44 protein-coding genes and 2 pseudogenes are annotated in these 46,605 nt (G+C 66.8%); 19 read left to right on the forward strand and 27 right to left on the reverse strand.

The window, feature by feature from the left end; all coding sequences use genetic code 11:
* Positions 1-146: 146 nt before the first annotated feature.
* From TVH25_RS05935 to TVH25_RS05945, 3 genes are all read right to left on the reverse strand, one after another.
* A complete protein-coding gene (locus tag TVH25_RS05935; RefSeq protein ID WP_296551737.1) occupies positions 147-539 on the reverse strand; it encodes a hypothetical protein in 393 nt (130 codons plus the stop codon).
* A gap of 131 nt (positions 540-670) precedes the next feature.
* Positions 671-1,627, reverse strand: a complete 957-nt coding sequence (locus tag TVH25_RS05940; protein ID WP_296551738.1) for an isopenicillin N synthase family dioxygenase — start codon at positions 1,625-1,627, stop codon at positions 671-673.
* A gap of 89 nt (positions 1,628-1,716) precedes the next feature.
* The gene (locus TVH25_RS05945) at positions 1,717-2,295 is read right to left on the reverse strand and encodes a helix-turn-helix domain-containing protein (RefSeq protein ID WP_422423576.1); all 579 of its coding nucleotides are present in this window, start codon (positions 2,293-2,295) and stop codon (positions 1,717-1,719) included.
* A gap of 279 nt (positions 2,296-2,574) precedes the next feature.
* On the opposite strand from TVH25_RS05945, the pseudogene TVH25_RS05950 reads away from it, so the two are divergent.
* The 6 genes and pseudogenes from TVH25_RS05950 to add form a co-directional block, all read left to right on the forward strand.
* Positions 2,575-2,985: pseudogene (locus TVH25_RS05950) on the forward strand (ATP-binding cassette domain-containing protein); the annotation flags it as partial.
* A 324-nt stretch (positions 2,986-3,309) separates the two neighbouring features.
* A pseudogene (locus TVH25_RS05955) lies at positions 3,310-4,002 on the forward strand (ATP-binding cassette domain-containing protein); the annotation flags it as partial.
* On the forward strand, positions 3,999-5,078 hold the full coding sequence (locus TVH25_RS05960) for an ABC transporter permease (RefSeq protein WP_296551741.1): 1,080 nt from the start codon (positions 3,999-4,001) through the stop codon (positions 5,076-5,078). The pseudogene TVH25_RS05955 and the gene TVH25_RS05960, both read left to right, overlap by 4 nt.
* Entirely contained in the window at positions 5,075-6,037 is a 963-nt protein-coding gene (locus TVH25_RS05965) for an ABC transporter permease (RefSeq protein WP_422423577.1), read from the forward strand. Before TVH25_RS05960 ends, TVH25_RS05965 begins: the two co-directional genes overlap by 4 nt.
* Before the next feature lie 60 nt (positions 6,038-6,097).
* Positions 6,098-7,123: a BMP family protein gene (locus TVH25_RS05970; RefSeq protein ID WP_296551742.1), complete on the forward strand. Its 1,026-nt coding sequence runs from the start codon at positions 6,098-6,100 to the stop codon at positions 7,121-7,123.
* A gap of 4 nt (positions 7,124-7,127) precedes the next feature.
* The gene (add, locus tag TVH25_RS05975; protein WP_169652584.1) at positions 7,128-8,144 is read left to right on the forward strand and encodes an adenosine deaminase; all 1,017 of its coding nucleotides are present in this window, start codon (positions 7,128-7,130) and stop codon (positions 8,142-8,144) included.
* Here add and TVH25_RS05980 read toward each other — a convergent pair.
* From TVH25_RS05980 to TVH25_RS06005, 6 genes are all read right to left on the reverse strand, one after another.
* On the reverse strand, positions 8,141-8,713 hold the full coding sequence (locus tag TVH25_RS05980; protein WP_169652583.1) for a TetR/AcrR family transcriptional regulator: 573 nt from the start codon (positions 8,711-8,713) through the stop codon (positions 8,141-8,143). The two genes, add and TVH25_RS05980, sit on opposite strands and share 4 nt — an antisense overlap.
* Positions 8,710-9,510, reverse strand: coding sequence for an ABC transporter permease (locus TVH25_RS05985; RefSeq protein WP_422423578.1), 801 nt, complete (start codon positions 9,508-9,510; stop codon positions 8,710-8,712). The genes TVH25_RS05980 and TVH25_RS05985 overlap by 4 nt, the downstream gene beginning before the upstream one ends.
* A gap of 30 nt (positions 9,511-9,540) precedes the next feature.
* The gene (locus tag TVH25_RS05990) at positions 9,541-10,476 is read right to left on the reverse strand and encodes an ABC transporter ATP-binding protein (protein WP_169621589.1); all 936 of its coding nucleotides are present in this window, start codon (positions 10,474-10,476) and stop codon (positions 9,541-9,543) included.
* 73 nt (positions 10,477-10,549) lie between these two features.
* Positions 10,550-11,311 (reverse strand): alpha/beta fold hydrolase, encoded by a 762-nt coding sequence (locus tag TVH25_RS05995; RefSeq protein ID WP_169621588.1) that lies wholly within the window; start codon positions 11,309-11,311, stop codon positions 10,550-10,552.
* On the reverse strand, positions 11,308-12,363 hold the full coding sequence (locus tag TVH25_RS06000; RefSeq protein ID WP_169621587.1) for an isopenicillin N synthase family oxygenase: 1,056 nt from the start codon (positions 12,361-12,363) through the stop codon (positions 11,308-11,310). Before TVH25_RS06000 ends, TVH25_RS05995 begins: the two co-directional genes overlap by 4 nt.
* Positions 12,344-13,741 (reverse strand): uracil-xanthine permease family protein, encoded by a 1,398-nt coding sequence (locus TVH25_RS06005; RefSeq protein WP_169652474.1) that lies wholly within the window; start codon positions 13,739-13,741, stop codon positions 12,344-12,346. Before TVH25_RS06005 ends, TVH25_RS06000 begins: the two co-directional genes overlap by 20 nt.
* Before the next feature lie 224 nt (positions 13,742-13,965).
* Between TVH25_RS06005 and TVH25_RS06010 the strand changes: the two genes are divergently transcribed.
* Complete coding sequence (locus TVH25_RS06010) at positions 13,966-14,340, forward strand: helix-turn-helix domain-containing protein (RefSeq protein WP_422423580.1); 375 nt, start codon at positions 13,966-13,968, stop codon at positions 14,338-14,340.
* Between the two features lies 1 nt (position 14,341).
* Here the strand turns inward: TVH25_RS06010 and TVH25_RS06015 are convergent, their stop codons facing one another.
* From TVH25_RS06015 to TVH25_RS06030, 4 genes are all read right to left on the reverse strand, one after another.
* A complete protein-coding gene (locus tag TVH25_RS06015) occupies positions 14,342-14,938 on the reverse strand; it encodes an ATP-dependent Clp protease proteolytic subunit (protein ID WP_296549483.1) in 597 nt (198 codons plus the stop codon).
* Entirely contained in the window at positions 14,935-15,546 is a 612-nt protein-coding gene (locus TVH25_RS06020) for a ClpP family protease (protein ID WP_169621583.1), read from the reverse strand. Before TVH25_RS06020 ends, TVH25_RS06015 begins: the two co-directional genes overlap by 4 nt.
* Positions 15,547-15,620: 74 nt before the next feature.
* A complete protein-coding gene (locus TVH25_RS06025) occupies positions 15,621-16,952 on the reverse strand; it encodes an MFS transporter (protein ID WP_422423582.1) in 1,332 nt (443 codons plus the stop codon).
* A 58-nt stretch (positions 16,953-17,010) separates the two neighbouring features.
* On the reverse strand, positions 17,011-17,484 hold the full coding sequence (locus TVH25_RS06030; protein ID WP_169621581.1) for a VOC family protein: 474 nt from the start codon (positions 17,482-17,484) through the stop codon (positions 17,011-17,013).
* 282 nt (positions 17,485-17,766) lie between these two features.
* Between TVH25_RS06030 and TVH25_RS06035 the strand changes: the two genes are divergently transcribed.
* Together TVH25_RS06035 and TVH25_RS06040 are read left to right on the forward strand one after the other, a co-directional pair.
* Complete coding sequence (locus TVH25_RS06035) at positions 17,767-18,192, forward strand: ATP-binding protein (RefSeq protein WP_169621580.1); 426 nt, start codon at positions 17,767-17,769, stop codon at positions 18,190-18,192.
* Positions 18,193-18,321: 129 nt separating this feature from the next.
* Positions 18,322-18,822 (forward strand): hemerythrin domain-containing protein, encoded by a 501-nt coding sequence (locus tag TVH25_RS06040; RefSeq protein WP_422423583.1) that lies wholly within the window; start codon positions 18,322-18,324, stop codon positions 18,820-18,822.
* Between the two features lie 46 nt (positions 18,823-18,868).
* On the opposite strand, the gene TVH25_RS06045 is transcribed toward TVH25_RS06040, so the two are convergent.
* From TVH25_RS06045 to TVH25_RS06070, 6 genes are all read right to left on the reverse strand, one after another.
* Entirely contained in the window at positions 18,869-20,302 is a 1,434-nt protein-coding gene (locus TVH25_RS06045) for a lipase maturation factor family protein (RefSeq protein WP_422423601.1), read from the reverse strand.
* Between the two features lie 75 nt (positions 20,303-20,377).
* Positions 20,378-22,273, reverse strand: a complete 1,896-nt coding sequence (gene recD, locus TVH25_RS06050; RefSeq protein ID WP_422423584.1) for an exodeoxyribonuclease V subunit alpha — start codon at positions 22,271-22,273, stop codon at positions 20,378-20,380.
* The gene (locus tag TVH25_RS06055) at positions 22,270-25,599 is read right to left on the reverse strand and encodes a UvrD-helicase domain-containing protein (RefSeq protein ID WP_422423585.1); all 3,330 of its coding nucleotides are present in this window, start codon (positions 25,597-25,599) and stop codon (positions 22,270-22,272) included. The genes recD and TVH25_RS06055 overlap by 4 nt, the downstream gene beginning before the upstream one ends.
* Positions 25,600-25,613: 14 nt before the next feature.
* Positions 25,614-28,904, reverse strand: coding sequence for an exodeoxyribonuclease V subunit gamma (gene recC, locus TVH25_RS06060; protein ID WP_422423586.1), 3,291 nt, complete (start codon positions 28,902-28,904; stop codon positions 25,614-25,616).
* Positions 28,905-29,063: 159 nt separating this feature from the next.
* On the reverse strand, positions 29,064-29,255 hold the full coding sequence (locus TVH25_RS06065) for a hypothetical protein (protein ID WP_169621575.1): 192 nt from the start codon (positions 29,253-29,255) through the stop codon (positions 29,064-29,066).
* Between the two features lie 117 nt (positions 29,256-29,372).
* Entirely contained in the window at positions 29,373-29,651 is a 279-nt protein-coding gene (locus tag TVH25_RS06070) for a hypothetical protein (protein WP_169621574.1), read from the reverse strand.
* Positions 29,652-29,955: 304 nt separating this feature from the next.
* Between TVH25_RS06070 and TVH25_RS06075 the strand changes: the two genes are divergently transcribed.
* On the forward strand, positions 29,956-30,912 hold the full coding sequence (locus TVH25_RS06075; protein WP_422423587.1) for a ferritin-like domain-containing protein: 957 nt from the start codon (positions 29,956-29,958) through the stop codon (positions 30,910-30,912).
* Between the two features lie 235 nt (positions 30,913-31,147).
* Positions 31,148-31,852, forward strand: coding sequence for a type 1 glutamine amidotransferase domain-containing protein (locus tag TVH25_RS06080; protein ID WP_169621572.1), 705 nt, complete (start codon positions 31,148-31,150; stop codon positions 31,850-31,852).
* A gap of 27 nt (positions 31,853-31,879) precedes the next feature.
* Here the strand turns inward: TVH25_RS06080 and TVH25_RS06085 are convergent, their stop codons facing one another.
* The 3 genes from TVH25_RS06085 to TVH25_RS06095 all read right to left on the reverse strand — a co-directional run bounded on the left by TVH25_RS06085 (position 31,880) and on the right by TVH25_RS06095 (position 34,647).
* Entirely contained in the window at positions 31,880-32,851 is a 972-nt protein-coding gene (locus TVH25_RS06085; RefSeq protein WP_296549479.1) for an alpha/beta hydrolase, read from the reverse strand.
* Positions 32,852-33,025: 174 nt separating this feature from the next.
* Positions 33,026-33,514 (reverse strand): FBP domain-containing protein, encoded by a 489-nt coding sequence (locus TVH25_RS06090; RefSeq protein ID WP_169652484.1) that lies wholly within the window; start codon positions 33,512-33,514, stop codon positions 33,026-33,028.
* Positions 33,515-33,597: 83 nt separating this feature from the next.
* Positions 33,598-34,647 (reverse strand): ABC transporter permease, encoded by a 1,050-nt coding sequence (locus TVH25_RS06095; protein WP_422423588.1) that lies wholly within the window; start codon positions 34,645-34,647, stop codon positions 33,598-33,600.
* A 150-nt stretch (positions 34,648-34,797) separates the two neighbouring features.
* Here TVH25_RS06095 and TVH25_RS06100 point away from each other — a divergent pair, with 150 nt between their 5' ends.
* Together TVH25_RS06100 and TVH25_RS06105 are read left to right on the forward strand one after the other, a co-directional pair.
* Positions 34,798-35,352 (forward strand): TetR/AcrR family transcriptional regulator, encoded by a 555-nt coding sequence (locus tag TVH25_RS06100; protein WP_422423589.1) that lies wholly within the window; start codon positions 34,798-34,800, stop codon positions 35,350-35,352.
* Between the two features lie 221 nt (positions 35,353-35,573).
* Positions 35,574-36,098, forward strand: coding sequence for a CarD family transcriptional regulator (locus tag TVH25_RS06105; RefSeq protein WP_422423590.1), 525 nt, complete (start codon positions 35,574-35,576; stop codon positions 36,096-36,098).
* 53 nt (positions 36,099-36,151) lie between these two features.
* Here the strand turns inward: TVH25_RS06105 and mqo are convergent, their stop codons facing one another.
* Complete coding sequence (mqo, locus tag TVH25_RS06110) at positions 36,152-37,606, reverse strand: malate dehydrogenase (quinone) (RefSeq protein ID WP_422423591.1); 1,455 nt, start codon at positions 37,604-37,606, stop codon at positions 36,152-36,154.
* Positions 37,607-37,700: 94 nt separating this feature from the next.
* On the opposite strand from mqo, the gene TVH25_RS06115 reads away from it, so the two are divergent.
* The 3 genes from TVH25_RS06115 (at position 37,701) to TVH25_RS06125 (ending at position 39,966) form a co-directional block, all read left to right on the forward strand.
* Positions 37,701-38,606, forward strand: coding sequence for a LysR substrate-binding domain-containing protein (locus TVH25_RS06115; protein WP_422423592.1), 906 nt, complete (start codon positions 37,701-37,703; stop codon positions 38,604-38,606).
* Between the two features lie 201 nt (positions 38,607-38,807).
* A complete protein-coding gene (locus tag TVH25_RS06120) occupies positions 38,808-39,599 on the forward strand; it encodes a hypothetical protein (protein ID WP_422423593.1) in 792 nt (263 codons plus the stop codon).
* 94 nt (positions 39,600-39,693) lie between these two features.
* A complete protein-coding gene (locus TVH25_RS06125) occupies positions 39,694-39,966 on the forward strand; it encodes a hypothetical protein (RefSeq protein ID WP_169621565.1) in 273 nt (90 codons plus the stop codon).
* 137 nt (positions 39,967-40,103) lie between these two features.
* On the opposite strand, the gene TVH25_RS06130 is transcribed toward TVH25_RS06125, so the two are convergent.
* Positions 40,104-41,369, reverse strand: a complete 1,266-nt coding sequence (locus TVH25_RS06130) for an alpha/beta fold hydrolase (RefSeq protein WP_378527270.1) — start codon at positions 41,367-41,369, stop codon at positions 40,104-40,106.
* Positions 41,370-41,566: 197 nt separating this feature from the next.
* Between TVH25_RS06130 and TVH25_RS06135 the strand changes: the two genes are divergently transcribed.
* The 3 genes from TVH25_RS06135 to TVH25_RS06145 all read left to right on the forward strand — a co-directional run bounded on the left by TVH25_RS06135 (position 41,567) and on the right by TVH25_RS06145 (position 44,398).
* Entirely contained in the window at positions 41,567-42,355 is a 789-nt protein-coding gene (locus TVH25_RS06135) for an alpha/beta fold hydrolase (RefSeq protein ID WP_422423594.1), read from the forward strand.
* Positions 42,356-42,417: 62 nt separating this feature from the next.
* On the forward strand, positions 42,418-43,368 hold the full coding sequence (locus TVH25_RS06140; protein WP_422423596.1) for a pseudouridine synthase: 951 nt from the start codon (positions 42,418-42,420) through the stop codon (positions 43,366-43,368).
* A gap of 427 nt (positions 43,369-43,795) precedes the next feature.
* Positions 43,796-44,398 carry a YdhK family protein gene (locus tag TVH25_RS06145; RefSeq protein ID WP_169621561.1) on the forward strand — a complete coding sequence of 201 codons (603 nt, stop codon included), beginning with the start codon at positions 43,796-43,798 and terminating at the stop codon, positions 44,396-44,398.
* Positions 44,399-44,698: 300 nt separating this feature from the next.
* On the opposite strand, the gene TVH25_RS06150 is transcribed toward TVH25_RS06145, so the two are convergent.
* The 3 genes from TVH25_RS06150 to TVH25_RS06160 form a co-directional block, all read right to left on the reverse strand.
* A complete protein-coding gene (locus TVH25_RS06150; protein ID WP_422423597.1) occupies positions 44,699-44,944 on the reverse strand; it encodes a hypothetical protein in 246 nt (81 codons plus the stop codon).
* Between the two features lie 867 nt (positions 44,945-45,811).
* Positions 45,812-46,015, reverse strand: a complete 204-nt coding sequence (locus TVH25_RS06155) for a hypothetical protein (RefSeq protein WP_422423598.1) — start codon at positions 46,013-46,015, stop codon at positions 45,812-45,814.
* Positions 46,016-46,095: 80 nt separating this feature from the next.
* Positions 46,096-46,461 carry a hypothetical protein gene (locus TVH25_RS06160; protein WP_422423599.1) on the reverse strand — a complete coding sequence of 122 codons (366 nt, stop codon included), beginning with the start codon at positions 46,459-46,461 and terminating at the stop codon, positions 46,096-46,098.
* Positions 46,462-46,605 lie beyond the last annotated feature (144 nt).

Raw genomic sequence — 46,605 nt, forward strand, 5'->3', positions numbered from 1 at the left:
ATACGTATTCGAGCCGAAGGTCGTCAGGATTGAGGACGAACGGCCTTACCGATAGGGACCTTCGGCGAAGGTGAACGGGTAACACGACGCGGGGGCCCGGGGGGGGGGGCCCCCCCCCGGGGGGCCCGATTGCTCGGGTTCGACTCTCAGGCCGCGCAGGCGTGCGTCCGCGAAAGCACCGCGGGTGACTGCACGACGACCCTGCGCAGGAAGTCGACGACGATCTGCGGCGACGGCGCCGCGCCCGGAGCGGCTACATCGCACAGGGTCCGATATGTCTCGACCGTCATGACGGGAACGACGCGGAAGTGCGTCGACATCGTGAAGGTGATGTCGAGGTCGCGGTCGGGGACCCGAAGCTTCAACTCCGGGCCGTGCGCGCCCACGAGTACGCAGACGTCGACCGTTGCTCCTGCTGCGAGGTATTCGAACGAGGCGGAATGCACGTGGTTGTGTGCCATTTGCCGGTAGAGCGGCCGCAGCCCACCGAGAACCAGCGGCGGCAGCGCGACCGTGCGGGATTGCTCGGCGCTGAACATGCGATCTCTCCTTCGGTAACCGGCTCACCGAACCAGCCGGTCTTTACTGTAAAAAACCCAATATTGGAACTATCCCAGAAAAGGCACGGGGGTGCAACCGTCGGCCCGCGCCGGCCGAACGCGCGTCGACGTCACGACACCTTCTTCTTGAGGTAGTCGTGCGTCGCGTCGAAACGAGAGAGCATGTACTCCCCGACCGTGATGGGCGGGTAGATCGGCTCCGCCCCCTGTTCCACGCACGTGGGGATCGCCTCGATCACCGCATGAAAATCCGGGGCCACGAAGTACGGCAGTGAATACCGGTCCTTCCCAACGGGGTTGAGCACCCGGTGGCGGGTCGACACGTATCGGTGATTGGTCCACCGCGCGATCATGTCGCCGAGGTTGACGATGAGCGCATCCGGTGGGGTGACGACATCGATCCATCCTCCCCCGCGCGCCGCGACCTGCAGCCCCCCGACATCGTCCTGTGCGAGCAGCGTCAGGGACCCGTAGTCGGTGTGGGCTCCCGCGCCGGGCGCGGTGTCCCCCTCCGGGACCGGTGGGTAGTGCAGCATGCGCAGGGAGGCGATGGGATCGGTGAACATGGGCTCGAACGCCTCGCGGGTCAGGCCGAGGGCGAGGGCGAGTCCGTGCATGAGGTGCGTGTTGATCTCGAGGCAGGCGTGCGCGTACTCGTCGGCGACGCTCTTGAATTCGGGCATGAGTGCGGCCGGCCACTGCGCCGGCCCGTGCAACGGTGTGCCCGCGACGACCTCCGGGTGGTCGGGGCCACGGTCGTAGGTGATGTCGAGCGCTTCCTTGGCATCGGCTCCGATCGCCGCGTCGAGAGTCTCGGCCTTCGGCGGGACGTATCCGCTGTGGCACGGCGACTTCGCGATAGAGATCTCCATCTTCTCCTCGAACGGCAACGAGAAGAACCGGCGCGCCTGCTCCATCGTCTCGGCGCGGAGTCCCGGCTCGAGGCCGTGTCCTGTCACGACGAAGAACCCGAGGTCGGTGCACGCGGCGTCGAGCGCGCGAACGACCGTGTGCGGGTCGCTTCCGTCACGTAGCGGCCGGAGGTCGATGACGGGCAGTGCGTCCATGGGTGCTCCTGGAAAGAGGGTCGGCAAGTGATCGCTATCAGTTAATTCCTGCGATGCTGCCGTGCCGTCTCGTTCCGGTGAGGTGCGTGTTACGACGGTTCCCGCGGCGCGCCCACGCACAGCACCACCCGCGCGCGTTCCACTCCCCGGTGCTCCCACTGCATTTCGGTGCCGGCGACGGCGAACAGGCAGTCCCCTTCTTCGAGGACGACGGATTCACGGTCCCGCATTCGCACTTCGAGGCAACCATCGGTGATCACGACTACGAGGTCGTCCGGGCGGCGAAACCACCCGCTGACATCGTCCTCGGGGGCGATGACGTACTGGTACACCTCGCCGATCGCTCCGTTGCCCTGTGCCATCCACGTCGTCGGGGTGGTCGGGGCCCCGGTCACAACCTGCGCGACGCGCCGTTCCGCCCGCACCACCAGCACGTCTCCTTCCGGTGCCGCGTCGAGAAAGTGCGACGGCGAGCACTCCAACGCATCTGCGATCTTGTACAGCGTCGCCAGCGACGGCACGTTGAGTCCTCGCTCGACCTGACTCAGGAACGCCTGGCTGATCCCGGCGCGCGTCGCCAGCGTCCGAGCGCTGAGTCCCGCCTGTCTGCGGGCAATGCGAACAGCCCGTCCGACCCGGGCAACCCGATCGTGTTCCTCCGGTATCACATCTCCCCCTCCACGTCGCAGGTTCCGCACAAACGAAACCGAACCCCGAACCCCGAAACACAAACGTCACGGATCGGACATGGTCTCTCAACCCGGACCCTGGATCGTCTCGCCTTAACAAATAGCGAATTACTCGGAAGGTCACACCGAATGGTGACACCAGCTTCAACATCCCGCATCACGACCGCACCGGCGGCCGAACTCTCCGGCGCCGACGACGGCGTCGTGATGCAGGGCATCGCGCGGTCGTTCGGAGACAACATCGTCCTCCGCGACGTCTCGCTGCACATTCGGCCCGGTGAGGTCTACGCACTCCTCGGCGAGAACGGTGCCGGCAAGTCCACGCTGATGCGGATCCTCACCGGCCTGCTGCCTCCGGATGCGGGCACCATCACCGTCGACGACCTCACGCTCGACGCCGGAGGCAGCGACCGAATCGCTATGGTGCACCAGCATTTCATGCTGGTCCCGTCGATGACGGTTGCCGAGAACTTCCTCCTGGGGCGCTCGCGGGGAGTTGTCGGCCGAGGACGGCTGCGCCGCACGTGTGACGAGATCTCGGCGCTGGCAGCCGAAACCGGGCTTGCCTGCGACCCGTCGGCACGCGTCGACACTCTGTCGGTGGGCGAGCAACAGCGCGTCGAGATCCTGCGCGCCCTGCACCTCGGCGCCCGCTATCTCCTGCTCGACGAACCGACCGCGAATCTCGCTCCCGCGGAGGTACATTCACTGCTGGCACAGATTCGCGATCTGGCGGTCGAGCGGGGTGTCGGAATCGTGCTCATCACGCATCACCTCGAAGAAGTGCTCGAAGCGGCAGACCGGGTGGGTGTGCTCCGCGGCGGACGGCTGGTCGCGGAGAAACCGGTCGCAGAGGTCACCACCGCCGAACTCGCCCGCGACATGGTCGGACGCGACGTCGGTCTCGGCATTCGCCGCGCCGCTGCGGAACCGTCCGGAGGACGCATGCTCGAACTCGTCGGGGTCTCGGTGCCCGGAAAGCTGGACGAGGTGACCCTGCGGGTCGGGGCCGGGCAACTCGTCGCGGTGGCCGGTGTCGAGGGCAACGGGCAGTCCTCGCTCGAGGACGTCCTCTCCGGCCTCGCTGCCGATGCGTCCGGTGCGGTGCGCATCGCCGACCGGGAGGTCGACATCTCGAGTCCGCGCTTTCTCCGCGATGCCGGGGTCGGCATCGTTCCCTCCGACCGCTACACCCGCGGCCTGGTGAAATCGCTCGGCATCGACACGAATCTCGCGGTCGACAGTTACACCACCCCTCCCCTCGCGCGGCGCGGGGGCCGACTGTCCCGCAGCGCCATCCGTGAACGCGCCGAACGCATCATCGCTGCCCTGTCGGTGAAGGCCTCGAGCCCCCGCACGCTCGCGGGCACGCTCTCCGGCGGCCACGCCCAGCGTGTGGTGCTCGGCCGGGTTCTCGACGGCGCTCCCGCCGTGCTGGTCGTGGCCCAGCCGACACGCGGTCTCGACGTCGGCGCAACGGAATTCGTGTGGGACACCCTCGTCGAACACCGGGCGCGTGGTGCCGCGATCCTGCTGATCTCCTCCGACCTCGACGAGATCTGCAGTCTCGCAGACCGTGTCGTCGTCCTGTATCGCGGCCGCATCGTCGCGGAATTCGACGAGGGCCCGTTCGACCGCGAGGCTCTCGGTTCCGCGATGGGCGGATTCCAGGAAGTGGCGGCATGAGCACCGGCATGCTGAGTCCGCCGGTGGCGGCACCGCCCCCGGACCCGGCGACACGCTCGCGACTGCGCAGCCTCCTGACCACGGTGGGGATCCCCTTCCTGGCAGTGGCCGTGGGACTCGCCGTCGGTGCGGTGCTCATCGTTCTCGCCGGCGGCAACCCCGGTGAGGCCTACGCCACGATGCTGAACGCCGCACTCGGCGGCGACACCCAACTCGGACGCTTGCTCACCGGCATGACACCGCTGGTGCTCATAGGCCTCGGCTACGCGATCGCCTACCGCACCGGGTTCATCACGATCGGCGCCCAGGGCCATTACGACGTGGGAGCCATCACCGCTGCCGCAGTGGTTCTCAGCCTTCCGCTCGGCACCTCCTGGGTTGCGATCCCCGTCGTCGCCGTGACCGCCGCCGTTGCCGGCGCCTGCGTCGGCGGTATCGCCGGCGTCCTGAAGGCGCGACTGGGCGTGAACGAGATCATCTCCTCGCTCATGCTCAACTACCTCGTCTTCTATGCTCTGGCCTGGACTGTCCGCAAACCTCTCGCCAACCCCAACGGCTTCACTCCCGAGTCCGAACGCATCCCGGACTGGGCGGCCCTGGCGACCATTCCGGGCACGCGGATCCACATCGGCGTGTTCGTCGCTGTCGCAGCGGTCCCGCTGGTCTGGTGGCTGATGCGCTCGACCCGGTTCGGATTCTCGTCTCAGATCGTCGGTGAGAGCCCCAGCGTGGCTGCGGCAAACGGCATCTCGGTTGCCCGGACCATCGTCACCTCGGCGCTGATCAGCGGTGCGCTCGGTGGTATCGCCGGAGCGATCATGTTGCTCGGCAGCGAGTTCCGCCTGTCGCTCGCCGTCTCCTCTGGCATCGGATTCACCGCGATCGTGGTGGCCCTGCTCGGACGGCGGAACCCGTTCGGCATCGTCCTTGCGGCGGCCCTGGTCTCGGGGCTGACCCTCGGTAGCCAGGCCGTGCAGCGCACCCAGGAGATCCCGGCCTCGATCGGCACCGTCGTGCAGGCCGTGATGATCCTGACGGTGCTGCTCGCCAATCGAATCGTGGAGCGTGCCCGATGAACTGGTCCGACGTCCTGGGCGCCGGAGCGCTCGTCCCCCTGCTCACGGCCGCGCTGCGCCTCGCGGTGCCCATCATCCTCGCTGCTGCGGGAGCCTGCCTGGCCGAACGTTCCGGCCTCATGAACCTGGGTATCGAAGGCCAGATGATGGTCGGTGCCGTCACGGCATTCGTGACCGTCTACTACACCGGAAACCCTCTGTTCGGGGCCGTCACCGGCGCTGTCGCCGGCCTCCTGACCGCTGCGATCGTCGGCTACCTGACGATCACGATGGCAGTCGACCAGATCATCACCGGAATCTCGGTGGTCATCCTCGGGACCGGACTCGCGTCGTTCCTCTACCTCCAGGTCTTCGGGATGACCGGCACACCCCCGCGCATTCAGGGCAGCACGCCCGTCGACCTGCCCGTGCTCTCGGACATTCCCGCGATCGGCCAGATCGTCTTCTCCCAGTCGCCCCTCGTCTACGCGGCACTGCTGCTGGTGGTGGCGCTGTGGTGGGTGCTCTCGCGCACCGCGTTCGGACTGTCCGTGCGCGCGGCGGGAGAGAGTCCCGAGGCTGCCGATTCGGTCGGCGTCTCGGTTCCCCGCACCCGCTGGATCACCCTTCTGATCTCCGGCGCAACAGCGGGCATGGCCGGCGCTCTCGTGATCGACGGACTCGGCTTCTTCCAGGACGGCATCACCGGCGGCCGAGGCTGGATCGCCCTCGGTGTGGTGATCCTGGCCAGGTGGAACCCGCTCGGCGCCATCGCCGGCGGCTTCATGTTCGGCCTCGTCGATGCCTTCCAGTTGCGCGTGCAAGCAGCGTCCGGTGGTCAAGCGACCTCGGTGCCGTACGAACTGTTCCAGGCGATGCCGTATGCGGTAACCCTCGTCGCCGTTGTCGTGACCACCGTGGGTTTCGCCCGCAACAACGCACCCAAGGCACTCGGCGTTCCCTTCGTTCCTGCCAGATAACTACCCCCCCCCCCGAGACAGGCTCGTGTACACGAGTCTCCGTTCCCCTAGGAGAAACACGTGAAGAAACTGGGTACCGCTGTTGCGGTGATCGCCGCGGCCGGAGTCGCCGTTTCCGGATGCTCGTCGAGTTCGGAGTCCGGAGCATCGTCGTCGTCCGACGGCGTCGTCAAAGCCGCCATCATCACCTCAGGCCCGGTCAACGACCTCGGGTGGAACCAGGGCATGGTGGAAGGCGCCGAGAAACTCGAAGCCGAGGGACTCATCGATCTGACCGTGGTGCAGCAGGATTCGGGCGCCACCTCCGAACAGATCGCCCAGATCGTGACCGACCTCGCCGAGGACGGCCACGACCTCGTCGTGGGACACTCGTTCAACTACGGCGAGCCGATCAAGGGTGTCATCGCGGACTACCCAGACGTGTTGTTCGCCTACGCCGGCGGGTTCGGTGACATCACTGCCAACCTCGCCGACTACAGCCAACCGTTCTACGAGGGCTCCTTCCTGTCGGGCATTCTCGCCGGTGACCTGACGAAGTCCGGAATTCTGGCCGGCACAGCCGGTTTCGAGATCCCGGTGTGCAAGGCGCAGATCGAGTCGTTCGCCGACGGTGCTCGCCTGAGCTACAAGGGACCGGGTGAAATCCAGCTCCGGCCGTCCTACATCGGCGGATGGTCCGACGCTGCGGCCCAGACCCTCGAGGCTGTCAACGCGCTCGTCGACCAGGGCGCCGATCAGTTCACCACGTGCGGCGTGGACGCGGCCACGATCGAAGGTGCCAAGCAGCGCGGCGTGGGTGTCGCCGGTTACGCGATGGACCAGACGCCGCTCGCCCCCGAGAACGTCGTGTCCTCGATCGTGTGGAATCTCGACGAGGTCCTCCGCGCGATGGTGGCAGACGTCGAGTCGGGCAACATCGATCCCGCCAAGTACTACGACGTGGACTTCGCGGAGGGCGGCGTCGACGTCGCGGTGAACCCTGCGTTCGCCGACAAGATCTCCCCCGAGGCGATGGCGCTCTTCGAGGAGTACCGGGAGAAGATCAAGTCCGGCGAGTTCGAGGTCGAATACAAGGGCGGAGCGTAACCCGATGACGGTGACCCTCGAGGCAGTGCGGGCGCTGCCCAAGATCGAACTGCACCGCCACCTCGAGGGCACCGTCCGCCCCGACACGGTGCACGCACTCGCCGCAGCCAACGGCACGCCGCTGCCCGTGGACGACATGCGCACGCTCTACACGTACCGCGACCTGCGGCACTTCCTGGACGTGTACGACACGGTATGCAGCACACTCGTCTCCGCCGCGGACTTCCACCGCATCGCGTACGAATCGGTGCTCGACGCAGCAGCGACGGGAATCGTCTACACCGAAATGTTCTTCACCCCGCACGTCCACCTCTCGCGTGGAGTGCCCGCGGCCCACGTGTGGGACGGGATCACCGCGGGGTTGCGAGACGGAATCGCCGACACCGGAATCGGCGTCCGGATGATCATGGACTGCACCAAGTTTCTCGGCCCCGCACTCGCGCAGATCGAACTCGATCTGTTCACCTCACTGCCCGATCCCGACGGATTCCTCGTCGGGATCGGCGGTGACGGTATCGAAGCCGGCGTCGATGACGCCGCGTTGGCTCCGGTATTCGCCGAGGCCGCGCGGCGCGGGTTGCGCCGGACCTACCACGCCGGAGAGTTCAGCGCCCGAAGTGTCGCCGACGCGGTCCGGGTCCTCGGCTGCGAACGCGTCGATCACGGTCCGCTCGTGGTCGAGGATCCTGCGCTGGCTGCAGAGGCAGCGGACCGCGGCATCGTCTTCACGCTGTGCCCGAGTTCGGACGTCCTGATATCCCAGGTCTACCCGTCGGTGCGTGACCACTCCCTCCCGCGCATGCTCGAGGCCGGGCTGCACGTCACCGTCAACAGCGACGACCCCGCGATGCTGGGCCGCGATATCAGCGACGAGTACGTCACGGTCGTCGAAGAAGGACTGGTGACGCCGGAACAGTTGTGCGACATCGCGATCGGCTCCGTCGACGCCTGCTGGCTACCGGACGACGACAAGGCCGCGCTCCGCGCACGACTCGGTGCCGCCTGGGGCACCGCGTTCTAGCCGACCCCGTCGGGGCGTGGCCGTGCGCCGTTCAGGAACAACTCCGTGATCCGGCGTGCAACGGCAGCTCCGCCGGACTCCGTCGCGCGTGCGAGGTGAAGGAAGGCGTTCATCAAGAACTCGGGTTCCCCGGTGAGTTCGTTCCTGTCGACGGCGTCGGCAAACAGGGCGACCACCGGGTCGAGGACTTTGCGGACATAGAGTCCGGAAATCTCCTCGCGGGTCGTCTCGCCCACCTGGTCGAGGGCGTCGTAGATCCGTTGCTCGAACGTGATCGTGGACCGGTGGTGCTCGGAGGAGACAACGGCGAGCGCGGTCAGACGATCGTCCAACGGTCCGTCGCTTCCGAGCGCCTCCAGGATGTGCACGTGGAGACCTTCGATGAACTCTTGCGCCACTGCCCGGTAGAGGTCTTCCTTCCCACCGGGAAAGTGGTGGTAGATCGAGGGTTTGCGGATCCCGACGTCGTCGGCCACCCCCACGAGCGAGATGCCGGAGTAACCGGTCGCGGCGAGTTGGTCGGCGAACGCCCTCATGATCTGCGTCCGGGTATCGGTTCCGTCGATCATCGGTTCCTCCGGGCATGGTTCGACGACAGGACACAGGCAAGTGCACCCGCTACCAGGAGCGTAACGAGCACGGCGGTCGCGAGGGGCGCCGCCTCGAGGGCGGCTCCGCTTTCCAGATGGCGCGCGGTCTCCACGAGGTAGGTGATCGGGTCGATGGTGGCGACCGCACGCATCCACCCGGAAAGCTGTTCGACGGGAGCGAAGAATCCCGTGAAGAACGACATGCCGAACACTACGAGGGTGACCAGGTTGATGCTCGATGTCGAGGCTCCGCGCACGGCGAGTGCCACCGTGAACAATGCCACCGCGAGGCCGAGAACGAGCATGAGACCGAGCATGGCAACCACTCCCGGCAGCGCCCCCGGGCGGTAACCGACCAGTACGGCGCCTGCGACGGTCACGACCTGCTGGAATGCGACAACGATGAGGGTCGCGACGAGTGTCCCCGCGAGAAAAGGCGCGGACGTTCCGTGCGCCATGCGGAGCCGGTCGAGATATCCGCTCGACACGTCCTGATGGACCAGGGTGCCCGCCGCTCCGGCACCGGTCGCGACTCCGGTGACGAGAATCAGTGGCAGGAGAAAGGCGATGAAGCTACCGCCGGGCAGATAGGTCTCTCCGACGGTGCTCAACTGACCGGTGTAGACGAGCAGGAAGAACAGCGATTGTGCAAGGGGGCTGACCAACAACGCCGGGGAACGCAGCAGCGTCCGGAGCGAGCGGATCGTCGCTGCCGTGACGACCGTGATCGGGATGGCGGCCGGGGTGTGAACGGGAGATGTTGCAGTGGAGATCATTCGTGTCCTTCGAGCAGAGAAGCCGACGTGTCAGCGAGATGCGAGTGCAACGAACACATCGTCGAGAGATGGTTCCGACAGCCTGATTTCACGTACCGCTCCCGCCATGGCACCGATGTCTTCCAGGGCGGTCTCGAGCACGTTCGAATCCTCCGGCAAAGCGAGGCGAACGAGGTCTTCCGCTCGAGGCTCCGCCTGAAATGCCGTACGAGACTTAGTGATCAGGTGCTGCGCGGCGGCCCGGTTCGCCAATCCGAGAGTGAGAGTGCGCTCACCGACCCGTCGTTTGAGAGTGTCGGGCGTGTCGTGCGCGACGACACGGCCCTCCCGGAGCACCACGATGTCCGTGGCGAGGACCTCCGCTTCGTGCAGGTCCTGCGTCGAGATCAGAAGAGTGCGGTTCGGGTCGCTGTCGTTCAGTCGCGTCAACTCGTTCCAGAAATCCAGACGGGCGAGTGGGTCCAGTCCGGTTGTCGGTTCGTCGAGAACGATGACGGGCGGTTCGCCTATCAGCGCGACCGCCAGATCGACCTTGCGCCGGGTGCCGCCCGACAGCTGCGCGATTCGTTTGCGGCTGTGTTCTCCGAGGCCGAACAGTTCGACGAGTTCGCGCGCGCGTTCGCGTGCGCCTCGCCGGCCCATTCCGAGCGCGAAGCCCTGGAACTCGAAGATCTCCGTCGGGGTGGCAAGGGGATCGAGCGCATTCGACTGGGGTGTGAGTCCGATCGAACGTCGTGCGTCCCGCAGGTGTTCGCGGGAGTCGTGGCCTTCGATGCGAACACTTCCCGAGGTCGGGGTACGGATAGTCGCGATGATCTCCAGCAGGGTGGACTTTCCTGCGCCGTTGGGGCCGAGGACGATCGTGCGACTACCGCGGGCAACATCGACCGACACGTCGTCGAGGACGACGCGGTCACCGTAGGACTTGGTCAGGGCGTGGATTTCGATCGCGGGTGAAGTAGGCACGAAACCAGGCTACCTACCGGAAGGTAGGGCAGCAAACAAGCGGCCCCTGCAACCGAAACCGGGCAGTGCCGTCCTACCGCGACCCCACTGACACGGTTGCTGCAGGTAGCACGGCCGAACACCACTCCACGAGTGCCCGCGCAAGCTCGGTGCGCGCGGACAACTGGGGGGCATGGTCGGTGTCCAGGCTCACGACCGTCGCTCCCGGAACGAGCCGCTGCATCTCCCTCTGCGCGGCGAGTGGGACCGAACGGTCGCGTAGCGCCTCGATGTACAGCCTCGGCAGCGATCCGAATCGATCCGCCGTCCAGATGGGCGCCATGAGCCGCGCAGCCTCGAGTTGCGGACGCAGTCTGCGCGCCGCCTCCATCGCATCGACGGCGTCGGCCTCGTGAAAGAAGACTGCGGCAGCGGCTTCGGGCGGCACCACGGTTCCGCGACCGTCGGCCGTGACCTGCAACCACTTCGAAATCCCCACCGGCGGTTCGAGTCCCAGACCGTCGCACAACTGCCCGAAGTCGACGCCGGACGGCAGCATCATTCCCGCCACGTACGCGACTCCGGCGACACGGTCGGGCATCATCTCCGCGACCTGTGTCGCAACGATGCCACCACCGGAGTGCCCGACGACGAACACGGTGCCTTCGAGTCCGGCCACGTACTCGGCGACGTGTCCGGCAACGTCGTCGAGCGTGACATCGCGGTCGGCCCACCGGCCCACCCCGGGCAGCGACAACGCGTGCGGTGTATGCCCTGCCGCGGTCAGTGGTTCCGTCACCGTGTCCCAGACCCAGCTACCCGCCCACGCCCCGTGAACGAGGACGACATGGCTCACGATCGGTTCTCCCCCGCTGCGGCGAGCACCCGCGCCGCTTCCCGCTCTGCCGCGGTGTTCTTCGTGCCGTGCCGGGAGCCGGCAAGCTTCGCCTTGATGTGGTCCCGCACGACGACGGGTTCGTACGGATCGGGACCCGCATACTCCGGCAAGGTGGAGACGACCGCGTCGACGTTGCCGTCGTGGAAGTAGGCCACCGAACGACGACGCTGAATGCGACCGTCCACGACGGGAGGCTTGACCCGATGCAACGTGGACATCCAGTGATCGTCGGTGATGCGGGCGGTGAGGTCGCCGAGATTGACGAGCAGCGCTCCCGGCGACGGGGACACGTCGTGCCAGATGCCGTCGCTGCCCAGCACCTGCAAACCCGCAACCCGATCGGCCCACAGCACGGTGACGATCCCGAAGTCGGTGTGCTCCCCCATGCCCGTGAGGTCGCCGTCGAGGTTCACGGTGCCTTCGGGCAGGGCGTAGTTGTTCATCCGCAGCACGTCGATCGAGTGATCGGTCAGGTCGGCGAAGAAGTCCGGTGATTGGCCGAGCGCGTCGGCGAAGATGCGCGTGAGGGTGCGGGCGACCCGGCCGGCCTCGGCGTAGTACGCCTGCACCCGGTCTTCGAAGCCGGGCACGTCGGGCCAGAGGTTGAGTCCGTAGTCGTCTTCGGACAGGTCCAGGTCCGGGAAGGACCGGGCTTCGGTTCCGACGTTGTATGCCTCGAAGAAGTCGTTCATGCGACTCGCGGACTCGACACCGAGGCTCAGGCTGAGCGACTCGCTTTTCGGCGGGCTGTAGCCGCGGTTCGCTCCTTCGACCCGATACTCGCGCTTGACCTCCATCGAGAGACCGAAGAAGTCGTCGACGGCGGAGGTGAGTCCGGCGATCGCCGTCTCCGGAATGCCGTGGCCGAGGATCTGGATGAAGCCGACCCGCGAGCATGCATCGTCGACCGCTCGGGCGACGGCGGCACGCTCGTCGGCGCTGCCACCCCTCACATACGGGTCGATGTCGACGGCGGGAACCTCGAACGGCTCAGACGGTTGCGGGCTCACGTACCACTCCTACGGGTGAAGGAAGATCGGCCGAGGTCTCGGGGGCCGGCGTACCAGGGCCGGACGCGGCACGTGCCATGCGCCCGAGCCGCGTGTGGTTGAAGAGTAGGTTCAACGAGAAGGCGGTGATGGCAGCCAGGGTGATACCGCTGCCGAGCAGGATCTGCGCTGCGGACGGGAACCTGCTGAATAGTCCTTCGGATAGTTCGGGCAGCAGACCCACGCCGACCGCGACCGCGGCGATGGTGGAGTTGATGCGGTCGGACAGGTCCACCGACCGCAAGGTGTTGATGCCGACCAGGGCGACGGTCGCGAACAGGATCAGCCCGACACCGCCGACCACGGGCTTCGGCAGGCCCGCGACGACCGCACTCACCTTCGGCAGCGCGCCGAGAACCACCAGGATCGCTCCCGACGTCGCGGTCACGTAGCGGCTGTACACCCGTGTGGTGGCGACGGCACCGACGTTCTGGGTGAAGACGGTATCGACGAAGGCGTTGAAGATACCGCCGAGCACGGCAGATGCGCCGTCGCCGACGAGGCCGCGTGCGATGTCCCCCTTCGACACTCGTTTGCCGGTGATCTCGCTGACGGCGAGCATGCTCGCGGTGGACTCGGCGAACACGACCGCCATGACGATGCTCATCGCGACGACTGCGGTGATCGGGAATTCGGGCGCCCCGAAGTGGAACGGTGACGGCAGGCCCACCCAGGACGAGCCTGCGACGCCGCTGAGGTCGATCATTCCCAGCGGTACGGCGGCCGCTGTACCGACGACGAGCGCTATCAGCACACCGAGTTGGGCCCAGATGCCGCGGCCGAGACAGAGAAATCCGATGGCGACGGCCATGACCAGGACGGCGAGCAGAATGCCCGCGGGCGAACCGTACGACGGAGCAGAGGGATCGCTGCCGACGATCAGCCCACCGGCGACACCGATCAGTGAGATCCCGACGACAGTGAGCACGGCACCGGTCACGAGAGGCGGGAAGAACCGGATGATCGTGGCGAACGGCCAGGCCAGTGCGAGACCGATGATGCCGCCGACCAGCATGGAACCGTAGACCGCCTGAAGCCCGTATTCCTCGGCGATCAGGATCATCGGAGTGAGACCCGCAAAGGTGGCGCCACAGACGATCGGAAGCCGCACGCCGGCGAGTTTCCCCACCCCGAGGCTCTGCACGATGGTGATGAGACCGGCGATGAGTAGATCAGCGCTGATGAGCATCGCGATGGTGTCGCTGTCGAGTCCGACCGCCGCGCCGAACACGAGCGGGACGGTGATGCAACCGGTGTACATGATGAGGACGTGCTGGATACCGAAGGCAAGTTGCCGGAAGAACGGCAGTCTCGTGTCTACGGGGTGCGGTGAGGTCATCTGCTCGCTCCCAATTCGTATGCGGGGCTGTATACGCTGCCGGATACATCCTGGGGCCCGAAGTTTTCCGGCTCGAGTCCTCATGTTTCGCGTAGGTAAGGACAATCTCACCGCGGAAATACCGGCCCGACGCTCGGGCACGACGAACAGTGTCCGGCCGCGGAGAGTGTTCATCGACAGCTGAACCCGGAACGCACGGGCGGTCGTGGGAGCAGAATGACGCCATGGATCCGAAGCAGGACTCGGTCGTCCATCTGGCCGCCGCCCGCGCCACGCGCACGTCCCGGCGGCCCGAGCCGCGCGCCAAGGCGCCGCAACCTGCACTGCTCCGGCAGATCTACGGCGAGATCCTGCGTGACGAGCGCCGCGACCAGGATCGCAGCCTCGACGATGTCGCCCGTGCCGTCGGAATGTCGAAGCAGTACCTGTCGGAGGTCGAGCGCGGCCGCAAAGAAGCGTCATCGGAGATCCTTCGGTCGGTGTGTGACGCGCTGGAACTGCCGATAGAGCAGTTGCTCGGCCGTGGGATCCGCCGGATGACCGCACACCGCACGCTCCGGGCGCCCCGGAGCGGCGGCATCGAACTGTGCGCGGCGTGAGCTAGAAGCCGTCCCGCTCGAGCAGGACGTGATCGGCCAGCCCGTACGACACGGCCTCCTCGGGCGAGAAGATGCGGTCGCGGTCGGTGTCTCGGCGCAGTTGCTCCACGTCGCGTCCGGTATGCGCGGCAAGGATGTTCTCGGTCTGCGCCCGCACGCGCATCACTTCTGCGGCTTGCAGTGCGAGATCGGAGATGGTGCCCTGCCCTTGCGCCGACGGTTGGTGCAGCAGCACCCGGGAGTGGGCGAGCACGTGCCGTCGTCCCGGTGCACCGGCCGCGAGAAGCACCGCCGCCGCCGAAGCCGCCTGGCCCATGCAGTACGTGGCGACGCGTGCCCGCACGAACTTCATGGTGTCGTAGATCGCGAGCATCGCGGTCGACGATCCGCCCGGAGAATTGATGTAGAGGCCGATCTCGAGATCGGGGGTCTCGGCTTCGAGATGCAGCAGCTGTGCCATCACGACGTTGGCGACACCGTCGTCGATTTCGGTTCCCAGAAAGACGATTCGCTCGTTGAGGAGCCGGCTGAAGACATCGAACGAGCGTTCCCCCGCCGGCGTGCGTTCGATGACGCTGGGGATCGTGTAGGTGCTCATGACAGCCCGATCGGTCGGCCCGCGCCGAACGGCGCGAGTTCGGCGAACGACGCGGCGACGGCGTCGATGATCCCGTACTCACGTGCCTGATCCGGGGTGAACCAGCGGTCCCGGTCGCTGTCCCGCTCGATCTCCTCCACGGATCGGCCGGTGGCCTCCGCGAGAATCTGCTGCGACTGGCGCTTCATGTATTCGAGGTTCTCGGCCTGGATCTCGATATCGACGGCAGTGCCCGCAAATCCGGCCGACGGCTGGTGCATCATGATGCGGCTGTGCGCCAGTGCACTCCGTTTGCCCTTGGTTCCGGCAGCCAGCAGGACCTGGCCCATGCTGGCGGCGAAGCCCACGGCGACGGTTGCCACGTCGTTGGGCACGAGCATCATCGTGTCGTAGATCGCCAGCCCGGCGTGCACGGACCCGCCGGGTGAGTTGATGTGCAGGACGATGTCCCGGCGGTCGTCGGCGGAGGCAAGGAGGACCAGCTCCGAGCAGACACGCTCGGTCGTCTCGTCGTTCACTTCGCCGGTGATCTGCACGATGCGCTGACGGAGGAGCCTGTCGGCGAGCTGGTCGCGGTAGTTGGTCGGTGGGGGCGGTGGAATGGTCATGGATCCACCTTCGCCGGATCCGGCACCGCGGCAGCGCCTTTGTCCGCTCACGGCAGACGAGCACCGGGGCAACCCTATTCGAGAACGGTTCCGGCCTTTTCGGGAAGTGTGATCGCCGCACATGCCGCCACGACGAACGACGCCGCGAATACACCGAACACCAATGCGTTGCCGCCGGAGTCGAGCAACAGGGGCACGAGCAGCGGCGCGACGATCGATGCGAGTCGCCCGAATGCGGCCGCCGAACCTGTGCCCGAGCCGCGGACCGATGTCGGATACAGCTCCGGGCCGATCGCATACAGTGCGCCCCACGCACCGAGGTTGAAGAATGACAGCGCCATCCCTGCCGCGATGACGGTCCCCGGCGTCTCGGCGAGACCGAACATTGCCGCCGCCACTGCGGAACCGGCGAGGAAGGTCGCGAGGGTTGCGCGCCGTCCCCACACCTCGATCAGCCATGCGGCCACGGCGTAGCCGGGCAACTGCGCCAGCGTGATGATCAGTGTGTAGCCGAACGAGGTCACGAGGTCGAACCCTTGGGCGACCAGCAGGCTCGGCAACCAGATGAACGCACCGTAGTACGACAGATTGATGCCGAACCAGACGATCCACAGCGCGCCGGTGCGCGCGCGGAGGTTCGGAGCCCAGATCGAGACCCGGCCGGTATCCGCCGGCGCGGCGGGTTCGCCGCAGCCCGGCGGCGCCGAGACTTCTGGATCCCGGGTGGTGGTGGCGCGGCCGGCCGACTCTTCGTAGTCACGGACGATCGCTTCGGCTTCGTCGTATCGACCCTTGCTCTCGAGAAACCGCACCGATTCGGGCATCCCGAACCGGACGACGAGCGCATACGCTGCGGGCACGAGGCCGACAGCGAGCGCCCACCTCCACCCGTCGTCGTTCAGCGGCACGACGAAGTACCCGATCAGCGCCGCGAGAAGCCAGCCCACGGCCCAGAACGCTTCGAGAGCGACGACCACCCGGCCGCGGATCTTGCGGGGCGCGAATTCGCTGACGAGTGTGGAGGCGACCGGAAGTTCGGCGCCCAGCCCCAGACCCACGACGAACCGGAGGGCGATGAGCATCGCCACCGAGGTCGACAGCGCCGCCGCGCCGGTCGCGAGCCCGTACACGAGCAGAGTCGTAGCGAACACCTGACGACGGCCGATCCGGTCGGCGAGCAGTCCACCCACCGACGCACCGATGGCCATCCCGGCGAAGCCGATCGACCCGATCCAGGACAACTGCGTCGACGACAGATCCCACTGCACCGCGAGCGCGGCCATGACGAACGAGATCAGGCCGACATCCATCGCGTCGAGCGCCCAGCCGGTGCCGGAACCGGCGAGGAGACGGCCGTGCCTGCCGGTGAACGGCAAATCATCCAGGCGCTGCGTGCGTGTGGGCATAACCGCGAAAATTACACGGCACCGCGCCGGGCAGGCACGGTCGGGCACCTACGGGGTCTCATCCCCGCGCTGCGGCCTCGAGCGTCGGCACGTCGATCTTCCGCATCGTCAGCAACGCGTCGGTCACGCGTTGGGCCGCGGCCCGGTCTGAGGAGCCGAGCAGTTCGTCGAGCCGCTGCGGCACGACCTGCCAGGACAATCCGTACTTGTCCGAGAGCCAGCCACACTGCGACTCTTTTCCGCCGTCGGCGGTCAGGGCGGTCCAATAGTGGTCCACTTCGTCTTGGGAAGCACAGTCGATCTGGAAGGACACCCCCTCGTTGAAGGGGAACTGTGGGCCGCCGTTGAGCCCGTAGAACACCTGGCCGTCGAGGACGAACTCCACGGACATCACCGTGCCCTCGGGCACCGGAGCCCCTTCCCCGTAGTACGTGATCTCTCCGACCCGCGAGTTGGGGAACACCGTCGTATAGAACTGTGCGGCGTCCTCGGCATTCATGTCGAACCACAACCACGGCGTGATCTTGGGCATGGTGTTTCCTTCCCGGACGGTCTGTCTTCGGTGTCGACGGTGGTCCGCTGTGGCCACCATTCATGGAGTACGACCCGGAACGGCGACGGAAATCATCACCGGAGTCACAACAATGTTTCTTTCGTGATCATCAGGATGTGGATTCATGCATCCGGTGGGGTATGCCTGCTGCGTGCAGTTGCCCAAGAGTGCCTCCGAATCAGCCGGCTTCGCAGTGTGTACGCAGGGGAAACCCGGTGTGCCGGCAGCCGGACCGCTGTCCGCCGCCCGAGTGGGTCTCCGATGCTGACGGACAGCAACGGCACTGCATCCTTCGCGTCCGGGGGGATCTTCTTCAGGGGTGTCCGCGCCGATCCCGCCTACATCTCGGATCTCCGTCGTGCCGTGCGGCAATGGCTCGAGCAGCTCGATGTCGACGACGACCGCAAGCACGATGTCGTGCTGGCAAGCTACGAAGCCTTGGCCAACGCGGTGGAACACGCATACGACCCCGGTGACGCGTCCGCTTCCCTCGACTTCGAGGCGACATATCTGCCCCTCGATCATGTTCTCGAGGTCCGGGTTGCAGACCACGGTTGCTGGCACGACGCCGACGGGTCCCCCAGCTCGCGAGGCCACGGTCTTGCCTTGATACGCGGTCTTGCGACCGACGTGGTCATCACCCCGAGCCCGCAGGGCACGCACGTCACCATCCACTGGTCGCTGTAGCGCGGGTCTCGTCACCGCGACGTCCGGTCGGCCTCGGTGGGAAGTGTTTGCGCCCAGTCGAGCTCGGGTATATCGGCCGGTACTGCGCCACTGCCGACCCGCCGGCGGGCCCGATCCTACGAGGTGTCCATGTCCACCGATGCGCTCGTCATCCTGAAGAACGACCACAAGGAGATCCGGAAGTTGTTCCGCGATTTCCGTAGCGCCGGCGACAACGCGGTCAAGACCAAATCCGCGATCGTCGACAAGATCATCACAGCGTTGACGGTCCACACCTACATCGAGAACGAGGTGCTGTATCCGCGGGTTCGTGACCTCGTCCCCGACCTCGAGGACGACGTCCTCGAGTCGTACGAAGAACACCACGTCGCCGATGTGCTCATCTCCGAACTCGCTGCGATGTCGCCCGACGACGAACGTTTCGATGCCAAGACCACCGTGCTGATCGAGAACGTCGAGCACCACATCGAGGAAGAAGAGGACGAGTGGTTCCCGCAGGTACGCGAGAGCCTCGGCCGTAAGACGTTGCAGGAGATCGGGGCGGAACTTCTCGATTGCAAGGAGAAGGCGCCCACATCACCCGCGCAGCCGTCGGCACTGAAGAAGGCCGTGGACGCGGTCGCCTCCTAGAGCAGTCGTCTCCTGGCACGCGGCGCGCGGACCGTATCCCGTCCGGTCACGGCATCTGCATGTCCGACAACGACATCGGCATCATGAAGTCTGCGACGGGCTCGCGCACCCACCACGCTCCGGTCGCCCTGCGCTCCGTTCGAGTGGCGTAGCGGTACCGGAACAGCCGCGCCCGGACACGAACCGGCGGTTGATCAGGGAACGGGTTGTGCCGCAGCAGCTTCAGAGTATCCCGATCGTTTTCGAGTAGCTTGCGCACGAAGCGGGGAAACCAGACGGCGGCGTAGTCCCGCGAGATCGCGGCGAACCACATCAGCCAGTCGAGGCGGAGGTGGTACGGAGCGTATTGGCGGGGCCGCCGCCGCACATCCCCCGGTTTTCCCTTGAACTCGTACTCCCGCCATTCGGTAGCGGGCGTGTCCACCCGGTCCGCCGTCCCCTCCACGATCACCTCACGGCGGGTCCGGGTGATACTCCCGAAGGCCCCGTAGGCGTTGACGAAATGCCATTGATTGAACGATGCGTTCATCGCTTGCCGCTTCGACGCGAGGTTCCGGGCCGGGCGGTAACTGAGCACCACCGTCACCACCGTCAGGGCCACCACCGCCACCGTGAACGGGAGCGGGGTCGGCCGGTAATCCGTTTCCACGGGGATGAACCGGGCGTAGAACTCGTCCGGCAGTACGGAGAACGCCAGGACGATGGTGATCCAGTTGAGCCAGGCGAAGTTGCCGCTGGCCACCAGCCACAACTGGGTCAGGATCATCACCGCGGCCGCGATTCCGGCCACAGGCTGCGGGAGGAACAGCGCGAACGGAACCACCAGTTGCGTGACGTGATTTCCGGCCACCTCGACCTTGTGCACGGGCCGGGGCAGCAGATGGAACCAGCGGCTCAGCGGTCCGGGCATCGGCTGTGTCTCGTGGTGGTAGTACAGGCAGGTCAGGTCGCGCCAGCACGGATCGCCCCTCATCTTGATCAGCCCGGCCCCGAACTCCACCCGGAACAGCACCCAGCGCATGAGGATCAGCACGAGAAACGGCGGTGCGACGTCGGCGTTGCCGAGAAAGATCGCCAGGACACCCGCCTCGAGCAGCAACGACTCCCAGCCGAACGAATACCACGCCTGGCCGACGTTGACGATGGAGAGATAGAGCGCCCACATCACGAACCAGACGCCCATGCACACGACCAACGGCATCCGCTCGGTGAACCCCACGAGCGTGAGCGTCGCGAGAATCGCGCCGACCGTGGCGAGGGTCGCGAAGAGACGGTCGGAGTACCGGACGTGGAACAGACTCGGCGAACTCCTGAAACTGCGTGCGGCGAGGTAGGCGGGCACCGGAAGCAGTCCTCGCGAACCGATCAGCGCCCGGAACTGCAGAAGTGCGGCAAGGAACGCGACCAGGTACAGCGCGGCGAGCCCGCGGGTGACCAGAAGCCGCCCGATCGTGTAACCGTCCGCCGCCGCCCACTCCATCACGTCAGCCCGTGTCCGCTCCGCTGTCCCCGTCCACCTGTACGAGCATGGCACCGCCGGAGCCGGGCGGGACGACTACGCCGGGATTTCCCGACGTAGACCGCTCGCTCGCAGCACCTGCCGTGCCACGCCGGCGCGTACCGATTCCTCGGTACCGATGACCCGGACGTGGACGCGAGCCCGGGTGATCGCGGTATAGAGCAGTTCCCGGGTGAGGAGCGCGGACTTCGCTTCGGGCAACACCACCGACACCGTGCCGTACTGACTGCCCTGGCTGCGGTGAATCGTCATCGCATAGACCGTGTTCACGGCGGACAACTGGCTGGGGTGCAGCAGATAGGGCTCCTCCCCCCGCGCGAAAGCCGCGACGAGTTCGTCTCCGCGCCGGACGACCACGCCGGTGTCACCGTTGTAGATGCGCATGTCGTGGTCGTTCGCCGTGACGAGCAACGGCTGTCCGGGATACCAGCGTTCCGGATCGAGATAGCGTCCGGTGGCGGCCCCGATCCATTCGGTGGCCTGGCGCGCCCACCGTTTCACGCCCGCCGGGCCGTCGCGGTGCGCACACAGCAACCGATGGCTCTCGAACCGCTCGAGTGCTGCGGCGCCGTCGCCGCGCTCTGCTGCCGCCGTCACCTCCTCGGCCGACCGGACCACATCGGCCCGGAGTGCGGTGAGATCCGACGGGCTCACGAACGACACCTCGGGGCTGCCGCTCCCGAGGATCTGCATGACCTTGTCGCCGTCGCCCTGCCGGACCGCTGTCGCCAACTCTGCGATTGCGCCGCCGAAGCGTCGTCCCCGGCTCAGACGCACCACACCGCCGCGCAACCGTGCGTGTTCCCTGACGCTCAGCCCGCGCTCCGCCAGATCTCCGGGGGCGGCAAGATCGCGCGGGACGGCGAGGTCGTGCGGGACCGCACGCTCGAACACCGGGTTGAGCGTGCCGGTGATGGGCCGGCCGACCAGGTCGGCGAGCACCGCACCGGCATCGACGGACGCGAGCTGATCGGGATCGCCCACCAGCACCAGCCGCGTGTCGGGACGTACCGCTTCGAGCAGGCGGCACATCATCGTCAGCGACACCATCGACGTCTCGTCGACCACGATCACGTCGTACGGCAGGTGGTTGCCGCCGTGATAGCGGAAGCGGGTGCGGCCGCGTTGCCATCCGAGCATCCGGTGCAGGGTCATCGCCGTGAGGTCCGGAGGAAGTTTCAGCTCGGTTTCCTGCTCGCGCACCGATTCCTGCAGGCGGGCCGCGGCCTTTCCGGTGGGAGCGGCGAGGCCGATTCGCAGGTCGCGCCCGTGGAGTGTGGTGAGCAACGCGAGGATGCGTGCGACCGTGTGGGTCTTGCCTGTGCCCGGGCCACCCGCGATCACCGTCGTCAGATGGGTGGCCGCGAGCGCGGCGGCGATACGCTGCCGGTCGGGGGCAGGAGCGGGAAGCGACGGGTCCGCCTGGTCCCGGAACAGGTTCGTGAGAGCGGAACGGAGTTGCTCCTCGTCGACCTCGGGGAAGCGGCCTTCACGCTCGGCCAGGACCCGCCGGATCGTTTGCTCCTGCCGGAAGTAGCGGTCGAGGTACAGCAGCGGCCCGTCGGCGGTCTCGACCAGACGCAGTGGACGCAGTGCGCCCGGGCCGCCGCCCACGACGAGCGGGCTGCGGCGCAGGGCGGCGAGGACGTCCTCGTCTCGCGGCCACGGGAGGTCTTCGGGAGCGACCAGGGGGTTCCCGTTTTCGTCCTCCTCCACGGTGACATCACGCAGGCGGGTCAGGTCGAGGCATACGGAACCGGCACGCACCGCGCGGACCGCGAGTGCGGTAGCGAGATGCACGTCTGTGTCCGTTTCCCCGCCGAGGGTGGCGAGACGCACGGCGACGTGCACGTCCGCGGCAGCGAGGGCGCCCGCCTCGTTGAACGTCCGGAGGGCGCCTTTGCCGCGCTGGGCTATTCGCGCATCTGTCACGACACGGCCTTTCCGGCGAGCAGGTCCGACAGATCGGTGACGAGGGCGGCCGGAGGCTGCCAGTCGAAGACACCGCTGCCGGGTGGGCTTTCCGGGCCGGCCATCCCCCGGACGAACAGGTACTGCACCCCGCCGAGATGCACCTCGGGGTCGTATCCCGGCAGACGCCAGCGCAGGTATCGATGCAGTGCCACCGCGTACAGCAGGGCTTGCATCGGGTAGTGCGCACGGATCATCTCGGCGGCCATCGCCTCACGGGTGTAGTGCGCGGTGGTCAGTTCGTCGACCCGAGCGAGACGGTTGGTCTTGTAATCCACTATGACGAAACGGGATTCGGAGGTGCGCAATACCGCGTCGATACTGCCGGTGAGGTAGCCCCGCAGCGGCACCGGCTCGAGGTGTCGCACCGCATCGGCATACGGCAGCATCGGATCACCGGGGGCGAGGTGCCGGCGCATCAGGCTCGCCACGCCCTCGAGCGTGACCGTGATCGGCGCCGGGGTGTCACCGCCGGTCAACGGCAATTCGAAATCCAGTTCCGCGAGCCTGTCGGCGGGACGGAAGTCGGCGAGGGTCCGGCCGAGCGGGCCGAGCGGGGTGCGCAGCACCGGGAGCAACGCGCCGGCCAGTTCGTCGGCGTCGATCTGCGACAACCGTTGCGCGACGACCTCCCGGCAGCAGGCACGAAGTTCGGCTTCCAGGTCGGCAGCCGAGGTATCGACGACTTCGAGCACCGCGTGCACGAGGGTGCCGAACACCGTGCCGCCGGGGAGATGGTTCATCGGGGACGGAATACCCGCGGCCGTTGCCCCGGTGGCCGTGTCCGCGGCGACGAGCGGAGCCTCTTCCGGCTCGTCGTCCTTCTCCGGTTGTTCCACCTCGCTGCCCACGCCCGGCTCGTCGTGCGCCGCGGCGGTGAGCGCCGAATAGGATGTACGACGCCATGTTTCGTCGATCACCCGGTCGAACTTCGCCGCGGCGAGGCGGCCGTATTCTTCCCGGGGCGCCGACCAGGTGAGGTGGGGAATCGGGAACTGTCCCACGGGTTCGACGGCGATCAGTCCGCCCGCCGGGGCAGCCCACCTGTGGAACTCCTCCGCCATCGCTTCGTCGTGGGGCACTCGACCCTCCGCGGCCAACTCCGGTGAGCCCGGTTCGCGGGCGAACAGCAACCGGTGCAGCGGTGAGCGCGACGTGGGAGTCGACGGCGCCCAGGAGAGCGTGAGCTGACATTTCGCCCGGGTGACCGCGACATACAGCAGTCGCAGTTCTTCACCGGCCTCTTCCTCGTCGTGCGTGCGCTTGCGTTCCGCGTAGCCGGGACTGCCTTTGCCGCCCACGTCGAGGATGCGACGTCCGTTCTCGTGGAGCAGGAGTCTGTCGGGCTCGGGATTCTTCGCGGCGTCCCAGCCGTACGGAACGTAGACGACCGGGAACTCCAGGCCCTTGCTGCCGTGCACGGTCAGGATCTGCACGGCCGCGGCGTCGCTGTCGAGACGCCGGATGCGGTCGGCCGACCCGCCGTCGGGGTCGTTGATCCTGTCTTCGAGCCACCGCGTCAGTGCCGCGAGACCGAGTGATTGACCGGCCGCCGCATGTTCGAGCAACTGTGCGACGTGCCGTAGGTCGGTGAGCCGGCGTTCGCCCGACGGCTCCTCGAGCAGTCGCGCCTCGAGCGCACCGTACGCTCCGATGCGTTCGAATACCGCGGAGAAACCCGATCGGATGTACACCGCGGACAACTCGCGCAACAAGCCGCCGATTTCGGCGACCAGTTCGTCGCCGCGTTCGTCGACGTCGGACACGGTGCGCCCGAGCAGCGGGGTCAGTGCCGCGAGCCGGACGCGATCGGCCCGGTGCGGCTGCTCCAGCGCGTAGAGCACCCACAACCACTCCCTGGCCGCCGAGGTGGAGAACACACTCGCCCCCCCGGCCAGTACGCACGGCACGCCGGCGGCCACGAGTGCGTCGTGAACGAGGGACACCTGCTTGTGCTTGCGCAGCAACACCGCGATGTGAGCCGGCTCGACACGCTCCGGACCACGGCCGAGATCGACTGTGACGTCGTCGTTGTCGAGGATCTTGACGATATCTGCCGCGACATCCTGGGCGACACGCGCCCGGAGCCCGTCCAGGTTCCTGGGGAATCCCCAGTCGTTGAGGGGGCCCGCGCCGGCACGCGGCAGATGCCTCAGCCGTATCGGGGCGAGACCGGTCATCCGGGATCTGGGTTGTGCGGCATCGACGCGGTTCGCGACGATTCGCGGATCTCCCAGCGCCGCACCGCCGTACACGTACTCGCACGCTGCCACCAGGTCGGCGTCGCTGCGCCAGTTGGTGGTCAGCTCGCAATGCGCGTCCGACGAGGACACTGCGTCGAGGTAACTCAGTACTTCCGCGCCGCGGAAGGCATAGATCGCCTGCTTGGGGTCGCCCACGAGCACGAGCCGGCAGTGCCCGTGGAACGCCCGCCGCAGGATCTCCCATTGCTTGGGGTCGGTGTCCTGGAACTCGTCGATCAACACGACACCGAACCGGTCGCGCACACGGCGACACGCGTCCTCGCCGTGGTCGGGGTCGAGCAGAACGCGGTGCAGGAGAGCGAGTTGGTCGTCGAAGTCACGCAACCCCATACGCCGTTTACGGTGCTCGACCTCGCTCCGCACCTCGCGCGCGAAGTCCACCCGCTCGCCCGCGGGAGTGCCGTCGGCGCCCTCGGGAGCCAGTTCGGATTGGGGATCGAAGATCGCGGCGCGTGCTGCGGTCTTCGCCTCCGCAAAACGGATCGGTGCCTCGCTCCGCCCGTAGCGGCGCAGGTACAGATCGGTGACCACCTCGGCGGTGAGGTCGTCGACGTTCTCGACCACCGTGACGTCCGGCTCGCGTTCACCGGCGATACCCAGTTCACCGAGCATCCTCTGACAGAATCCGTGCGTGGTGGAGATGGTGCCCGCGTCGAAATCCGACAACGCCTGACGCAGTCGCGCGCGGCGGTCGTGGACGTCGTCGGCGGCGAGGTAGCGGATCAGCGGATCGGCGCTCCCCCGGGCCGTGTCCGGGTCCGCGAGAGCAGTCGCCACCTCCGCAAACCGGTTACGGGTACGTTCGCGCAGTTCCTGGGTTGCGGCACGGCTGAAGGTCACCAGCAGAAGCTGGGACAGGTCGACCACACCCTCGGCCACGAAACGCGTCGCGAGTCCGACGATGGCGTAGGTCTTGCCCGTACCGGCACTGGCTTCGAGGACGGTGGTGCCCTCGGGCAGGGGGGCGAGCAGATCGAAACTCGCGGTGGACACGCTCGATGTCGCCGACGACGATACGGACACGAGATTTCCTTCCGTCACGGCCTGGCCTGATTCTCCGACGCGAGCAACGGCTCCCACAACCGGCGCGCGAGGACACCGAAACGACTGGGATCGTCGAACCAGGAACGTTCGTCGTCGAGTGGCTTCGGGTCCGTGAGAGCACCGAGCGTCACTCCCGATCCGTGCAGGTAGCTCACGTGCCGATCCTGCCCGTCGCCGAATGCACCGCCGAAAGCCCGGCTCGCCGCGGTGATCGCCATCTCGACCGAGTCGCCCCGGTGCCGCCGCTCGGCGTATTCGGAAGACGCTCCGGTCACCATCGGCAACGGTGTCCGCAGTCCCCGGTCGCGCAGGTCTACGAGGCGCCTCAGTTGTTCCGCGGCGTCGGCGGGGGCGAGCAAGGTGGACCGCCACGCCGGCAGCCGCGAGCGGCTTCGCCCGGTGGTGACGGCCTGCCACTGCCCCGGCCGGCCGGACGCCGCAACGGCAAGCAACTGCACCCACGCGGTGAGTCGATGTTTGGGACCGAGCTTGGAGTACGTACTCCGGGCGACGACCGTGCCGTGCACACCGCCCACTGTGCCGGTGAATCTGCGCCCGTCCCCGAGATCGAAGACGACGTCGACGGTCTGTGCGCGTCCGGCATGGACCGGCGCACATGCCGCGACGAGGCCTTCGACCTCGTACGTCACGTCGTCGAGCACCTTCTCGCCGAGCGCATACGGGGGCAGCGTGCCGCGGCGCCACTCGGCCGCCCGGAAATCCGCGGCCGACATTCCCGCCAGCCGCGCTTCGAGCATGCGGTCGCCGAGGTTCCACTTTGCCAGCGGGTCGAGTTCGACATCGAGAGCATCCACGATGCCTTCGTCCAGCTCGGGGATTCGTACGCCGAGGCGTTGCCGCAGAAAGCCCTGGCTCGGGTGAACCAGGAAAGCGACGAGGTCGTCGAGGTCGACGTCCGTGAGCACCGGAGGAGCAAGCGTCTCCACCGCCAAACCGGACGGCGCTACAGGATCGCGCGAATGCCGTTGTGTTGCTCGGGCTCCCGCGAGTTCGGCAGCATCGAAACCGAACGGGGCGTCGGCCCGGAAGTTGCGGGGATCGAAAGGCTGCAACGGATGACGGCGCACGATCGCCTCGTCGTCGGCGGTCGTGCCGGCCATCGTCGTGATCACGTCGCGAATCTCCGTGAGCGGAATAGCCGGTGGCCGTGCGGCACCGGTTACTGCGTCCGCGCCGGTGTAGAACAAGAGAACCCGCTCGGTCGCGGACATCATGGCATCGAGAAGCAGCTGACGGTCCTCGCTGCGGGAATCCCGTTCTCCGACACAGGGGTTCTGTGCAAGAACATCGTCGCCGTCGATGTGCGCATTGCGAGGGAAGACGTCGTCGTCGAGCCCGAGCAGCACCACCACGCGATGAGGTACCGACCGCATCGGCACCATCGTGCACACCGTGAGTTCACCCGTGCGGAAATTGGCTCGGGTCGGGCGTCCTGCGAGGCGGCTCGCGAGCATGGCGCGCACATCGGCCAGCCGCAGTTCCGCGCCGCCCGCGTGCTCGACAGCGGCACCGATCTCACGGTGGGCCTGCGCGAGCTGCCATGCGTCGGCGGGCGCGGCATCGGTGAGCAGATCCAGCGCCTGCATGAGCGCGGCCGACCACTTCTCGGCCGGGTGCGGACCGCGGATCCCCAGCAGCGACACCGTGAGCCTGTCGATGTACTCGGCGAACCTGCCGGCCAGATCGATGTCGTTGCTGTCGACGTCGTCGAGGGGCAGTGCGAGAGAGAGCCATTCACCGCCGGACTCGTCGGCGGCGACGCCGAGGAGAATCCGGTCGAGGGCTGTCCCGAAGGTGTTCTGCGGGAAGTCGGCAAGACCGAACGGGCGGCGTTGCCACGTGCCGAGTCCCCAGCGTGCTCCGGTCTCGGCGGCCCATTCCTGGAGCCGTTCGAGATCGTCGTCGTCGAACCCGAACCGGCGCCGAACCGGGGCCGCGGCCGCGAGATCGAGCACTTCGCTGGCCGTGACGCGGGCGTCGGCGAGGCCGAGGAGGGTGTCGAGCACCGACAGGACCGGATTGGTCTGGCGCAGCCCACGATCGGCGAGTCGCACCCGCAGCGTGTGCCCCGGGTGCTCACCCACTCCCCGCCCGAACGCGGCGTGCACGAGAGGGGCATAGGTCTCGACGTCCGGGCACATCACGACCACATCGCGCGGCTCGAGAGTGGGATCGTCCTGGAACAGGTGCAGCAGACATTCACGAAGCACCTCGACCTGGCGGGTCGGTCCGTGACATGCGTGGATCATGACGGTGCCGTCCGCCTGCGCCGAACCCGGCTCCGGGGCGCGGTCCGCCCGGATGTCCGACTGCACTCGGCCGAGCAACGTGGCGGGCGGCTCGGGGGCCGCGTGGGTGATCTCGGTGGCCTCGAGGCCCGACAACCGCCTTTCGAACTCGCGCACGTCGCGTCCGAGCGCCGCGAGCAGCGGGTGACGGACACGCAGCGCGCTGTCGTCCTCGGCGCGACACAGCGGGGTCTTTCCGTCCGCGAGCGCAGTCCACATGGCAGGACTCGGGTGCGGAACCCACAGGTGGACGTCGCGGTGGGCACCGAGCGCCGAGACCACCGCGAGTTGCACCGCGTCGAGACGGGTGGGGCCGAACAGCGACACGCGGCCGGGCAGGCCGACGATCTCCGGTTCGGCACGCAACCGCGCGCACAGGGTGCCGAGTTGCTGGGACGGGCTGTCGGTGCCGATGCGGTCGCGCACGCGACGCCACAGTTCGGCCTGCCAGCGGAGGTGGTCGGCGAGCGGGGCGCCCGTTCCGTCGGTGTCCCGTCCGGCCGCCCACTCGGCGATCATGTCCGGACGTTGCAGTCCGTAACTGCGCAGGAGGTCGGCGAGATGTGCGGCGGTCGCATACCGGCGCCCCGCCCGATGGTCGTCGGCGCCGTGGCCGAGGTGCCGGGCCAGCGCGGCGCACCACGGCTCTCCGACCGAGTCGTCGATGACGTCGAGCACGGTCCACAACACTCGGGAGTGGAGCCAGGGGTCGTCTTCGGCGGTGGTGTCCGACGCGGCGGCGAGCACCTCCGCGACCAGCCGGGACGGGGACGGGAAATCGATGTTGGCGGCGACGCCGTCGCCGTGTGTTGCGCCCAGCACCGTGGACAGACGCTGTGTGAGCCAGCGTTCGATGCCACGAGCGGGCACGGCAACGATGTCGCGTGCGAACGGGTCGTCGAGCGGCGCCGTCAGCAACTCGCCGAGCGCGTCGGCAAGGATGTCGGTGCGTTCGGCACGGTGCAGCGTGAGCACGCGTGGGCCCCCTCGTGGTCGACTCGGTCGTCGCTACGGCTTACCACACGCGACGGACACCGCAACGATTGTGCAGGTCGGACGCGAGGACCGCCTGAGCGCACATACGAGACCCGAGGCGGGACCTGGCTCGCAGGACGGGGTGCAGTGTGGAAGAGGTCACTCGGGAAGGTCGAACAGCGGAATCTGGTCGCGCATCGTCAGGCGATCGATCTCCGCCCGGTATCTCTCGCCGAGTTCCTCGGCGACATGCGGCGGGCATCCCAGCTCGCTACCGATCTCTTCCCAGCTGTGACCGGCTTCGCGGCGCTCCCACGCGAAGCCGCCGTCCTCGTCCCACGGCGCCGACATGAACAGATACTGCACGTGCGCACGCCGGACCGCAGCGGAAATTCCGAACGAAAGTGTCGTGCATGTCCGGGGCCCGTGAACCGGGACCTCCCCGTCGTGCGGCGACGACGACGCGGGTCAGAGGCAGGCGACGAGGATTGCTGCGAGACCGCCGATCATGGCGGCGAATGCCATGCCCGCACCGAGGGATCCCATGAGGACACCTCCGGCGATACCCCCCAGCAGTACCAGGCACGCGAACAGTGCGGGGCCGGCCCAGGAGTGCTCGACGAACGCGGTCTCCGACAGGTCCGACGCGCTGCGACGCGTACCGGCGACACTCGGCTGCGCCCAAGAACCCGGACTATTGGGACTTTTCGGGCCTGCCAATGGGTTAGGGGGTACTACGGTCGTCATTCGCTGTCTCCAACTTTCGTCTCACTCGAGTGCCGAGCAGAACCCGGAGAGGCCTTGCGGCTCGATCTCGTAGATTCTCTGGCTCACCGACGTGCTGGGAGCTATGCCCCGGACGTCGCACCCCTAAACAACGCGCGCACGCCCCTGGCCCGGGAGACCGGACCGTGAAAGGAAATTTCTGCTGGGTCAAGAATACTCGATTGTGTCCTGCGTCACGCGATGTTCGGGATCCATCTCGTCGGGTAGCCGTTACAAGTGACATCGCTGGAGCCCATCGACCCCAAGTGCGAAGGAGCAACACACGATGACCCAGACCAACACCGCGGCGCTGCTCACCCAGCTCCGCACCTTGCACCAGCTCACCCACGCCGAAACCCAGGTGGCAGAGACCCGTGTCGCACAGGCCCGTACCGAAGCGGTGCGGCGGGAGCTGACCGAGAACGCTCAGAACTGCCGCGTCCGCGCCGTTGCGATCGAGGAAGCCATCCGCGAGCTCGGCGGGCTGCCCGACGTGATCGGCCCGGTCCTCGGCCGCGCGACCACCGCCGTCAAGACACTGACCGAACAGGCGCAGCCGTTCGACGAGGCACTGCTCGGTGACCTCGCTCTCGAACACCAGCTGCTCGACCGCGCCCGCTACGTCAAGGCGCTGGCGACGGCGGACGGCAACTCGTCGATCGTGTCGCTCGCGAACAAGCTCATCAAGGCTCACAGGGCGACTGTCGAGTGGCTGACCACCGTGATCGCCGAAGAGGCACTCGGTGGGCCCGCAGCCTTGCGGCGCACACCGCTCCAGGCGGCAGCCGGCGCGGCCGTGCGCTTGGTGAATACCCCGGTCAACTGGTCCACCCGCGGCCTCGACCGTGCCATCGACGCAGCCCGCTCGACCCGCCCGCGGATCGAGTCGATCCTGACACGCGGCGCACATGCCGGTGACGTCGCGGCCAAGACCCTCGGAGCCAGCCGCGATTCGGCTCTCGAGACTGCGGAACGGGTCAGCCGACGCGAGGGTGCGGACGGCACGGCGGAAGCCCTGCACCGGGTGCGCACCGCATCGGGTGTCCTCGCCGCGGACGAGTTGCCGATCGAGGATTACGACAAGCTCAACGTCAGCAGCGCCGTCGCAGCGGTGAAGGAACTCACCGAAGCGTCCGACATCCGCGCAATCGTTGCGTACGAGGAAGCACACAAGAATCGTCACGGCGTCGTATCCGCCGCCCAGACGCGCCTCGCGGCCATCGCCCAAGAGGTGCTCAGCTAGCCCGCACCAGGGCGCACACCCGAGCGAGTCGCCGGGGGCGGGGGGGCCGGGCCCGGGGGGTTGCGGTGGGGGGGGTGCGCGGGGGCCCCCCCCCCCCCCCCGCGGGCCCCCCCCCCGGCCCGGCGCGGGCGCGGCGGGGCGGGGGCGGGCCGATTTCCGTTCGTGCAGTACCTCGTGTCCACCGCACCCCGAATGGGTACGCGGCAGGACGAGGAATCAACCGGAGAGGACCATCATGACCAAGTTGCTTTTCGCGGTCTCCGCGGCCGACCACTGGACGCTGAGCGACGGCACGCAGCATCCCACAGGGTTCTGGGCCGAAGAGCTGGTCGAGCCGTACAACGTGTTCGACCAGGCAGGTTACGACATCACGGTCGCCACGCCGGGCGGACGTACGCCGGTCGTCGACCAGGCCAGTCTCGAGCCCGATGCGGCGGGCGGCGAGGACCGCGCCGCGGAGCTGAAAAAGGCATTGGAGGAGCTTCAGCCGACGCTGGCCGGCGCCGCAGTCCTCGAGGACGTCGACGCCGCCGACTACGACCTGCTGTTCGTCCCCGGCGGTCACGGACCCATGCAGGACCTCGCCGTCGACGAGCGGTTCGGTGAACTCGTACGTCACTTCACGGAATCGGGGAAGGTCGTCGCGATGGTGTGCCACGCCCCCGCCGCACTCTTGCCCGCGTTCGCCTCCGGTGGCCGCTGGTTGTTCGAGGGCTACAAGCTGACCGGGTTCACCAACATCGAGGAAGTACAGGCCGGACTGGCCGGCAAGGCACCGTGGCTTCTGCAGGACCGGCTTCAGGAAGCCGGCGCCCTGTTCTCCTCGGGAGACGCATGGCAGCCGCACCTGGTGGTCGACCGCACGTTGTACACGGGCCAGAACCCGGCCTCGTCGCGGCCGCTCGCAGAACGTGTGGTGAGCGACCTCGCTGCACGGTGAGCGCTGCGCCGTTCGGGCGGTGACCGCTCAGGCGGTCACCTTCCGGGCGAAGGCGATCGTGCGCGCGAGCGCGTCCCGAGCGTCGGGGGTGGAGAGGTCGAACTGGTACTCGTGTTCCAATTCCGGCTCGTGGCCGTCCGGGTAGAACAGCGAATCCACCTCGACGCCGAGGCCGGTCAGCCTCTCCGCGAACGGCCGGGACTGCGTCGCGGTGAGCGGGTCGCCATTGCCGCCGGTGATGTAGGTGGGTGGGAAGTTCGCGGTGACGAGATCGAGAGTCGACATCTGCCGCGCGGCCTCCGACTCCGCGAACTTTCGTTCCCCGAGGTAGGCCCACATCGCTTGCTCGACGCCACAGCGGATCAGGTCACTGCCGCCGCCCAGGGCAGCCACGTTGTAGATTCCGCAATTGAGAACCACCCCCCTGACCTGGCCGGACGCGAAGTGGGGACTGATACCGAGCCTGGCGGCATAGGACGGGTCCGTCACAGCCAGGGCGAGCTGGGCCGTCAGCTGAGCGCCGGCCGAATCTCCCGCCAGAACGATGCGCTCGGTGTCGATGTGGAGTTCTTCGGCGTGGTCGAGCAGGTAGCGTTGCGCGTCCGCCAGCTGTTCGACCGCAGCGGGATAACGGTGTCGCGGCGCGAGTGAATAGCCGACGGAGACGACGGTGAACCCGGCGTCCGCCAGGCGCCGGTAGTAGCCGGCGTAGTCGGCGCGGCTACCGGCGATCCAGGCTCCGCCGTGCACCCACACGATCGTCGGGAGCGCCGAGGTTGCCCCGGTGGGACTGTAGACATCAAGGCAGGCGTCCACGTCCCCGTCCCGATACCGGAGACCGCCGACGAACTGCGTCTCGGGGGCTCCCTCGTCGAGTTTCGCCGTGAGCCGCTTCGCGTCGCGCTCGAACACGGCCCGGACCACGAATGCGCCGGGAACCGGCGTCAGGGCCAGCGCGGAGTAACCCCGGGCGACCGCGTCGGCGATAGCCCCGACCATCCGTGGTCCGGCGCCGCGACGCGGAGTAGGGGCCGTATCTGTTTTTGCTTGCGACACCCGTGGCTCCTACTCGTCGTTACCGTGGAAACCCGCACCGTCCGGGACCCCACCGATCATGCCAAACAATGCGGCGGCGTCCCGGAACACGGCTGTCGGCGAGGCTGCACGCCACCGTCAGTGAAAAAGCCTGTCCACGAAGGCGTGGAGATTCTCGCGAACGCGCGCGATCTTTTCTTCGGGGCCGAGATCCTCGCGGTACCGGCTTCCGAGTGCGGGCTTCTTCTTGCCCCGCGCATACAGCGAACATGCCAGGTCGATGCACATGTAGGTGCCGAGGGTGTTGCCTGCGCGACCCGCGTCACCGACCTTCCCGGCACTCATCAAGGCGATCCCGCCTCGCGTGTGGGTGGTCAGGCACACCGTGCACATCTGCGACTTACCGGAACCGTTCGGTTCGAATCGCATCGCGATCCCGACGAGACCGGTCTCGCGGGGTACGACGATGTATCCGCGGCCTGGATACGCGGGGTCGGTCCATCCCAGGAAATCCAGATCCTCCCAGGGCCGGTCGGCGAGGTCGCGGGGCGCCGGCAGCCGCTTGGCCTCCCCTTTGGAGCAGTTGACGAACGAGGCTCTGATGTCCCGCTCGGTGATCGCGTCCATGCGGTGTCTCCTCAATCGTTTGCACGGCTAACCGAAGGGACGGTACGCGCGGAGGCCGAGCGGGGACAAACGTTTTTCGGTCCTCAGGCTGCCGGAACGGCGGAGGCGGCCACAGGAGCGTCCACCCGGGTGCGACGCATGCCGATCACGTACAGCGCAAGTCCGACGACGATCCATGCCGCGAGAGTGCACGCCGCCACGAGCCCGCCCGTTCCCTGGAAGTAGGCCGCGGAGCGCACGAGGGTCCCGGCTGCGCCGGGGGGAAGGATCTGGCCGAACGTGCCGAGCCCGCTCGGGAGCCATGCAGAGGTCGTGGAGATTCCGGCGAGGGGATTTCCGAGGAACATCATCGCCATCGCACCGATGGTGAAACCTTTGGCCCCGAACAGTTTCTGGAGCCCGGCCAGCGGGAACGCCAGTGCCGCAATCCCCATGGCGATAGAACCTGCCACTGCCCCGAATCCCGTGTCCACGCTGCCGAACGCGTAGGTGAGAACGGCGGCGACGATGGTCCCACCGACGGCGGCGAAGGTGAACAGCCCCGCCAGATACCAGCCGTTGCTGCGCGGGAGAATTTTGCGGAACGCGACGACCGGGACGATGCCGCCGAACACGAGAGGGAAGGCCAGTCCGCCGATTCCGACACCGGTGGGGTCCGACGCAGGCAGCGGGACCACGTCCTCCACCGTGACCGGCGAGGCCGTCACCTGGCCGACAGCGTTGGCCGTACCGGCGAGTGTGCCGGAGATCGTGGCCGAACCGGCACTGGCAACCAGCGCGTGCACACCCGACTCTTCGACGACGAACCCTCCGACGATCTCTCGGTCGAGGATGGCGTCGCGCAGATCCTGTTCCGAGTCGTACCGCTGGGGTGTGTAGGCGTCGGGAGCGGCGGTCACGAGGGCCTGCTCGAAGTCGTCGACGACCCCCGACGTCCCGGCCAGGCCCACGCTCAGGTCGTGCGCCCCGCTCTTCAGCGACGGCATGATGAAGACCATCAGCAGGAGAACAAGGATCACGCCGAGGCCGGCGGTCATACCCAGCAGCATGAACGCCGAGTGAGGTGTGCGCTTGTTCACGACGGTGGACGGGTCCGCGTCACGAGCGGGCGTATCGGCGGTGAGGTGGGACATCGACTCTTCTTTCACAACGAACCCGGCTATAACCGGATGACATTCCTCCGATTATAGCGGAAGATAACCCTCCGGTTGGAGATCTGGTGTCAAATGGAACACGACCCGTCCCTCGTGCAGCCATCACCGGCACCCGACGAAAGAGAACTCATGCGTTCCGATGCCGCCAAGCGTCGCCAGGCGATAATCCGGGAAGCACGGCGCCTGTTCGCGGCAGAAGGAAGCGACGTCGCGCTCGAGCACATCGCCGAGGCCGCGGGAGTGGGGATCGCCACTCTGTACCGCAACTTCGACTCGCGGGCCGCACTGGCCGACGAGGTCTCGCTGTCCATCCTCGGCGAGATCCAGGACGCCGCCGACGAGGCACTCGATCTGATCGGCAGCGCTCCGGACACCACATGGGTCGACTTCGTCCACCGGCTCGTGGATTTGGATCTGGGTGCCCTCGCCGCGGCACTGGCCGATTTCGTCGCAGACGAGATCTCCGGGCCCGTCCGGGATTCACAGGCGCGAACGCTCGCCGGGGTCGAGAAGCTGCTCGCCGCCGCGCGATCCGAAGGACTCGTCCGTCCGGATCTCGGCGCACTCGAACTCGTCCTCGCGATCGGTATGATCACCCGCCCCCAGCCCGACGCGATTCGCCAGGCGACGCCCGGCCTTGTGCCGCAACTCGTTTCGATATTTCTGGCGGGGATGCGGCCGTGACACACACCGCGTGAGAGATCTCACCCGCCACGACACGTCGGACAAGTGGGACAATAGAAGAGTCGGCTCGCGGGCTCCGGCACGTCCATCCGTATGGGTGCGGCGCCCCGTGTCTGCGTCACTGCGTTCCCCCGCAGATGGCACGACAATCGTCTCGGTGCCGCGATAACGCCCACCGGACGGTCGATTCCGACACCCGCGTGCACAAGAAAGCAGTCCCCATGCAGTTCTCGACCGGTCAAATCGTTGTCCATCCCCACCACGGCCCAGCAACCGTCACCGAGATCTTCGACCGGACGATCAAGACCACTCGGCTGTCCTATCTCCGGCTCGCCATCCACCGGTCCGATCTCACGATCGACGTACCCGTCGCCAAGGCGGAGGAACTCGGGCTCCGGGAAATCTACGACACGACGGAACTCAAAGATCTCTTCGAGGTTCTCCACGCACCCACACCCCCCGAAGACAACGGCTGGTCGCGCAGGTTCAAAGACCACCAGGACAAGCTGAGGCTCGGCGACCTCCTCGTCACCGCAGGCGTCGTCCGGGACCTGACTCGCCGTGAGCACCGGTGTGGCCTCTCATTGGGTGAGACGAAGATGCTCCGGTCCGCACGCAACGGCGTGCTCACCGAGCTCTGCCTGGCGCTGTCCATTCCGGACGAACAGGCCGAGACGCTGCTGGACTCCGCCATCCTCGCGCCCCGGCCTGCCCTGGAACAGCAAGCTCTCGCTGCCGCCGGCTGAACAGGCGGACAACCCTTACGCGTCCTGCGCGCGCCCTCCCGACCGCCGTCCGTTCATACTCGGCTCTCCGACGGTTCGTCGCCGGCGCTCCCGGGCAGCGCGAGTCCCGGCATCAGCTGCTGCAGCGTCGCCTCCCAGTGGCGAGCCCGGTCCGGGAAACACGCCGTGAGCACGTCGACCATGGCGGCAGGCGCGACGGACGCGCCGGGTGACGCCCCCAGCAGACCCGCGATGGAACCGTCCGCGCCGGTGACGATCTCGGTTCCGAACGTCAGCACTCCCACCTTGCGCCGATGCGGCTTGATCAGTTGTGCGCGCTGACCCGCGTCGATCGAGTACCAATCGCCGGGCGACGCTGCCGGATGAAACCGTTGCAACTGGCCGAACTTCCGTTCGGGTGTAGCCAGAAGCTGTCCGACGAGGTAGCGAACCAGCGACACGTTCTGGAGGCCCACCGCGAGAAGCGAACAGATGTTGTGCAGTCGAATCGTCGTGAGCAGGTCGGTAAGCCGCCCGTGTTTGAGCAGACGCGTACTGAAGGTCGCGTACGGGCCGAACATCAACGCGCCGTGGCCATCGACCACCCGCTTGTCGAGGTGCGGCACCGACATCGGCGGGGCGCCCGAGTCCGCCTGGCTGTAGACCTTCGCGTCGTGACGGGCCACGAGATCGGGGTTGTCGGTGCGGAGGAACTGCGCTCCTATCGGGAAGACCGCGTAACCGCGAACCTCCGGGATGCGTGCCTTCTGGAGGAGTTTGAGTGCGTACCCTCCTGCCCCGACGAAGACGAACCGGGACCGCACCGTGAATCGGTGGTCCCCGGTGTTGCCTCGCCCCGACACGGTCCATCGTCCGTCTCGATCGCGGCGTAGCCGCGTCACCTCGTGGCCGGTCCGAACTTCCGCGCCGGACTCGCGCATTCCTTGGAGCAAACCCTGTGTCAGGGCGCCGAAGTCGATGTCGGTGCCGCGCTCGTCGCGGGTGGCCGCGACAACTCCGGACCCGGTTCGACCGTCCATCAGCAGCGGTGCCCATCGCGCGATGATGTCGGGATCCTCGGTGTACTCCATGTCCGAGAACAGCGGCGACCGGCGCAGTGTTTCGTATCGTTGTCGCAGATAGCGCACGTCCTGCTCCCCGAACACCACGTTCATGTGGGGTGTCGTATTCGTGAACGACGCTGCGAGAACACCGGATTCGACGAGTGCCCCCCAGAACTGACGAGAGATCCGGAACTGCCGCCCGATTTCTGCGGCGCGCGACGGATCGCCGGGATCGGGCATGTAGTTGAGTTCGCAGAATCCCGCGTGGCCTGTTCCGGCATTGTTCCACGCGGCGCTGCTTTCGGACGCCGTGTCGTCGAGGCGTTCGAGAACGAGGATCGACCAGTCGGGCTGGAGCCGGGTGAGCAACGCCCCCAGCGTCGCGGACATGATGCCGCCGCCGATCAGTAAGGCGTCGTAGATCTCCGGTTGTGTCGGCCCACCGGTGGCGCGAATCTCCTGCACGTCTGCACACCTGCTTCCGTATCGAGGTCCTTCCAGAGTGCGCGCCAGGTGACCATTCCGTCCAATGACATAGTCGCTGGAATATGATCCGGATATGGATCGGTTTCTCTCGGACGAGACGGCCTCGGTAGTGCCATTGCTCGCTGCGTTCGACGCGGCAGCGAGAGAGGGGCACATCACGCACGCCGCGGACAGGCTGGGCGTGCCGCAGTCGTCGGTCAGTCGCCGCATCAAAGCCTTGGAGCACACGATGGGCGTATCGCTGTTCCAGCAGGTAGGACGCGGAGTGGCGCTGACAACGGCCGGGCGTGAACTGCACGCGCGCACCCGGGAGACGATCCGGGAACTCGACGACGCGATCAACACCGTCCGCAGCCACGCCGATCCCGACAGTGGGATCGTCCGGTTCGGCTTCCCCCTGACACTCGGCCCGGTCAGCGTCCCGTCGCTCCTCGCCGAATTCCATCGCGACGCCCCGCGCATTCGCCTCCACCTCGTTCAGGCACACGGTGAAGCACTGGCGGCGATGGTCCGAGACGGCCGACTCGATCTGGCCGTGATGATCCCGCCACCGGAGGATCTCGTCGTCACCGTCCTCGGCAGTCAACCGTTGTTGCTGCATGTCGCCGACACCCACCCGCTCGCGGAGCGAGACCGCGTCGACCTGGGCGAACTCGCCGACGAACACTTCATCGCCGGCCCACCCACCTACCACGTCCGCACCGAACTCGACAATTACTGCCGCGCAGCCGGATTCGATCCCTACATCGCGTTCGAGATCAGCGAGTTCGACACGATCCGCGCACTCGTCGCAGAAGGACTCGGCATTGCGCTCCTGCCGCGAGCGGAGATCCCACAGCCCGGTGTCGCGACCGTGCAGGTGAGCGGCATCGCCGACCGCCCGATCGGACTGGCGATGGGCACACGCCATCCCTCCCCCGCGGCCCTTCGGCTGCACACACATGTCACGACACGGGCACAGTGGCCGCCGGAACCGTAGCCCGACCGGAACCGAACTGCGTCGTGCGCGGCCGTAACAGCCCCACCCGAACACCGATATCCCGGAAAGGACAGCACCCGCCCGACCGAAGGAATACGGATGTCGACGCAACCTCCCCCCGATGGGTATGGGTACGGGTACGGACCGCCCCCGTTCGAACAGCCACCCCGGCGGCCGAAGTGGCCATGGGTTGTGGGCGGAGTGATCGTCGTTGCACTCATCGCGACTCTCGCCGGACTCGCCGTCGTGCTCGTTCGCAACTCGGCCTCCGAGGCCGAGGAGACGGCGGCTGCCGGTTCGCCGGCACGCACGGTCACCGTCACCGCCGGCTCGCCTCCCACGTCGGCACCACCGCCGGCAGCGACCGAGTCTGCGACTGTGGAGCCACAGACACTGCCGACCGACGGGATCTTGAAAGTCGGGGTGGACATCGCACCGGGCGAATACGCAGTACGTCCCACCCGGTCCTACGGCGGTTACTGGGAGCGCCTGTCGTGCTTGACAGGCGACTTCACATGCCTGCTGGCCAACGACAACGTGGAGGGCGACAGCTACGTGGTCGTCCTTCCGGGAGATGTCGCACTGCGGATCAACGGCCTCGAACTCGTTCCGACGGGCAATCCCGCCCCCGGCACGGCACCCCCGGCCGCGGGACCCGCACCGTCGAGTCCCCCGCTCGACAACACGGACGGCCAAGGTTTCGTCGGCGTGCCGCAGGCACGCTGCAATCACACCAACGCCGCCGTCTTCGCCGGACAGACCACCGAGTCGCTTGTTGTGGTCTGCGAGACCGGAGTGGGACGCTTGTACTACAAAGGGGTCCGACTCAGCGACGGAGCTGCCTTGGAGATCGACGATCCCGTGGCGTCGGGGAACGGTTTCACCGCGACCAACGACGGTGTGCAGTACCGCATCTCACCCGACGCACTTGTCATCACCGAGGGCTCGTCGCTGCTCGGCGAGGAACCGATGCTCCAATACTGGACCCGGTAGCGCTGTGCCACGTATTCGTTCTCACATCTCCGGAACCGGTAGTGGTCGGTAGTAACCGACAAACGGCGCCGGTGGGTCAAGTAGATTTCTCATCATGGCGAAGAACGAAATACCGCACCAAGATCTCAACCTTTCCCACATCGGCAAGTACGTGCGCGTGGACCTGAAGAACACGGTCACCGAGCACGAGACCCTGGCGGCAGGTGTTCTCACGCGCATCACCCATCACCTGAGCATCGAAGAAGACAACGCGCCGATCACCCGGATCACCGTCGAACTCGCCGGTACCGACGTGGACTTCGCGCTGCGCGACGACTGCCCCGTGCGGATCGCGGACAGTCTGAAAGAGTTGTTCGGCAACACCTGAGCCCGGCCGAGCGCACGGTCCCGGAAGGTCCCTGAACGGCCGCCCCGGGGCCGTGCCGCAACGGGAGCGAACGGACACCGTGAGCCCGATGGTTCGTCCGCCGCCACCGGCGATCTCTCCGAAGCCTCCCGACGCCGCTAGGATCCAGCGCGAAACGGAAGCCGGGACGCGACCGTGGCCGTCCACCGACCGACGACGACCGCGCCGATGATCGCTCGCCGCATCAGATTCGCCGCCCCACGCCGGGGCATCCCGGCGATATGATGCTCCATCGTCGCCGGAGACTCGGACCTGTTGTCCGCCAGCATCTTTGTCACATACACAGCCGCGAGCTGGTGTGAATCCATGGCACTGTGACCCAGGATCGGTATCGACACCAGCACCGCGCGGGGTACCAGATCTACGATCTTTTCTGCGATCGGAGGTGGTGTCCGCAGGTCGCGGCCTCCGGAGATCACCGCGGTCGGCCACGAGAATGCCGGGATCTGCGCGGGAAAGTCGAAGGGTTCCCCTACGAACTCCGGATGCCGCGCCGCGGCAGCCGCGAAAATCTCCTGCTGGTCGAGCAGTTCACCGTCGGGCGGTAGCCCATATCCGAGCTCGCGGAAAGCAATCCGCGAAACAAGATCGGGTTCGAAGAAGAACGGTGCTCCTCCCCCGTCTATCTCGGCCGAGCCGGCGTTTGCCATCCGATTCCAGATGCGCCGTAACCGTCCGTTGCTCCGCTGGACGAGTAACTCCCGGAGAAGGTCCGGACCTCCGTACTCGTATGCGATCTGCACGACCACGTTGATCTCCGGCTCCGGCACCCCACGCGCGAGCGCGGTACGCAAGGCTTCGACTACCGGCGCCAGATCCGGATCGGTCGCTTCGAGAAACAGTCCGCGCCGGTACGAGCGTGCACCCTCGATGTCATCCGCAACGGACAGCATCGGCGAATCGAGGACCATTCCCACCACCCGATCCGGATACCGAACCCCGAAGCCCTGTGCAAGGTACGTGCCGTAGGACGAGCCGTAGACGATCACACGCTCGACCCCCGCATCATCGAGGACCGCGGCGAGATCCTCGACCACGTGGTCGACCGTGACCGCTTCGCTCGGCAGCTCGTTGCCGTGCAGATCGCGGCGCGACAACCCGACACCGCGATGCTCCATCATCAGGACGTCGAGTCCTGCATGCTCTGCTCGACGGCGCAAACTGCGATAGGGCAGGACGGAAGCAAGTCCCGGTCCGCCGGGCACCATGAGCACGGGAACTTTCCCGCGTGGGCCGGTCCGGACGTAGGCCAGCGGAAATTGTGTCTCGGTGCCGTCTCCGACCGGTCGCATCACTTCGTGCCCGTGGCTACCGGCGATCTTGCGGGCCGCCCTCTTCAGCACGGTCGCCTGGAGTGAAGCCATGTGCCCACTCAACCACGACGGACCGCCGTGCGAACAGAAGTGCTCCGAATCAATACTCGACATGTCCGTTGTGCGACCAATACAGTGGCGCCCGTGAAGCCGCGCCCGAGACTTCTCCCCTGCGCCGACGTTTCGACGAAGTCGCGTACCTCTTGTTCGACTCTGGGACTGCGCTGCATCGGGACGGATCTCGTCCGATGACGGGCTCCGGCCACTGGGGTCTGGAACACGGCCCTCGAACGGGCGAAACGATCGTCCTGCTCCACGGCAACAATGCCGGGGGCTGGATGTGGGGCCCGCAGATCGAACGCCTCCCCGAGCGTCATCTGCTGACCCCGGATCTACCGGCGCTCGGCGAGCGCTACGGGCTGCGGTGGCCGGGGATGCGCGCTGCCGCCGACGACATCGCCGAGATCGTCCGCAAACACGCAATCGGCGGAACCGCGCACGTCGTCGGCCTGTCACTCGGTGGGTTCGTCGCCGTTCATCTCGTGCATCGTCACCCCCAGCTCGTTCGCAGTTGCATGATCACAGGCGTTGCGTTCACCGGGCTGACGTCGCTCGAACGCTTCCTCATCCCGCCTCAGATCCCGTTGTGGCGCAAACGTTGGTACTGGCGAGCACAGGCTGGGGCGTTCGGCGTTCCGGCCGACGGGAGGGACCTGTACGTCGAATCGGCAGTCCGCGTCTCCCCCGACACCAACCGGCGCATCTTCCGCGAGGTCGCCGAAAGCTCCATCCCTCCGGAGCCTTTCGCGTACTCCGGCCCGATATTGGCTGTCGCGGGCGAGAAGGAACAGCGCTCCGTGCGTGACGCCTTCCCCGCCCTGGGGAAAGCGCTCCCTCGACTGCAGACGTGGGTAGCGCCGGGGATGCACCATCCGTGGAACGTCGAAGATCCGGACCTCTTCACCACGGTCCTCCGCACATTCGCCGAGACCGGGGAACGGGAAGCGGCCGACGAGACCACCCGCCGCAATCCCTGACGGCGGGTCTCGACCCGCATCGCGGTGAGCCCGACCGACGGTGGGATCATTACCAGGTGCCGATGCCCTCACCGCTCCCCGTCAGAGACGGCGTGGGACCGACGCGGCTGCAAGTACCGACTTCAGGGCCGTGGGAGACGATCGCCGAGTACACGGTGACGAGATTCGGCCATCTGGACCCCGACGAGCTGTACCGGCGGTTCGATGCGGGCGCGATCGTGGGCCGCGACGGCCACCCGATCGGCCGTCACACCGCGCTGGGTGTGCATCCTTTCGTCTGGTACTACCGCGACCTGCCGGCCGAGGAGCCGATTCCCTTTCACGAGGAGATCCTGCACACCGACGACAACCTCGTCGTGATCGACAAGCCGCACTTTCTTCCGACCACCCCGGGCGGTCGGTACCTGCGCGAGTCAGCACTCGTCCGCCTGCGGCTCCGTCTCGACAACCCGAACCTGACTCCGATCCATCGTCTCGACCGCGCGACGGCCGGCGTGGTGATGTTCTCTGCCCGGCCCGACACTCGCGGTGCGTACCAATCCATGTTCGAGAAGCGTCAGGTCACAAAGGTCTACGAGGCGGTGTCGACCCAGCCGACGTGGTGGGACGCCGACGCACCGGCGCTCGGCGAACACACGCTTCCCGTCCTCTACCGCAACCACATCGCGGTACATCGCGGAGAGCTTCGGGCCGTCGTCGACGACGTTCGTGAGCCCAATGCCGAGACGTTGATCGATGTGTGTGGGACCGGCATGAGTAACTCGGGACGTGCTGTGCTGCACACGATTCTGCGTCCACGCACCGGACGGATGCACCAGTTGCGAGTGCATCTCGCGGCGCTCGGGGCCGGCATCCTGGGCGATCGCTGGTATCCCGAACTATTGCCCGAGGCACCGGACGACTATTCGCAGCCTCTCCAATTACTCGCGCGGGAAGTCGAATTCACCGATCCGCTGACGGGCGCCCCGCGCCGATTCGTTACGCGCCGCACGCTGAGCGAAGCGCCTCGATAGAAGGTCGTGGACGGTCCGACCGGACCGGTTGACGCACTGCCTCGGGCCGGCGACCCCCTTCGGCTGCGGACCGACTTCGTGGAAGTCATCTGTTTCTGCGTCGGGCGCGGACGGTCGTCGCGCCCGAGCGAGCCGATGTGCACCCTTGCAGTGATACCGGTAGGGGGTATACGTTGGATTGCGCCACATACCCCCGGCGGGTATAGGCAGAGGGACGACGATGACCGTCGGCGAGACCAGGCGACCGATATGGCGTGCGGGCACCGCGAAACGTCCGTGCGTGAGAAGATCGGCGAGATCGCCGGTGTCGCAGGCATCGAGGTCCTCGCCCGAACCGGCAGGCTCGTTGTGAACGCGGACAGCCCGATCGACGACGAGAAGGTCCTCGCCGCTGTCGAGAAGCCGGCTACACACCGAGGAGGCTCTGATGAAGACCCCAATCAAGCTCGCGCTCTTCGGGGCCGGACTGGTGGTGGCTTTCGGTGCGGTCCTCGGACTTGCCAGGGTCGTCGGTTCCGACAACGTGGCAGGGTCGGGCACGAACATCAGCGATATGCACGAGCACCACGGAGAACATGACGGCGGTGCGACCGGTCACGACCACGCGGCGGACGGCGGCGCACCACCGCCGGGTATACGAACGGCGATCGACCCGAGGTACCCGGTCGGCACGACGGTGCTACTGACCGCGGATCACATGCCCGGCATGAACGGCGCGCAAGCCACCATCTCCGGAGCGTTCGACACCACGACCTACTCCGTGAGCTACACCCCGACAACCGGCGGCGAGCCTGTGGTCGACCACCGATGGGTCGTCCACGAAGAACTCGACAACCCCGGCCCGGCGCCGCTCGCCGATGGGACCGAAGTGGGACTGCAGGCCGAGCACATGGGAGGAATGAACGGCGCCCGGGCGACGATCGACAGTTCCACCGACGAAACCGTCTACATGGTCGATCTCGAAGCCGATGGCATGGAGATGACAAACCACAAGTGGGTCGTCGAAAGCGAGATCACGCCCGCGCGGTAACAGCCGCTACACGTTGAAGCGGAACTCTCTTCTGGGAGTTTGCAGAGATTGACGAATACAAAGAAGCGCGCCCTACCTGCGGGTATGCCGGTTGGCGATGTTGGGGACCGAGGGTGGTTCTCGAACCTACTGCGGACGCACTGCGGACGGAACCACTCCCCCACGCGCTGCGTCCAACCTGACATGACTACCGACGAGGTTCGGATACTGCTGCGAGCCATGGGAATACTCGAGCACGCAGAACTACGCGACGCCACCTGCCCCGGCAGAGACCTAAACCTGCACGGTCAGAACGGGCTGTCACTCCGATGTCACATCGACGCCCAACTGCTCAAGGAGAAGTGCCTTCTGCTCCACAAACGCATCCTTGTCGATGACCTGCAGGACTTGCATTGCGGCGTTTATCCGCCCCGTAATCCACCGCAACATGTAGACGTTCTCAGTGTCCTTCTCGTACTCCTCCTTCCACTGGCTATGTGCAGAAGGAAGTATGTCGTTGACGATGTAGTCACGAACAATCTCGACACGCGCATCGCTTTCGGCCATGGCGGGAATGTACTCAGATTCGACACCGCTCAGAGCGGCTTCCGCGAACCCCAGCGGTGCAGCGGGCGACGGGGCGAGCAGCCATATGCGCAAGGGCGGGCTGTTCCCCCAGAGGAAGGGGCGTCAGCGGTCGGTGGAAAAAACGACAGGGGGAGCGCTCGCGTATGACAGCGGTGGCGCCCTGACACCCCCCAGTTCACTTCCGTGGGGTAGCTACAGGCTGTCGGTGCCTACAGGGATACTGCAAACTCCCCCGTCGAACCGACGAGCACACCGGAGGACCCATGCCAGCGAACTACCACAGCTACGTCAACTCACCGGCATGGGAAGAACGGAAGATCGCGTACTACGCCAAACACGCACGTCGGTGCAAGGGCTGCGGCACAACCGACGACGTAGACCTGCACCACCACACCTATAAGCGACTCGGCGCGGAACGTGACACCGACCTCGTGCCCGTATGCGAGTCCTGCCACGACACCATCCATCGACTCCACAAGGAACGAGGTGGGTCGCTCACGGCTGCCACGTTCGATGCATTGCGATTCCTCAGCGACGAACGGACACCACAGCCAAGGGCACGGAGTGAGGAGTTCATTCCCCGAAACCAGCGAGGCTCGACGCGGGACAGCTCCGGTCGAGTGATCTCAACCGCAGACTGGAGAGAAGGAGCCATGCGGAACGTCCGGTTCCGTTGATCGGGCGGCAGCGACGCTCTCAGCGCTTGCCGTACCACACAGACCAACGAACACGACTGGCTGCACATCCACCCCCGGATACCGAACGCCCCGAGTCACCGTCTACCTCGAGTCGACCTTGCGGCAGTCGTCACTCTGTACACCACCAATTCCACTGGGCACCAATCCGTTACCGGCGGTCCGCGACCTCTTCGAGGAACGCCACCTCGGCATCATGCCAACCATCCCGAGTACCGAGTTCCCACAGCATCCGGCCCCGACGACGCCCGGCAGCGCGGTGCAGCTGCTCGAGCTCGCGCCGGATCTCCGCAGCCGACATGCCGTCGACACCGCGGTGCACCGGATGTTCGGCCGGCATCCGCTGCGACGTCAAATGTCGGATACGGTCCAACTCCACCGCGGTAAACTCCCGCGGCCCGTCGTCCCGGCGGATGGGAGCAGCAACACGCGCCACTATGCACCCCCGGCGGAACGATCCCAGCGAGAGCGGGCAGCACGCACATGACGTTGCGACTTCGCCGGCCCCTCCCCCTCGGGGTTCAGCTTCCCGATCAAGTCGACCACCTGCTTATCCAGCATCCGCAATTCAGCGGACAGCTTCACCACCACCGAGGGGTTCGGCTCGTCGGCTTTGAGCGCGGAATCGAGCAATTTCCGTACCTTCTCGGCCCGGTCCACGGTTTCCCCGGCCCGCTCGAGGGCGGCTTCCTCCTGCTCCGACCACACCAGCGTCTGCCCGATATCGGTGCTGGTCCGGGCCAAAGCCTCGTTCATCGAATCGACCAGCCGCTTACCGGCGGCTGTGCGAGGTCTGCGCATCGGATCATGTCCTTCCTTGGAGTTCTGGTTGCACTGCGTCCTGCCTGGGGCCCTATGCCTTCCGGGGGAAATTTGGGCCGGGCGGGGGGTATGCAGGCCACCCCTGTTGCTGGTCAGAGCAGGCCGGGGTGTCGTGGTGGGGGC

It is taken from the genome of Rhodococcus sp. 7Tela_A2 (genome assembly GCF_049311045.1).
Classification (GTDB): domain Bacteria; phylum Actinomycetota; class Actinomycetes; order Mycobacteriales; family Mycobacteriaceae; genus Rhodococcus.

Bases quoted from the DNA above. Each gene is read 5' to 3' on its own strand.
- TVH25_RS06075 (WP_422423587.1), top strand. From the start codon at position 29,956: ATGACCCAGACCAACACCGCGGCGCTGCTCACCCAGCTCCGCACCTTG.
- add (WP_169652584.1), top strand. From the start codon at position 7,128: ATGACGGTGACCCTCGAGGCAGTGCGGGCGCTGCCCAAGATCGAACTG.
- TVH25_RS06080 (WP_169621572.1), top strand. From the start codon at position 31,148: ATGACCAAGTTGCTTTTCGCGGTCTCCGCGGCCGACCACTGGACGCTG.
- TVH25_RS05935 (WP_296551737.1), bottom strand. From the start codon at position 539: ATGTTCAGCGCCGAGCAATCCCGCACGGTCGCGCTGCCGCCGCTGGTT.
- TVH25_RS06070 (WP_169621574.1), bottom strand. From the start codon at position 29,651: ATGACGACCGTAGTACCCCCTAACCCATTGGCAGGCCCGAAAAGTCCC.
- TVH25_RS05985 (WP_422423578.1), bottom strand. From the start codon at position 9,510: ATGATCTCCACTGCAACATCTCCCGTTCACACCCCGGCCGCCATCCCG.
- TVH25_RS06025 (WP_422423582.1), bottom strand. From the start codon at position 16,952: ATGCCCACACGCACGCAGCGCCTGGATGATTTGCCGTTCACCGGCAGG.
- TVH25_RS06130 (WP_378527270.1), bottom strand. From the start codon at position 41,369: ATGGCTTCACTCCAGGCGACCGTGCTGAAGAGGGCGGCCCGCAAGATC.
- TVH25_RS05960 (WP_296551741.1), top strand. From the start codon at position 3,999: ATGAGCACCGGCATGCTGAGTCCGCCGGTGGCGGCACCGCCCCCGGAC.
- TVH25_RS06095 (WP_422423588.1), bottom strand. From the start codon at position 34,647: ATGTCCCACCTCACCGCCGATACGCCCGCTCGTGACGCGGACCCGTCC.
- TVH25_RS06145 (WP_169621561.1), top strand. From the start codon at position 43,796: ATGAAGACCCCAATCAAGCTCGCGCTCTTCGGGGCCGGACTGGTGGTG.
- TVH25_RS06020 (WP_169621583.1), bottom strand. From the start codon at position 15,546: ATGACCATTCCACCGCCCCCACCGACCAACTACCGCGACCAGCTCGCC.
- TVH25_RS06100 (WP_422423589.1), top strand. From the start codon at position 34,798: ATGCGTTCCGATGCCGCCAAGCGTCGCCAGGCGATAATCCGGGAAGCA.
- TVH25_RS06160 (WP_422423599.1), bottom strand. From the start codon at position 46,461: ATGCGCAGACCTCGCACAGCCGCCGGTAAGCGGCTGGTCGATTCGATG.
- TVH25_RS06035 (WP_169621580.1), top strand. From the start codon at position 17,767: ATGCTGACGGACAGCAACGGCACTGCATCCTTCGCGTCCGGGGGGATC.
- TVH25_RS06015 (WP_296549483.1), bottom strand. From the start codon at position 14,938: ATGAGCACCTACACGATCCCCAGCGTCATCGAACGCACGCCGGCGGGG.
- TVH25_RS06010 (WP_422423580.1), top strand. From the start codon at position 13,966: ATGGATCCGAAGCAGGACTCGGTCGTCCATCTGGCCGCCGCCCGCGCC.
- TVH25_RS06135 (WP_422423594.1), top strand. From the start codon at position 41,567: ATGACGGGCTCCGGCCACTGGGGTCTGGAACACGGCCCTCGAACGGGC.
- TVH25_RS06085 (WP_296549479.1), bottom strand. From the start codon at position 32,851: ATGGTCGGGGCTATCGCCGACGCGGTCGCCCGGGGTTACTCCGCGCTG.
- TVH25_RS05980 (WP_169652583.1), bottom strand. From the start codon at position 8,713: ATGATCGACGGAACCGATACCCGGACGCAGATCATGAGGGCGTTCGCC.
- TVH25_RS06090 (WP_169652484.1), bottom strand. From the start codon at position 33,514: ATGGACGCGATCACCGAGCGGGACATCAGAGCCTCGTTCGTCAACTGC.
- TVH25_RS06125 (WP_169621565.1), top strand. From the start codon at position 39,694: ATGGCGAAGAACGAAATACCGCACCAAGATCTCAACCTTTCCCACATC.
- TVH25_RS06140 (WP_422423596.1), top strand. From the start codon at position 42,418: ATGCCCTCACCGCTCCCCGTCAGAGACGGCGTGGGACCGACGCGGCTG.
- TVH25_RS06115 (WP_422423592.1), top strand. From the start codon at position 37,701: ATGGATCGGTTTCTCTCGGACGAGACGGCCTCGGTAGTGCCATTGCTC.
- TVH25_RS06045 (WP_422423601.1), bottom strand. From the start codon at position 20,302: ATGGAGTGGGCGGCGGCGGACGGTTACACGATCGGGCGGCTTCTGGTC.
- TVH25_RS06040 (WP_422423583.1), top strand. From the start codon at position 18,322: ATGTCCACCGATGCGCTCGTCATCCTGAAGAACGACCACAAGGAGATC.
- TVH25_RS05965 (WP_422423577.1), top strand. From the start codon at position 5,075: ATGAACTGGTCCGACGTCCTGGGCGCCGGAGCGCTCGTCCCCCTGCTC.
- TVH25_RS06030 (WP_169621581.1), bottom strand. From the start codon at position 17,484: ATGCCCAAGATCACGCCGTGGTTGTGGTTCGACATGAATGCCGAGGAC.
- TVH25_RS06105 (WP_422423590.1), top strand. From the start codon at position 35,574: ATGCAGTTCTCGACCGGTCAAATCGTTGTCCATCCCCACCACGGCCCA.
- TVH25_RS06005 (WP_169652474.1), bottom strand. From the start codon at position 13,741: ATGACCTCACCGCACCCCGTAGACACGAGACTGCCGTTCTTCCGGCAA.
- TVH25_RS06150 (WP_422423597.1), bottom strand. From the start codon at position 44,944: ATGGCCGAAAGCGATGCGCGTGTCGAGATTGTTCGTGACTACATCGTC.
- TVH25_RS05940 (WP_296551738.1), bottom strand. From the start codon at position 1,627: ATGGACGCACTGCCCGTCATCGACCTCCGGCCGCTACGTGACGGAAGC.
- TVH25_RS06065 (WP_169621575.1), bottom strand. From the start codon at position 29,255: ATGTCGGCGCCGTGGGACGAGGACGGCGGCTTCGCGTGGGAGCGCCGC.